General features: G+C 66.8%; 55 protein-coding genes and 3 tRNA genes (1 of these 58 only partly in view). 37 read left to right on the top strand and 21 right to left on the bottom strand.

Annotated features, from left to right (window positions below):
- Positions 1-953, bottom strand: partial view of a PucR family transcriptional regulator gene (locus AC5RWX_RS16745; protein WP_493939523.1) — the 5' portion only. Its footprint begins 481 nt before the window's first position; the window shows 953 of its 1,434 coding nt (coding positions 1-953); the start codon lies at positions 951-953; its stop codon lies beyond the left edge, outside the window.
- Positions 954-1,171: 218 nt separating this feature from the next.
- Between AC5RWX_RS16745 and AC5RWX_RS16740 the strand changes: the two genes are divergently transcribed.
- From AC5RWX_RS16740 to AC5RWX_RS16725, 4 genes are all read left to right on the top strand, one after another.
- On the top strand, positions 1,172-2,743 hold the full coding sequence (locus tag AC5RWX_RS16740; RefSeq protein WP_493939524.1) for a sodium-dependent transporter: 1,572 nt from the start codon (positions 1,172-1,174) through the stop codon (positions 2,741-2,743).
- Complete coding sequence (locus tag AC5RWX_RS16735; RefSeq protein WP_493939525.1) at positions 2,740-2,877, top strand: methionine/alanine import family NSS transporter small subunit; 138 nt, start codon at positions 2,740-2,742, stop codon at positions 2,875-2,877. Before AC5RWX_RS16740 ends, AC5RWX_RS16735 begins: the two co-directional genes overlap by 4 nt.
- 280 nt (positions 2,878-3,157) lie before the next feature.
- Positions 3,158-4,531: a 4-aminobutyrate--2-oxoglutarate transaminase gene (gene gabT / locus AC5RWX_RS16730; protein ID WP_493939526.1), complete on the top strand. Its 1,374-nt coding sequence runs from the start codon at positions 3,158-3,160 to the stop codon at positions 4,529-4,531.
- A 237-nt stretch (positions 4,532-4,768) separates the two neighbouring features.
- Positions 4,769-5,632: a universal stress protein gene (locus AC5RWX_RS16725; RefSeq protein ID WP_493939527.1), complete on the top strand. Its 864-nt coding sequence runs from the start codon at positions 4,769-4,771 to the stop codon at positions 5,630-5,632.
- A gap of 112 nt (positions 5,633-5,744) precedes the next feature.
- Here AC5RWX_RS16725 and AC5RWX_RS16720 read toward each other — a convergent pair whose 3' ends face one another.
- The 11 genes from AC5RWX_RS16720 to AC5RWX_RS16670 all read right to left on the bottom strand — a co-directional run bounded on the left by AC5RWX_RS16720 (position 5,745) and on the right by AC5RWX_RS16670 (position 17,285).
- On the bottom strand, positions 5,745-6,086 hold the full coding sequence (locus AC5RWX_RS16720) for a hypothetical protein (protein ID WP_493939528.1): 342 nt from the start codon (positions 6,084-6,086) through the stop codon (positions 5,745-5,747).
- Between the two features lie 129 nt (positions 6,087-6,215).
- Complete coding sequence (locus AC5RWX_RS16715; RefSeq protein ID WP_493939529.1) at positions 6,216-7,079, bottom strand: DUF817 domain-containing protein; 864 nt, start codon at positions 7,077-7,079, stop codon at positions 6,216-6,218.
- Positions 7,076-7,282, bottom strand: a complete 207-nt coding sequence (locus AC5RWX_RS16710) for a helix-turn-helix domain-containing protein (protein ID WP_493939530.1) — start codon at positions 7,280-7,282, stop codon at positions 7,076-7,078. Before AC5RWX_RS16710 ends, AC5RWX_RS16715 begins: the two co-directional genes overlap by 4 nt.
- A complete protein-coding gene (locus tag AC5RWX_RS16705) occupies positions 7,282-7,761 on the bottom strand; it encodes a DUF2975 domain-containing protein (RefSeq protein ID WP_493939531.1) in 480 nt (159 codons plus the stop codon). Before AC5RWX_RS16705 ends, AC5RWX_RS16710 begins: the two co-directional genes overlap by 1 nt.
- A 126-nt stretch (positions 7,762-7,887) precedes the next feature.
- Positions 7,888-8,916: an EamA family transporter RarD gene (rarD, locus tag AC5RWX_RS16700; RefSeq protein ID WP_493939581.1), complete on the bottom strand. Its 1,029-nt coding sequence runs from the start codon at positions 8,914-8,916 to the stop codon at positions 7,888-7,890.
- 83 nt (positions 8,917-8,999) lie between these two features.
- A complete protein-coding gene (locus AC5RWX_RS16695) occupies positions 9,000-9,998 on the bottom strand; it encodes a DUF6177 family protein (protein WP_493939532.1) in 999 nt (332 codons plus the stop codon).
- A complete protein-coding gene (locus tag AC5RWX_RS16690) occupies positions 9,995-10,432 on the bottom strand; it encodes a hypothetical protein (protein ID WP_493939533.1) in 438 nt (145 codons plus the stop codon). Before AC5RWX_RS16690 ends, AC5RWX_RS16695 begins: the two co-directional genes overlap by 4 nt.
- Entirely contained in the window at positions 10,425-14,519 is a 4,095-nt protein-coding gene (eccCa, locus tag AC5RWX_RS16685; RefSeq protein WP_493939534.1) for a type VII secretion protein EccCa, read from the bottom strand. The genes AC5RWX_RS16690 and eccCa overlap by 8 nt, the downstream gene beginning before the upstream one ends.
- Positions 14,516-15,616, bottom strand: a complete 1,101-nt coding sequence (locus AC5RWX_RS16680; RefSeq protein WP_494097618.1) for a nucleotide-binding protein — start codon at positions 15,614-15,616, stop codon at positions 14,516-14,518. The genes eccCa and AC5RWX_RS16680 overlap by 4 nt, the downstream gene beginning before the upstream one ends.
- Before the next feature lie 20 nt (positions 15,617-15,636).
- Positions 15,637-16,962: a type VII secretion integral membrane protein EccD gene (gene eccD / locus AC5RWX_RS16675; RefSeq protein ID WP_493939536.1), complete on the bottom strand. Its 1,326-nt coding sequence runs from the start codon at positions 16,960-16,962 to the stop codon at positions 15,637-15,639.
- Between the two features lie 2 nt (positions 16,963-16,964).
- Complete coding sequence (locus AC5RWX_RS16670; RefSeq protein ID WP_493939537.1) at positions 16,965-17,285, bottom strand: hypothetical protein; 321 nt, start codon at positions 17,283-17,285, stop codon at positions 16,965-16,967.
- A 261-nt stretch (positions 17,286-17,546) separates the two neighbouring features.
- On the opposite strand from AC5RWX_RS16670, the gene AC5RWX_RS16665 reads away from it, so the two are divergent.
- From AC5RWX_RS16665 to AC5RWX_RS16630, 8 genes are all read left to right on the top strand, one after another.
- Positions 17,547-17,894, top strand: a complete 348-nt coding sequence (locus AC5RWX_RS16665) for a hypothetical protein (RefSeq protein WP_493939538.1) — start codon at positions 17,547-17,549, stop codon at positions 17,892-17,894.
- Positions 17,895-17,990: 96 nt separating this feature from the next.
- Positions 17,991-18,296, top strand: coding sequence for a hypothetical protein (locus AC5RWX_RS16660; protein WP_493939539.1), 306 nt, complete (start codon positions 17,991-17,993; stop codon positions 18,294-18,296).
- A 63-nt stretch (positions 18,297-18,359) separates the two neighbouring features.
- The gene (locus tag AC5RWX_RS16655) at positions 18,360-18,737 is read left to right on the top strand and encodes a DUF6507 family protein (RefSeq protein ID WP_493939540.1); all 378 of its coding nucleotides are present in this window, start codon (positions 18,360-18,362) and stop codon (positions 18,735-18,737) included.
- A gap of 59 nt (positions 18,738-18,796) precedes the next feature.
- Positions 18,797-21,928 (top strand): glycohydrolase toxin TNT-related protein, encoded by a 3,132-nt coding sequence (locus AC5RWX_RS16650; RefSeq protein ID WP_494062569.1) that lies wholly within the window; start codon positions 18,797-18,799, stop codon positions 21,926-21,928.
- A 14-nt stretch (positions 21,929-21,942) separates the two neighbouring features.
- Positions 21,943-22,470, top strand: a complete 528-nt coding sequence (locus AC5RWX_RS16645) for a hypothetical protein (protein WP_493939542.1) — start codon at positions 21,943-21,945, stop codon at positions 22,468-22,470.
- A 36-nt stretch (positions 22,471-22,506) separates the two neighbouring features.
- On the top strand, positions 22,507-23,652 hold the full coding sequence (locus AC5RWX_RS16640) for an SseB family protein (RefSeq protein ID WP_493939543.1): 1,146 nt from the start codon (positions 22,507-22,509) through the stop codon (positions 23,650-23,652).
- A 1-nt stretch (position 23,653) separates the two neighbouring features.
- A complete protein-coding gene (locus tag AC5RWX_RS16635; RefSeq protein ID WP_494097617.1) occupies positions 23,654-24,727 on the top strand; it encodes a hypothetical protein in 1,074 nt (357 codons plus the stop codon).
- 180 nt (positions 24,728-24,907) lie between these two features.
- Positions 24,908-26,335: an FAD-dependent oxidoreductase gene (locus tag AC5RWX_RS16630; RefSeq protein WP_493939545.1), complete on the top strand. Its 1,428-nt coding sequence runs from the start codon at positions 24,908-24,910 to the stop codon at positions 26,333-26,335.
- Positions 26,336-26,395: 60 nt separating this feature from the next.
- On the opposite strand, the gene AC5RWX_RS16625 is transcribed toward AC5RWX_RS16630, so the two are convergent.
- On the bottom strand, positions 26,396-26,710 hold the full coding sequence (locus AC5RWX_RS16625) for a hypothetical protein (protein WP_494097616.1): 315 nt from the start codon (positions 26,708-26,710) through the stop codon (positions 26,396-26,398).
- Between the two features lie 198 nt (positions 26,711-26,908).
- Here AC5RWX_RS16625 and AC5RWX_RS16620 point away from each other — a divergent pair, with 198 nt between their 5' ends.
- Positions 26,909-27,511 carry a TetR/AcrR family transcriptional regulator gene (locus AC5RWX_RS16620; RefSeq protein ID WP_493939546.1) on the top strand — a complete coding sequence of 201 codons (603 nt, stop codon included), beginning with the start codon at positions 26,909-26,911 and terminating at the stop codon, positions 27,509-27,511.
- 90 nt (positions 27,512-27,601) lie between these two features.
- Positions 27,602-27,979: an ankyrin repeat domain-containing protein gene (locus AC5RWX_RS16615; RefSeq protein WP_493939582.1), complete on the top strand. Its 378-nt coding sequence runs from the start codon at positions 27,602-27,604 to the stop codon at positions 27,977-27,979.
- 83 nt (positions 27,980-28,062) lie between these two features.
- Here AC5RWX_RS16615 and AC5RWX_RS16610 read toward each other — a convergent pair whose 3' ends face one another.
- Positions 28,063-29,562 carry a catalase gene (locus AC5RWX_RS16610; RefSeq protein ID WP_493939547.1) on the bottom strand — a complete coding sequence of 500 codons (1,500 nt, stop codon included), beginning with the start codon at positions 29,560-29,562 and terminating at the stop codon, positions 28,063-28,065.
- On the bottom strand, positions 29,563-30,024 hold the full coding sequence (locus tag AC5RWX_RS16605) for a Fur family transcriptional regulator (protein WP_493939548.1): 462 nt from the start codon (positions 30,022-30,024) through the stop codon (positions 29,563-29,565). It abuts the gene before it with no gap.
- A gap of 196 nt (positions 30,025-30,220) precedes the next feature.
- On the opposite strand from AC5RWX_RS16605, the gene AC5RWX_RS16600 reads away from it, so the two are divergent.
- The 5 genes from AC5RWX_RS16600 (at position 30,221) to AC5RWX_RS16580 (ending at position 35,916) form a co-directional block, all read left to right on the top strand.
- Entirely contained in the window at positions 30,221-31,501 is a 1,281-nt protein-coding gene (locus AC5RWX_RS16600) for an MFS transporter (protein WP_493939549.1), read from the top strand.
- 133 nt (positions 31,502-31,634) lie between these two features.
- Positions 31,635-32,504, top strand: coding sequence for a zinc metalloprotease HtpX (htpX, locus tag AC5RWX_RS16595; RefSeq protein WP_493939550.1), 870 nt, complete (start codon positions 31,635-31,637; stop codon positions 32,502-32,504).
- 7 nt (positions 32,505-32,511) lie between these two features.
- Complete coding sequence (locus tag AC5RWX_RS16590; protein ID WP_493939551.1) at positions 32,512-33,198, top strand: histidine phosphatase family protein; 687 nt, start codon at positions 32,512-32,514, stop codon at positions 33,196-33,198.
- Positions 33,199-33,301: 103 nt separating this feature from the next.
- Positions 33,302-34,471 (top strand): NAD(P)/FAD-dependent oxidoreductase, encoded by a 1,170-nt coding sequence (locus AC5RWX_RS16585; RefSeq protein ID WP_493939552.1) that lies wholly within the window; start codon positions 33,302-33,304, stop codon positions 34,469-34,471.
- Positions 34,472-34,707: 236 nt separating this feature from the next.
- Entirely contained in the window at positions 34,708-35,916 is a 1,209-nt protein-coding gene (locus tag AC5RWX_RS16580) for a hypothetical protein (RefSeq protein WP_493956541.1), read from the top strand.
- Positions 35,917-36,144: 228 nt separating this feature from the next.
- On the opposite strand, the gene AC5RWX_RS16575 is transcribed toward AC5RWX_RS16580, so the two are convergent.
- Positions 36,145-36,636, bottom strand: a complete 492-nt coding sequence (locus tag AC5RWX_RS16575; RefSeq protein ID WP_136787638.1) for a YajQ family cyclic di-GMP-binding protein — start codon at positions 36,634-36,636, stop codon at positions 36,145-36,147.
- A gap of 174 nt (positions 36,637-36,810) precedes the next feature.
- Here AC5RWX_RS16575 and AC5RWX_RS16570 point away from each other — a divergent pair, with 174 nt between their 5' ends.
- The 3 genes from AC5RWX_RS16570 to AC5RWX_RS16560 all read left to right on the top strand — a co-directional run bounded on the left by AC5RWX_RS16570 (position 36,811) and on the right by AC5RWX_RS16560 (position 38,701).
- Complete coding sequence (locus tag AC5RWX_RS16570; RefSeq protein ID WP_493939554.1) at positions 36,811-37,275, top strand: hypothetical protein; 465 nt, start codon at positions 36,811-36,813, stop codon at positions 37,273-37,275.
- A gap of 95 nt (positions 37,276-37,370) precedes the next feature.
- A tRNA-Tyr gene (locus AC5RWX_RS16565) sits at positions 37,371-37,452 on the top strand.
- A 175-nt stretch (positions 37,453-37,627) separates the two neighbouring features.
- Positions 37,628-38,701: a lipid II:glycine glycyltransferase FemX gene (locus AC5RWX_RS16560; RefSeq protein ID WP_493939555.1), complete on the top strand. Its 1,074-nt coding sequence runs from the start codon at positions 37,628-37,630 to the stop codon at positions 38,699-38,701.
- A gap of 58 nt (positions 38,702-38,759) precedes the next feature.
- Here AC5RWX_RS16560 and AC5RWX_RS16555 read toward each other — a convergent pair whose 3' ends face one another.
- Positions 38,760-39,167: a hypothetical protein gene (locus AC5RWX_RS16555; protein ID WP_493939556.1), complete on the bottom strand. Its 408-nt coding sequence runs from the start codon at positions 39,165-39,167 to the stop codon at positions 38,760-38,762.
- A 205-nt stretch (positions 39,168-39,372) separates the two neighbouring features.
- Here AC5RWX_RS16555 and trxA point away from each other — a divergent pair, with 205 nt between their 5' ends.
- Positions 39,373-39,756 (top strand): thioredoxin, encoded by a 384-nt coding sequence (trxA, locus tag AC5RWX_RS16550; RefSeq protein ID WP_493939557.1) that lies wholly within the window; start codon positions 39,373-39,375, stop codon positions 39,754-39,756.
- 114 nt (positions 39,757-39,870) lie between these two features.
- Here the strand turns inward: trxA and AC5RWX_RS16545 are convergent, their stop codons facing one another.
- The gene (locus AC5RWX_RS16545) at positions 39,871-40,917 is read right to left on the bottom strand and encodes a DNA-3-methyladenine glycosylase family protein (protein ID WP_493939558.1); all 1,047 of its coding nucleotides are present in this window, start codon (positions 40,915-40,917) and stop codon (positions 39,871-39,873) included.
- A 142-nt stretch (positions 40,918-41,059) separates the two neighbouring features.
- Between AC5RWX_RS16545 and AC5RWX_RS16540 the strand changes: the two genes are divergently transcribed.
- The 7 genes from AC5RWX_RS16540 to AC5RWX_RS16510 all read left to right on the top strand — a co-directional run bounded on the left by AC5RWX_RS16540 (position 41,060) and on the right by AC5RWX_RS16510 (position 49,992).
- Positions 41,060-42,436 carry a cystathionine beta-synthase gene (locus AC5RWX_RS16540; protein WP_493939559.1) on the top strand — a complete coding sequence of 459 codons (1,377 nt, stop codon included), beginning with the start codon at positions 41,060-41,062 and terminating at the stop codon, positions 42,434-42,436.
- Between the two features lie 11 nt (positions 42,437-42,447).
- Positions 42,448-43,608: a cystathionine gamma-synthase gene (locus AC5RWX_RS16535; protein ID WP_493939560.1), complete on the top strand. Its 1,161-nt coding sequence runs from the start codon at positions 42,448-42,450 to the stop codon at positions 43,606-43,608.
- A 101-nt stretch (positions 43,609-43,709) separates the two neighbouring features.
- Positions 43,710-44,165, top strand: coding sequence for a VOC family protein (locus tag AC5RWX_RS16530; protein WP_493939561.1), 456 nt, complete (start codon positions 43,710-43,712; stop codon positions 44,163-44,165).
- 31 nt (positions 44,166-44,196) lie between these two features.
- Positions 44,197-44,862, top strand: coding sequence for an MOSC domain-containing protein (locus AC5RWX_RS16525; protein ID WP_493939562.1), 666 nt, complete (start codon positions 44,197-44,199; stop codon positions 44,860-44,862).
- Positions 44,863-45,078: 216 nt separating this feature from the next.
- Positions 45,079-47,103 (top strand): oxidoreductase, encoded by a 2,025-nt coding sequence (locus tag AC5RWX_RS16520; RefSeq protein ID WP_494097615.1) that lies wholly within the window; start codon positions 45,079-45,081, stop codon positions 47,101-47,103.
- A 16-nt stretch (positions 47,104-47,119) separates the two neighbouring features.
- Positions 47,120-47,668, top strand: coding sequence for a PadR family transcriptional regulator (locus tag AC5RWX_RS16515; RefSeq protein ID WP_493939564.1), 549 nt, complete (start codon positions 47,120-47,122; stop codon positions 47,666-47,668).
- A 365-nt stretch (positions 47,669-48,033) separates the two neighbouring features.
- On the top strand, positions 48,034-49,992 hold the full coding sequence (locus tag AC5RWX_RS16510; RefSeq protein ID WP_493939565.1) for a DEAD/DEAH box helicase: 1,959 nt from the start codon (positions 48,034-48,036) through the stop codon (positions 49,990-49,992).
- A gap of 81 nt (positions 49,993-50,073) precedes the next feature.
- On the opposite strand, the gene AC5RWX_RS16505 is transcribed toward AC5RWX_RS16510, so the two are convergent.
- Positions 50,074-50,862 (bottom strand): putative protein N(5)-glutamine methyltransferase, encoded by a 789-nt coding sequence (locus tag AC5RWX_RS16505; RefSeq protein ID WP_493939566.1) that lies wholly within the window; start codon positions 50,860-50,862, stop codon positions 50,074-50,076.
- A gap of 208 nt (positions 50,863-51,070) precedes the next feature.
- Here AC5RWX_RS16505 and AC5RWX_RS16500 point away from each other — a divergent pair.
- From AC5RWX_RS16500 to AC5RWX_RS16470, 7 genes are all read left to right on the top strand, one after another.
- A tRNA-Thr gene (locus AC5RWX_RS16500) sits at positions 51,071-51,142 on the top strand.
- A gap of 57 nt (positions 51,143-51,199) precedes the next feature.
- A tRNA-Met gene (locus tag AC5RWX_RS16495) sits at positions 51,200-51,273 on the top strand.
- 105 nt (positions 51,274-51,378) lie between these two features.
- Complete coding sequence (locus AC5RWX_RS16490; RefSeq protein WP_493939567.1) at positions 51,379-52,287, top strand: DUF2797 domain-containing protein; 909 nt, start codon at positions 51,379-51,381, stop codon at positions 52,285-52,287.
- A gap of 81 nt (positions 52,288-52,368) precedes the next feature.
- Positions 52,369-52,623 (top strand): hypothetical protein, encoded by a 255-nt coding sequence (locus tag AC5RWX_RS16485; RefSeq protein WP_493939568.1) that lies wholly within the window; start codon positions 52,369-52,371, stop codon positions 52,621-52,623.
- A 33-nt stretch (positions 52,624-52,656) separates the two neighbouring features.
- A complete protein-coding gene (locus AC5RWX_RS16480) occupies positions 52,657-53,118 on the top strand; it encodes an FAS1-like dehydratase domain-containing protein (protein ID WP_493939569.1) in 462 nt (153 codons plus the stop codon).
- Positions 53,115-53,543, top strand: coding sequence for a MaoC family dehydratase (locus AC5RWX_RS16475; RefSeq protein WP_493939570.1), 429 nt, complete (start codon positions 53,115-53,117; stop codon positions 53,541-53,543). Before AC5RWX_RS16480 ends, AC5RWX_RS16475 begins: the two co-directional genes overlap by 4 nt.
- Before the next feature lie 49 nt (positions 53,544-53,592).
- Entirely contained in the window at positions 53,593-54,672 is a 1,080-nt protein-coding gene (locus AC5RWX_RS16470) for a UDP-N-acetylmuramate dehydrogenase (protein ID WP_493939571.1), read from the top strand.
- Positions 54,673-54,804: 132 nt separating this feature from the next.
- Here AC5RWX_RS16470 and AC5RWX_RS16465 read toward each other — a convergent pair whose 3' ends face one another.
- Positions 54,805-55,125 (bottom strand): hypothetical protein, encoded by a 321-nt coding sequence (locus AC5RWX_RS16465; protein WP_493939572.1) that lies wholly within the window; start codon positions 55,123-55,125, stop codon positions 54,805-54,807.
- Between the two features lie 208 nt (positions 55,126-55,333).
- A partial coding sequence (locus AC5RWX_RS16460) for an HNH endonuclease signature motif containing protein (protein WP_494097614.1) occupies positions 55,334-56,280 on the bottom strand: 947 nt, incomplete at its 5' end.

Raw genomic sequence — 56,280 nt, 5'->3', positions numbered from 1 at the left:
TCACCCGATTCGGCGCCCTGCACCACGAGCACCAGCCGCTCGTCCACGAGACCGGTGACCACGCCATCGAATGCGGCGGGCAGCGGCAAGGTGGGCAGCGCGCGGCGCTGGGCTCCGGCCACCTGCACCATGACCACCACTTGGCGCCGTCCGGCGTCGATCCCCACGTTGCTCAGCCGCAGCGACGCGTCCCCGCCCTGCAGCACGCCGCCCACTACATCAAGCAGCACCTGGCCCACAGCGCGCCGGTCGGCCGCGCGGCGGTGAGCCTGGTTGCTCAGCTCCAGGCTGATCAGGCTTTGCGCGTAGTCCACTATGGCGTTGCGCTCGTAGGGCTCGGCCAGCGCCAGCGTGCAGCGGTCCTTCAGGCCGGTGGCGATCGGGAGCTCGTGCCAACCGGTGCGCCCGCTGCCGGTTCCGTACAGGCGGGTGCCGTACTGGGAAAGCACGACGTCGGTGCCCACCATCGCGGCGAGCTTACGCAACAGCGCGGGGAGGCCGCCACCGCCCAGCAGCGAGGCCGCCAGCGCCTGGTGGTCCTTGAGCAGGTGCTCCAGCCGGTTGTAATGGTCAGCGGATATCGCATCGGCCACCATCTTGCTGATGGCCACGAACGGTGTCTCGTAGGGCACTTCAAAGACCGGCAGTTCAAGTTCGTTGGCTGCCGCCAGCACGCCCTGCGGAACCTTCCGGTGGGTGAGCCCCAAGGCGAAGCCCATGCCGACCGCGCCAGCCTGGTGGACGCGCGCCACGAATTTGCGCTGCGCAGCCGCGGTCGTCTGCCGCAGGCCGGTGGTCAGCACCACCTCGCCTCCGCTCAGGAAGGGCAATGGATCCTCCAGCTCGGTGGAGGCCACCCAGGTGATGGGCGCGTCCGGGTCGCCCTGTGCGGTGCCCACTAGTTTCAGGTGCAGCGAAGGCGAGGCGAGAAGTTTGGCGAGAGTGACAGCCATGCTCCAACTATACGGGTCTCCGTTGTGCAGGTGCACTATGACAGCGAGGGGTATCCGACTGCTCGACCCGGGGGAGGGACCGTGCGCCGGGAGGAATCGTCCGTCTGCAGCCGCCGCGCCGGCGTTCGCGGTTTCCGCCGCTTGGACAGCGCCGTTAGGATTGTCCGCGGCGTAACTGCCGTCACAGCACTGGCATCCCTAACTTTGAGGTCCAATTTATGAGTACCCCTTCACCGCAGGCCGCGCCGGGCGTCAAGCCCAAGCGCGAGATGTGGTCCACCCGCAAGGTGTTCATCCTTGCGGCAATCGGCTCCGCCGTCGGCTTGGGCAACATCTGGCGCTTCCCGTATGTAGCCTACGAAAACGGCGGCGGCGCCTTCATCATTCCCTACCTGGTGGCATTGCTGACGGCCGGCATCCCGCTGCTTTTTCTCGACTACGCCGTGGGGCACCGCCACCGCGGTTCCGCCCCGCTGGCCTACCGCCGGCTGGCCCGCGGCGCCGAAGGACTGGGCTGGTGGCAGGTGGCCATCTGCTTTGTCATCTGCGTCTACTACGCGGTGATCATCGCCTGGGCCGCGATGTACATGATTTTTTCGGTCACCGAGGCGTGGGGTGATGACCCCGCGGGGTTCTTCATGGGCTCCTTCCTGCAGGTGAGTGAGGACGTGAACATCGGCTTCGATTTCGTGCCCATGGTCCTCATCCCGCTGATCATCGTCTGGGTGGTGACTTTGCTGGTGCTGGCCGCCGGCGTGCAGAAGGGAATCGGCCGGGCAAACATCATTTTCCTGCCGCTGCTGCTGATCATGTTCCTGCTCCTGGTGGTCCAGTCGCTGTTCCTGCCCGGTGCCGCTGATGGCCTGAATGCCCTGTTCACTCCGGACTGGGGCGCACTCACGAACACCACGGTCTGGGCTGCGGCCTACGGGCAGATCTTCTTCTCCTTGTCCGTGGCCTTCGGCATCATGGTTACCTATGCTTCCTACCTCAAGCACAAGACGGACCTGACCGGCTCCGGCTTCGTGGTGGGCTTCGCGAACTCCGGTTTCGAGATCCTGGCCGGCATTGGCGTTTTCGCCGCGGTGGGCTTCATGGCCTTCAGTGCCGGCGCAGAGGTCGGCGATGTTGCCGCCGGTGGCATCGGCTTGGCCTTTATCGCGTTCCCAACCATCATCTCCGAGGCGCCGCTGGGCGGACTGCTGGGAGTGCTTTTCTTTGGATCGCTGGTGTTCGCCGGTTTCACCTCGCTGATCAGCATCATTGAAGTCATCATCGCGGCGGTGCAGGACAAATTGGGCATGAGCCGGATCAAGACCACGTGGTGCGTGGGCATCCCGCTGGCGTTGATTTCCATCCTGCTGTTCCCGACCACCACCGGCCTGAACCTGCTGGATGTTACCGACGCGTTCGTCAACAACTTCGGCATCATGGCCTGTGCCTTGGTGACCGTGTTGCTAGTGACCTATGGATTCCGCAAGCTGCCGCTACTGGGCGGACACGTCAGCGAAGTTTCGTCCATCAAGCTGGGGCTGTGGTGGCGGATCATGGTCGGCATCGTCTCGCCGATTGTGCTGGGCTACATCCTGATCAGCGAAGTGATCAAGAGGATTCAGGAAGGCTACGGCGATCCGCCCATGCCCGACTGGTTTGTCAATGTCTTTGGCTGGGGGATGGCCGGCGCCCTGGTCGTCGTGGCCTTCCTGCTCTCGCTGATTCCCTGGGGCAGGAAGTCGGCAGCCAATGATCCGGACCTGGATTCCCCTGTCTTAGAGGAGGCACAACGATGAGCACTGCAGCGATCGTGATGTTGATCATCGCCATCCTTACCGTGTGGGGAGGGTTGGCGCTGGCTTTGGTCAACCTCAACCGCCACCCTGAGGACGATGGAGCCATGCCGGTGGAGCACGCACCGGAACTCTGAACCGGCTGCTGTCTCGCCAGTGGCGCCCTCCGGCCCCGTGACGGAGGGCGCCGCCGTCGGAAGCGTCTGGCCAATTGCACGGCGAAACGGCAAATCGGCTGTGCGGGGCGCCATAGGCAGCCCTCGGTCGGAAAACGTAATCTCGCTGTAGAGCACGGCTTCCCTCGGCACACGCTGTTCCACCGCTGAACGTCCTCCACTAGGGCGCACCGCGGCTGTAGCCAACGCGCGCGCCGGGCGTCCAGCTGCCGACGGCATCCCCCAACGTGAAAGGCACACCATGAGCACTCAGACGACCCAGTACCGGCTGGAACAGAAGCGCGACGTGTCCGCGGGTTTCCCCGGCCCCAAGTCCGCAGAACTGGCCGCCCGCCGCAACGCTGTGGTGGCCGGCGGCGTCGCCTCCAGCGTCCCGGTCTACGTGGCCGACGCAGACGGCGGCATCATCACTGATGTGGACGGCAACTCGTTCATCGACTTGGGGTCCGGCATTGCCGTCACCAGCGTCGGTGCCTCGGACCCCGCCGTCGTCGCCGCGGTGCAGGATCAGGTTGCCAAGTTCACCCACACCTGCTTCATGGTCAGCCCGTACGAGAGCTACATTGCGGTGGCCGAGAAGCTGGCCCAGCTGACCCCGGGCGACCACGAGAAGCGTTCCGTGCTGTTCAACTCCGGCGCCGAAGCCGTGGAGAACGCCGTGAAGGTGGCACGCATCGCCACAGGGCGCACCGCCGTCGTCGCTTTTGACCACGCCTACCACGGCCGCACCAACCTGACGATGGGGTTGACCGCGAAGGCCAACCCCTACAAGTCCAGCCCGGCCGGCAGCTTCGGACCGTTCGCCCCGGAGATCTACCGGGTGCCGATGAGCTACCCGTACCGAGAGGAAGCGGAGATCAAGGGCGAGGACGCCGCCCGCCGCGCGATCACCATGATCGAGAAGCAGGTTGGCGCCGAGAACGTGGCAGCCATCCTGATCGAGCCGATCCAGGGCGAGGGCGGCTTCATTGTCCCGGCCGAGGGCTTCTTGCCGGCGCTGGCGGAGTGGGCCAAGGAGAAGGGCGTGGTCTTCATCGCGGATGAAGTCCAGTCCGGATTCTGCCGCACCGGTTCCTGGTTCGCCTCGGAGCACGACGGCGTGGTGCCCGACATCATCACGATGGCCAAGGGCATTGCCGGCGGCATGCCGCTGTCCGCCATCACCGGCCGCGCAGAACTGATGGACGCGGTGCACCCGGGCGGACTGGGCGGCACCTACGGCGGCAACCCCGTGGCGTGTGCCGCCGCACTGGCTGCCATCGAGACGATGGAGGCCCAGGACCTGAGCGCCCGCGCCCGCCAGATCGAGGAGCAGGTCATGGGCCGGCTGCGGAAGCTGGCCGAGGAAGTCGACATCATCGGCGACCTGCGCGGCCGCGGCGCGATGCTGGCCATGGAGTTCGTCAAGCCGGGCACCGGCGCGACCACCAAGGAGCCGAACGCCGAGGCCACCAAGGAAATCGCGGCCGCCTGCCTGCAGGAAGGCGTCATCATCCTCACCTGCGGCACCTACGGCAACGTGGTGCGCCTGCTCCCGCCGCTGGTCATCGGCGACGACCTGCTGGCCGACGCCCTGGATGTGCTGGAAGCAGCCATCCGGAAGGTAGCCGCCTAACTCTTCGGCGCCTCCATACGGGGCGGCCTCCGGATCCCAACGTCCTGCGGGACGGGTGCCGGAAGCCGCCCCGTTGTCGTTCCACGCAGCTTCGGCCGTCCACCCGGGACGTCCTGATTGCAGCCTGTTCTCGCAGGCCCTCGCGGACTAGAGTCGGAAACACAGTCGCCTCATCGGGTGCGGATGCGCCGGCACGGTCGCATCCGCTGCTCCACGTTAACGGACAGGGGTAGTCGCGTGCGCTATGTAGTGGGATACCAGCCGGACGAACGGGGAGCCGACGCGGTGGCACTGGCCGTGGCCATCGCCCGGACCCAGGGCACGGGGCTGGACATCGTTTACGTGGTGGCGGAGAACGCTCCCTACGTGGTCTTGAATCCCGAAGGCAAGCGCGTCAGCGCCAGCGAGCAGGAGGTCGTCACCGCCCGCCGCGAGGCGTTGAAGTTGATTCCGTCCGACGTGAACGCCGAATTCAAGGTACGCGCGGCCGAATCCTTCGCAGAGGGCCTGATCGCGGCGGGGGAAGAAGCGGGTGCCCGGCTGATCGTGATCGGCGCCAGTAGCAGCAGTTTGTTCAAGCGCTTCACAGTGGGCAGCGTGGCAAATGCGCTTCTGCATGCCTCGCCGATTCCGGTGGCGCTCGCGCCCCGCGGCTACCAGCGGACGGAGCCGCTGACCCGATTGACTGCGTTCATCGGGGAGCGGCAGGGCGCCCAGGCGGCCCGGGACGTTGCCCTGAACGCTGCTTCCCGCCGCGGCCTGCAGTTGCGGTTGGTCTCCCTGGTATCGCTGGACACCCGCGAAGACTCCGACAGCGGAGAGGCCATTCACAATGCGCACCTGCATGCGAATTCGGTGCTCGCCCAAGCCGCCACTGAACTGCCGCCGGGCAAGGCGACCGTGACCGTGGCGCACGGCCGCAACATCGAAGAGGCCATCGACTCGCTGGATTGGGAAGACGGCGAGCTGGTGGTGGTCGGCTCCAGCCGGCTGGCACAGCACAACCGCCTGTTCCTCGGCGCCACCGCCCACAAGGTCTTGCGCTCACTGCCGGTACCCATGGTGGTGGTCCCGCGCGAAGTGGACGGGCTGCGGGAGTAGACAACCGGGTTTCCGGCGGGCTTCTCCCTGAAAGTTCTCAGTGGCGTGTCGGGAGTTGCAGCTGTTGGCTTTGTTGTCGCTGCCGCCGTTGCGGCCGGCGTCTAGCCCGGACTTAGTTGCCTCCGGGATGAGTGTTGCGGGTATCAGCCGCTTTGAGTGCTTCGAGGAATTCGCGCCGCTCGTCGTCGTCGATGACCAGCGCAATTTGTTTCTCTTGCGGCTGCGCGACATGCCGTGGTCCGCTGTAGGTGGTACCCAAGTAGAGATCGTTGAGCGTGCTTCCAGAATCCGCCATCGGACCGGTGACGCTATCCTTGCGTCCCAGGATCAACCGAAACACTACCGACAGGACAGCGAGAAGCATCAGGCCTTGGGTGCCATACCCCGCCCAGTCCGGGCGGCCGGCTAAGTGCAGGCCTGCGATGGCCACGACCATCCCGAAGAGTGCGACCATCGTGATTCCGTCGGTTCTACGCATTGCCCCCGTCCCGCGCCTGACGAATCGTACCTGTTTCGAACAGGCTACCTTTGAGGCAAGCCGATGGGGAGGAACCCAAGCTGCTGACTTATCGTCGGCGAGGACTCAGGACGGGCGCAGCTCACTTATGACAGTCGGCACTGCGCCGGCGTGGCCGTAGAATCGGCCCTCCTGAGCCTTTACGGCTGCCACCAAGACGAAGCTGAGGCTGACCAGCAGCGCCCACGAACCCCACTTGCCCACGTGCACCATCTGCCAGATTTGGGCCTGGTCCGGGTACTGCCAAGCGCCCAACAGAGTGGCGGCATTCTCGGCGACCCAGAGGAAGAAGCCGATGAGGACAAACGACAGGCTTAGCGGCATGGCATAGCTGCGGTCCTGCACGGTGAACGCGACCCGGCTGCGCCAGAGCACGACGACGAAGCCGGCAGCAACCACCCAGCGCAGGTCCGGCAGGTAGTGGTGGGTGTAGAAGTTTGCGTAGGCAGCGATGGCCAGCGCCGCGGCCGGGATCCACGGGAAGCTGTTGATCCGCAGGTCAAACCGCCGGAACGCTTGGCAAATGTAGGAACCCACGGCGGCATACATGAAGCCGGAGTACAGGGGCACTCCCGCTACCTTGGTCCAAGCCTCCTCCGGGTAGGACCATGAGCCCATCTGGACCTTAAATAGTTCAAGCGCCAACCCCACCAGGTGGAAACCGAAGATCACTGCCACCTCGCGGCCCGTTTCCAGCCGCAGCAGGTAGAACACCGTGGTGAGGGCCAGTCCGTAAACCAGCAAGGCATCGTACCGGGGGAGCGGCAAAGGCACGGCGGTGCTGGCCGCGAGGCCCACGAAAATCGTGGCGGCGAAAAGGCAGCACTGCACCTGAATCCGGGCGAACCGGAGCAGTTGGAGCACTGCCGACGCGAAGCGCCGGAACGCGGGAAGCAGCGGGGCAACGGCGGCCGTGCCGATGCCTGTCACTCCTCAATCCACTCAAGCAAATCGCCGGGCTGGCATTCCAGCACCCGGCACATCGCATCCAAGGTGCTGAAGCGTACGGCTTTGGCTCGGCCGTTCTTCAGCACTGCCACGTTGGCGGGCGTGAGACCGACCCGCTCGGCGAACTCCCCGACGCTCATTTTTCGTTTTGCCAGCTCGACGTCGATGCGCACCACGATCGGCATTAGATCACCGCATCCATGTCGGTCCGCAGGGTGATGGCCTGGTGGAGCACAGCGCGCAGGACCACCAACAGCAGCCCGAGCACCGCGCCGGCCACCACAAACAAGAACAGGAGCAGCGGCATGCCCGGGTCATCGGCATTGAAGCCGACGAACAGAAAGACGCCAAGCAGCAGTATCCAGGCGGCAACAACTGCCGACACAATGACGTCCAGCCAGGTCAGGGACGACTTGCTGAAAATCCGGTCGTGCTTGACCAGCGTGAGCAGTTTCCACGTGCTGACGATCACCGCCTGGACGCACAGCAGCTCGACGATCGAGAACACCGTCAGCGGCCACTGCAGGTAGGCCAGCTGCGGAGACTCCGCGGCCATATGGGCAAACTGGCCGGGCAGCGACATCACTTGGAACAAGAGGAGAAGAGCGAACGCCACCACCAGCAGGATCCTGAGGGCGGTAACCGCCAGATAAGTCTTTCGCATCCATCGAGTGTCGCTTCTTTCCTATCGAATATCAATCGATGGGGCACAAGCAAGGGTCCTCGCGCGCTGGACGCGGCAGACGGCACATTTGCGTGAGCGGGGTGGCAGTCGGCGCTGCGGCGTTTTCTAGCGCACAGGTGCGGCTGCGGGTTCGGCGCCGGATTTGGGTGCCCGCTTGAGCGCCACCACCATGTCCGCTGTCAGGATGGCCAGGGAGAGCCAGACCAGGCTGAAGCCGACCCAGCGTTCGAACGGCATGGGTTCGTGCAGGAAGACCAGCGCGGTAATGAACTGCAGGATGGGAGCCAGATACTGCAGCATGCCCACTGTACTCAGCGGCAGGCGCCTGGCGGCTGCGCCGAAGAACAGTAGCGGCAGGGCGGTGATCAGGCCGCTGCTGGCCATGAGCCAGAAGTGGCCCGTGCCTTCGGACACCAGGGTGGCTTGGCCGCCGGCGATGAGGAGCACCATGATCACCACGGAAACCGGTGCCAGCACGAGGGTTTCCACGCTGAGGCTGGTCACCGCATCGACCCGGCCGCCGACGTTCTTCTTGACCAGGCCGTAGAAGCCGAAGCTGAACGCCAGGATCAGTGCAATCCACGGCACGTTGCCGTACCCGAACGCCAGCACCAGCACCGCGGCGAACGCCACACCCATGGCCACCCACTGTAACGGCCGGAGCTTTTCCTTGAGCAGGATGACCCCCAGCAGCACCGAGACCAGCGGGTTGATGAAGTATCCCAGCGAGGCTTCGATGGCGTGGCCGTTGAGGACGGCGAAGGTGTAGGTGAACCAGTTGACGGCAATCAGGCCAGCGGCCAGCGACAAGGCGCCGAAGGTGCGCCGGTTGGTCAGGGCGACCCGGAAGGCGCGCCAGCCGCGCAGTGCCGTGATCAGCAGGAAGCAGAACAGCAGCGACCAGACAATCCGGTTGGCCACAATCTCCAACGGGCCGGCCGGTATCAGTGCGGTGAAGTACAGCGGGAGGATGCCCCAGAGCCCGTAGGCCGCGAGCCCATAGGCCATGCCGGCCCCGGTCTCGCTGGGACGGCCGCCTTGCTTGCGGAGCCGGCCGAGTCCGCGGCGGGCACCGGCCTCAGCAACCGCAGCAGCAGGGGCAGAAGGCTGGGAGGAGGCACCGCCGTCGTTCATTGACACGCTGGCACAACCTCCGGTCCGTTGGTTCTATTCCGCTGGGCTATAACGCCAACGGTATACCGGAGCCAGCGCCGCGGTCAGAACTTTCCGCCGGCCAGCTTGCCCACCAGCTCGGTGTACTCGTCCAGCGGGTGCTGGCGGCCGGCGGCGGGGTCGCGGTGGTAGGTGACGGCGAGCGACTGCAGCGGCGGGACGCCCACCAGCCGGGCGCGCTCGCCGGCCGCGGCCAGGGCCTGCTGCGCGCCGAACTGCTGCAGCGACTCCGGCCCGAAGAACGCGCAGGCCGGGACGCTGACTCCAGTGAAGCGGGCCGGGAAGGCGAGCTGGTCCAGCAGCATGGTGTGGCCAGCCAGCGCGGTGCGAGCGTGCGCCCGGTGCATGGCCGCGCCGAAGGAGGCCAGTTCGTCCACCGTGAGCGGATCCACCGATTCGCAGAACAGCTCCACGGATTCGTGCACGCCGGTGGAGGAGCGGGTCACCGTCAGCACGGCGATGGACGGCACACCGGTGCCGGGGCGGGGACGGCCGACCACGATGATGTTGCTGGTCATCGGCGCAGTGTCGTAGCAGTAGCGGGTCAGCTCCGCGGTCTCCCATGGTTCGCTGACCGGCTCGTGGATACCCCAGCCGGCCGGATCCGCCCCGGTGAGCTCGCGGAACAGCGCCGCGGTGAACTCGCCGATCCGGGTCGATTCGCTGGCCGGATGCAGGATCTCGCCGCGGGCCTGCACCACGCCGTCGGAGCCGGCCAGCGCCTGCAGATAGTCGGCGGCAAGTTGCTCCTCGGCGGCGAAGACGTCCCCGCTCCAGCGGTACTGCTGGCCGGTGAAGCCGTTGTAGAACGTCCCGTCCGCCGCACTGGCCATCCAGATGCAGCCCTCACGCTGCAGCAACTGGTACAGCGGCAGGGTCAGTTTGCTGGCGCTGGGCGTCATCACCACGAACTGGCGTTTCAATTCACGTGCCGCCACGTACGCGCGGGTGAGCGCGGGGGAGAGGAACACCAGCGGCTTGTCCTGGAAGACGACGGCGGTGCGTTCGGTGTAGAAATCGAAGGCCGAGGCGTGCATCATCATCCCTGTTCTCCGGATCCGGGCAGCTGGTGGCCCACGACGGCGCCGCGGCAGCGCACGGCGATGTTCTGCGCCAGCCGGTAGCCCAGCGATTCGCCGTCCGGGATGCCGTTGCGGATGCTGATCTCCTGCCACCACAGATCCTGGTGCTCCGGGTCGGCGAACGCCGGGTCGTCGGAGAAGATGTACGGGATCGGCGCACCTTCCACGGCGTTCACGCTGGCCCCGGCCAGCAGCCGGGAGACTTCGCCGGGCACCCGGATCAGGCGGGGCAGTTCGACGGCGAACATGGTGGTGCCGCCGCCGTCCTCGACTTCCAGCAGGGCGCCGTTGGCAGCCTGCCGGATGTATTCCTGCGGCACCACGGCCAGCAATGAGACCATGACCACGTCCTGGTTTGGCTCGTCGAGCGCGACGACGGTGACGGTGTTAGACATCGGCAGTTGCCTCCATCGGGGTCCACAGGGTCTGCACGGTCTGCACCGGGCCGCCGGAGCGGACCAGCAGGCCGCGACCAGCCGGCAGCCGGCGGGCGCGCACGTTGTTCAGCAGCCCGCCTTCGGAGCGGTCGCCGGAAAGGATCAGGCCGGTGCTGCCCGAATCGCGCAGCGCGGCGAAGAACTGCTCGTACATCCCGCGGCCGGCACCGCGCACCCGGCGGGTGAGGATCACGTTCAGCTGCAGCTCCGGGCCCATCGGCAGGTACTCGATCAGCGACCGCAGCGGCCCGGCGCCGCCGGCGGTGAGGATGTCGTAGTCGTCGGCCAGCAGCACGATCCGCGGGATGCTGTCCGGCTCGCCGATGCTGTCCTGCATCGCGTCGCCGCCGGCGGTCCGCTTGGACAGCTCGGAGGCGATGGCGTTGGCCAGCGGTTCGGCCTGGGCGGCGCTGGGGGCGTAGCCGCCCAGATAGGCATCGGGCACCACATCGGCCAGCGCGCGCCGCGGATCGAAGACCGCGAAGACCAAGTCCCGGGACGGATACTGGGACACCAGCGAGGAGACCAGCGAGCGGACCAGATTGGTCTTGCCGGACTGCTCGTTGCCCATCACGATCAGGTGGTGTTCGCCGCGGACCAGATCCAGCATCTCCGGGCCCAGATCGGTCTCGCGCAGGCCCAGCGGCAACAGGCCAGGCAGCGGCGGGACCTCGATCTCGGCGGCTTCGACCAGTTGCGGCAGGATGCGCACCTGCATGGCGCGGGCGTCGGTGGAGGCGGCGACGGCGGCCACCATGTCCCGGGTGCCCTGGGTGGCCGTGTCGGCGTCGGCCACGCCGTCGATGCGCGGCAGTGCAAAGTGTCCGAACAGCTTGGCGTCGGTCAGCGCCCGGCCGGGGCGGTCCGCGGGCATGGTCTCGGCGAGTTTGCGGCCGTAAGAGGAGTCCGCCGGGTCTGCCAGCCGCAGTTCGATCTTGGTGCCGAAGAACGACTGCTGGGCCAGCCGGATTTCGTTCTGCCGGTTGGCGGTGGTGACCACATGGATGCCGTAGCCGCCGCCGCGGGCGATCAAGGCGTGCACGGCCGGTTCGATGTCCTCGAACTCATCGGTGAGCAGCCCGTAGCCGTCCAGCACCAGCACAATGTCGGCGCTGGGCAGCTCCGGAATCCTGCCCTGGGCGCAGAGTTTGCGCAGCGTGGCCAGCGAGTCCACCTGGTGCTTCTCGAAGACGTTCTCACGCACGGTCAGCATGGCGAGGAGTTCTTCCACCGTGCGGCGGACCACTTCGCGGTTGGTGCGCACCGCCACACCGCCCACGTGCGGCAGGCCCTCCAGCGGAACCAGCGAGTTCCCCAGCAGGTCCACACAGTAGATGCCCACTTCCTGCGGGCTGTGGGTCATGGCCAGCGAGGCCGCGATGGTGCGCAGCGCGGTGCTCTTGCCCGACTGCGGGCCGCCGATGATGGCCACGTTGCCGCCGGCGGACTTGAGGTCCAGCTCCCAGACGCCCTGCCACTGCTTGGCCGGGTCATCCAGCAGGCCGATGGGAACCTTCAGCGACCCGCCGCTGGTCAGCCGGATGCCCTGGCTGGTGCTGGTCACCGACCCGGCGGCGGTGTCCAGCGCCACGGCGGCGGGCAGCGGCGGCAGCCAGATCGGGTCCACCGCGCGCGGGAACCGGGCCAGCGTGTCCATCAGCGTGGACAGCACGGTGGGGCCGGTGGTCCGCTTCGAAGCGCCGGTGCGGACCGGTTTGCCGGCTGCAGTGCCGTCGTCGTTCGCCTTCGCCAGGCTGGCCGCGTAGGTGGGCATCGGCAGCACCAGGGGGCCATCGCCGTCGGTGGTTTCCTGTACTTCCTGGACCTGGACGTCTTCCAATGGGCCGGATACGTAGCCGGCCTTGAACCGGGTGTAGACCGTGGTGTCCACCTTCAGGTAGCCGTAGCCGGGAACCGGCGGCAGATGGAAGGCGTCCGGAGTGTCCAGCACGGTGCGTGACTCGGACTCCGAGAGCGTGCGCAGGCCGATCCGGTAGGACAGGTAGGTTTCCAGCCCGCGCAGCTTGCCGGATTCGATCCGCTGGCTGCTCAGCAGCAGGTGCACGCCGATGGACCGGCCGATCCGGCCGATGGACAGGAACAGGTCGATGAAATCCGGCCGGGCGGTGAGCAGTTCACCGAACTCGTCGATGATCACCACCAGATGCGGCAGCGGCTCCATCACCTCGCCGCGGGCCAGCCGTTCCTGCCGGTGCAGCTGGTAATCGGTGATGTTGGCAATGTTGCCGGCGGCCTTGAGCACTTCCTGCCGGCGGACCACCTCGCCGTTGAGGCTGGAGTAGATGCGTTCGATCAGGCTGGCGTCGTCGGCCAGGTTGGTGATCACGCCGGAGACCTGCGGCGCGGCGGCAAACGGCGCGAAGGTGGCGCCGCCCTTGAAGTCCACCAGCACCATGGACAGCAGTTCCGGCGGATGCGTGGCCAGCAGCCCCAGCACCAGGGACCGCAGCATTTCCGACTTGCCGGAACCGGTGGCGCCGACGCAGAGCCCGTGCGGGCCCATGCCGAACTGGGCCGACTCCTTTAAATCCAGCAGGGCCGGCCGGCCTCGGTCGTCCGGGCCCAGCGGGATGCGCAGGAAATCCACCTCGCTGCGCGGTTTCCAGAGCCGCCTGATGTCCGCTTCGTCGAGCGCCGGGCTGAGGCCGAGCATTTCCAGGAAACTGTCCGAACCGGCGGCGGTGTTGTGTTCCAGCGAGTCCGCCGAGAGCCGCATCGGGGCCAGTTCGCGGGCCAATGCCTCGGCGGTGGCCACGGCCAGGCTGTCCAGGGTGCCGCGTTCTTCGACCGGCTCCACCGGGTCCTCGCGGTAGTTCTGTATCAGGAATGCCGCGTCCGACGGCGGGGCGCCGGCTTCGGCGGCAGCGGCACCTGCCGGGCGGTCCGTCCCGGTGCGGTCCGCCCGGGCACCGGCACCATCTTGGCTGACGCGCACGCTGACTTCGCCGGGTTCCTGGCGGCGGTCGGCCACCAGATACACCACGGTGATGCCTAGCTGGGCGAGTCCGGCGTGCCGGTCCGGCAGCACCAGATCTTCCGGCAGGGCGCCGTAACAGTCGGCCAGCACCAGCAGCCGGGGGAGGTGCTGGCTGGCGCCCTTGAGGTTCTTGGACGACTCGGCCGCCACCACCGCCCGGCGGTTCAGTTCGTCGGCCAGCACCGCACCGAGTTCGTCCACGGAACGGGCCATCCGGCGCACCGGACCGGTGGCATGGGCCTGCTTCTGGTCGGCCAGGTGCGGCAGCCACAGCGTCCAGTCCCAGTCGCCCAGCCGGTCTTCCCCGGCCGCGATGCCCACCTGCAGGTCTTCCGGGGAGTGGAAGGCGCAGGCCTCGATGAGCAGGTTCCTGGCCGCATTAAGCACGAACTCGCGCTTGCCAATGATGCTTACGTTGCCGGCCGAGTCCAGCGGCAGGGTCAGCGGCAGGTCCGGGGACCTCTCGTACCGCTGCTGCAGGATCCGGACTTCGTTGTCCATGAACGTATCGCGCTGGGCGGTGGCGGGGCCCTGCTCATTGATGGTGATCTGCCGGCTGATCCGTTCGCCGGAGCCGATCCGGACCTGCAGGAAGTCTTCGTTGCCCCGACGCCGTTCCCACAGCCGCCTGGTATTGCGGACGATGTCGAAAAGGGCAGTGGGCTCCGGATTGCTGGTGCGGGCCGTGGTGATGGTTCGCTGCTCGTCGGCGCGCAGCGTGGCCCGGGATTCCTCCAAATACTCCAGATAGCGGTCGCGTTCCTCGGCCCGGGTACGGGTCGCCCTGCCGCGCTGGCCCAGCATCATGATGATGGAGGCCACCACCGTCACGATCATCGCGATGGCGCCGACGGCGGCCAGGCTGTTGCCGCGGAAGAGCATCATCACGGTCATGGACAGGCCGGCGCCCAGCAGCGGGATCAGCGCCATGGCGTTCATCCGGCCGGACTTCTCGGCCATCGGCGGCGGTGCTTCCAGGCTGAACGGCGCAGCCTCGCGGGCCGGGGCGGTGGTGCGGGCCGGCCGGTGGATGATCTTCACGCTCATCGGCCGGTGTGCTCCATTGCCAGGGCCAAGGCGGTGGAGGCCAGCTCCGCCGCCTGTAGCCGGACGGCGCGGGACATCAGTCCGGGGTCGAACTCCACGCCGCTGGCCAGATGCCGGTCGTAGCCCAGCGGCAGCACGACGAGTCCGTCCCGGGCCAGCGCCTTGGCTTCCGACATCGGGTCCAGCGGGGCGTCGGCGTCGGTTTGGGTCAGCACGGCCAACAGCCCGGTGCCGGCCAGCTCAGGAGTGGCCGCCCACGCCGCGGCCGTTCGGCGGACGTCTTGGATTCCGGCCACCGAGGCGGGGGCAACCAGCACGGCCAAGTGGGCCGCGCCGATGGCCCAGTTGGTGTCCGAATTCTCGCCCGGGCCGGTGGCGCAGTCGTAGACCGCCACCGGGCAGTACCGGGAAATGCTCTGGCCGGCCGCCGAGAGCGCGGCATTGCCGGCATGCCCGCCGAGCGCACGTTCCCCGGCCACCCAGAGGTTGGGCCCGGTGGCGGCCAGCTGCCGGCGCAGGTCGTCGGCGCTCCCGGCGGGGGAGTAGTGCAGGACGGCGGCGGCGTCGTCGATGGCCGGTGCGTCCGGCACCCCTAGCCGCAGCGCCAGGGTCCCGCCGGCGGGCGCCAGGTCGACGGCCGCGATGGTGTCCTGCCGGGCCGCCGCGTACAGCGATGCGAGCAGCGCCGCCGTCGTGGTCTTCCCGGCCCCGCCCCGGCTGCCGATCACCGCGATCCGGCGCCCCGTGCTGACCGCGGCCTGCGCGCCGGCCGTGGCGGCGACCAGCCGCCGCGGGTAGTCGTCGGAGGAGAGCAGGCCCCTCGCCGCCAGGATGGTGCGGACCAGCCAGGGCTCGCCGCGCCGGCCGCGCAGGCGCCGCCGCCGCTGTTCGGCATCGGATTCGAACGGGCCGGGCCCGGCGGGTCCGGCGGCCGGAGCCGGCGTGCTCCACGGGTCGGCCACCTGTGTCCTGCCGGGCAAGCCCGCACCGGACGGGGCGGCCGGGGGCGCGGAAGCTTGTGGGTGCGGGCCTGCAGGGACGTGCCCGGTGGCGGTATTCTCCCGGGCGATCAGGTCCCTGCGCGACATCGGTTCCATGGAATCGGTTCCAACCTGTCTCAGTCGAAGGTGGTCAGCAGCGAGGCGAAGACGCCGAACAAGCCGATGACCAGCGGGACGGCGGCCAGGATGGCCAGCGTCTCCAACCGGTTGGCCAGCAGGCGCAGTTTCGCGGCGGAATGGTCGGCCAGCGTGACGGTCAGCGAGATCACCACGGCGATGGCCAGCACCAGCAGGCCGGCCGCCACGAACCAGCCGTGCCCCGGAGAGAAGGCCAGCACCGAGCGCGCCAGGGCCAGCGTGCCGACGGCGGCCGCCAGGTAGAGCGCGATCCGGTCGGTGGCCAGCGGAAAGGCGCGCGCCCGCAGCCCGGTGGCCAGGGCCAGGCAACCGATCAGCGGCATCGTCCAGGCCTGCCGCTCGGTGTCCGTTCCCAGGATCCACAGTCCGGCGGCCACGGAGAGCGCCGACAGCGCGGTGCCGAAGCTGAGGCCGCGGTGCGCCGAGCCGATGGCCACATGGACGTCGGTGCGGCCGATGCGGCCGCCCTTGGCCCGCCGGTCGTCCAGCGTGGCCAGTCCGGACGTGGAGAGGGCGATCTGCGGCAGCAGGCCGAGGGTCGCGCAGCTGAGCAGCGCGGCCACGCCGGCGGCCAGCACCGGGGCGCCGAAGAGAGCCAGCGAGGCAGCCCAGAAAACGGTGAGGAGGGCGAGCAGGCCCGCGGCAGACATCAGCGCCCGCGGACGCTGCGAGATCAGGCCGGCACCGACCAGTGCTACGGCGCTCGCCGCGGCGGCCAGCAGCACGTGCGTCCCGGGATCGGCAGGCAGGTGCAGCACGCCGCCCACGGCCAGCAGCCAGCCGGTGCCCACCAGCAGCGGGCCCAGCACCGTGGCGGTCGCCCGGCCCAGGTAGATGCCGGCGCCCAGCAGCACCGCGGCCAGCGCGAAGAAGACGGCCGCGGCCATGGCGTTGGCGGCGCCGTCGAGCAGCAGGTGCACGCCCAGGTACAGTCCGACGGCGGCGAAGACGGCGCCCGTCCCGCGGCGGACCCGCTCGGTCCAGCGGCCGCCGATGTCCTCGGTCTGTTCCACCACGGCGTCGGTGATGTCGTACACCACCGCTGCCGGCGGGGCCTCGGAGACATTCACCAGCCGGAGCATGGCGCCGTCGGCAATGCCCGCGTCCGTCAGCGACGCGTCCTCGCGGACCGGATCGCCGGCGGGGGTGATCAGCGTTTTCACGGCGACGGCGGCGGCCGGCTGGTCGTCGAGCAGGTCCAGGACCTGCGGCAGCAGCAAGCCGACGGGGGTTTGCGACGGGAGCAGGACGTCCACATGGCGCTGCGGCCCGGCCACGGTCACGCGGGTAAAGGTTTCGGCCATGCTCAAGCGGCTCCTCGGTGGGGGACGGGCGGCAGGCGGACGCCGTCGTCGTCCGCCGGATGGCCACCGAGGTGGAGGACGACGGCGGACTGCGTCCGCTGCTGCCGTTCCTGCCGCAGGTCTTCCAGCAGGTTGGTCACGAACGAATAGCCCACGCAGACGGCGGCGATCACCGCCGCCATGGCGATGCTGAAGAAGAAGGTGCGGACGCTGGACTTCCAGCGCCGCTGGAGCGGGTTCGCGCCGTACAGCAGCGCCGTGGTCAGCCGGGCACGCCGGACAGCCACAGACTCAATGAGCTGATTGTCGTAATCGTGGGCCACGTCTCTCCTCCCAAGCGGTGCATCGCCTACCGAGCTTATCGCTCCAAACGATGGATAAATTCTCGCGTGTCCCGCTCAGGATGGGGAGATGTACCCATTAACGTCGATTGACGCGGTGCAAGCCAGCGCGTTCTATGGTAAAGGCGGGGAACCGCTCGAAGACAACCGGCCGGGCGGCAACCCGGCGCACCGCGGACGCAGCAGGCGTCCGCCGGCGGAAGCGGCAGCTACAGCCCCGTGACGGGGCACGAAGGTGGAGCAATGAGCGGCAACCAGTTCATCAAGATGGAAAAGAGCGCGTTTGTCGACGCCGGGAAGGCCAGCGCGGCGGCCGATACCGAACTCCAGGCGCTGATGAAGGAGCTTGAGGCAGTTCCCGAGCCCATGCGCGGCAACACCGCCGGTGACTTCTGGGAGAAGTTCAAGGGCATCATGGGCCGGGCCAACATGGTGGCGTCCGGGCTGCAGAAATCGCTGGTTTCCATTCAGCAGGGCCAGTCCGAGGTCAACACCACCATGCAGCTGGGCGAGCAGCAGCAGGCCGACGACGCAGATGCCACCGAGGGCAAGGCGGCCTGGGACGACGCCGTCTTCCGCAACCGCGGCTAGCCTGCACAGGAAGCAGGTAGGCTCCCGCCCCTCAAACGGCAATGACCCACAGACGATCTTTTTCCGGCCGAGGCCGGGCATGAGGAAGGAAACATCATGGCAGACCAGAATTCATTCGCCTTCTCCGATGGCGGAGCATCGCAGGCCCAGGACAACCTGGACCGGGTGAAGAAGAAGCTCAACGCGCTGGTGGAAACGCGCAAGAAAGACGCCGCGGACCTGCAGGCCAAGTTCCAGGCCACCGATATTGCAGAGCAGTACGACCGGGTGGAGCAGGCCTGGGCAGACGCCGGGTTCGCGTTCGCGGGCATCATGGCGGACGTGCACAAGCTGCTGGAGGACGCCAAGAGCACCGCCGGCAACACCATCAAGACGGCCGGCGCGAAGATCGCCAACATCTAGACCGGCAACATCCAGACCAGCAACATCCAGTCCGCCAACGTCCGGCACGAAAGGCAATCAGCAGTGGCACTCGACGGCTGGGACATCGAACCCACCAAAGTCCAAACAATCGTCACCACCGCCAGCGGGCGGGCCGACAGCTTTGAGAAGGATTTCCCGGCCTTGGGTACCGCGGTCAGCGACATCATCGCTGCCGCCAAGTCCGGCCCGGTGATGGACGCACTCAACGGCTGGGCGGAGAAGACCGTCCAACCGGGCCTGAACAGTGTCGCCGGACGGCTGCAGACCACCTTCCAAAGCACCATGGACGCGGTGAATTCCTACGTCATGGGGGACGCGCAGATGGCGTCGGATGCCCAAAACCTGATCGGGACCCTGCCCGAGGAGGCAGACTCCTCGCGTCCGCACCGGCCGCACGGACCCACTCCGCTGGCGCTCTGATCGACCGGTCGCGCCACTTTCACGAACATCAAGTCTCACGCACCGAATAAGGGGAAGCAATGACGGCCTGGGATCCCTATGCCGAGGAATACCCGCAGCGGCCCGACGCGGAACTGCTGCGCACGCACGCCAAGGCGCTGGACGACAAGGCCGAAGACATTGACGACGCCGTCGAACTGATCGAGAGCGACTGGAGCGGACTGGAAGCGGTCTATAAGTCACCGGAAGCCCCGCAGGTCTACGTCGCGGTCAAGCCGATCAGGACTACCACCGAGGACATCAAGTCCGACACCGCAGCCATCAAGTCGGCCATCGAGGCGTTCGCCGACTGGGCGGACACCTTCACAGCGCGCTACGACGCGCTGGTGGCCCGCTGGCACGGCGTGCGGGCGCGGATCGCCGACGAAGGCAGCGACTGGCGCAAGGACGAGGACCTGGTCAACGACGACAACCGGATACTCAGGGACGCCAACGCGCTGGCGGCCGAGCACATGGCGGCCGAGCGAACCTGCGCCAACGCGATTGCCGCGCTCTACGGCGGCATCACCCTGGTCGAAACCACGCAGGACGGCCCTGGCACCGGCCAGCAGGCCTACGGCTACTCGGCAGAACAGCTTGATTCGGCGACCGGCGAGGGCCACATTCCCTGGGGCAAGCCGACGGAGTGGGACAAGCCGTGGTACGCGGACGCCTGGGACGGCATGGTGTCCTTCGGCAAGGGCGTCTGGAGCGGGGTCACCGGCACGGTGACCGGCCTGTGGAACATGGTCAACTTCACCGACGGCGAGACCTTCGCGGCCACCTGGAAGGGCATCGGCCAGATCGCACTGAACGTGGCCATCGTCTCCAGCCCGATCTCCGCGCTCGTGGCCGAGAAGATCGGCGGCCCGGGCACGGTCAAAAAGGCAGGCGAGGAATTGCTGGCCGTCGGCAAGGCGGCCATCCACTGGGACGACTGGCAGCGCGATCCGGCCTACGCCGCCGGCGCGACGGCGTTCGATCTCTCCGCCATCCTCCTGACCGCCGGCGGCGGCGCCGTGGCCAAGGCCGGCAGCGTAGCCAACAAGGTCACCGCGGTCAGCCGGGCCGGCGGGGCGGCGGCCAAGGTGCTGGACTTCTCCGGCCTGTCCAAGACCGCGGGCCTGACCACCCGCGCCATCGACTTCTCCACCAACTTCAAGTTCACCGCCATCGATGTCACGACCAGCGGCTTCAAGACGGTCACCGGCACGGTCCGCCCCTACGTCAGCACCGCCGGCCACGCTTTCACCGACGGGCTGCGCAACGCCGCCTCGGGCCTGCGCGCCGGCGCGGACAACTTCACGACGTCGCTGCGCACCGGCACGGACAACCTGGCGAACGCGCTGGGCGGCCCGCGCCTGGCCACCGCGGGCGGCGGTTACACCACCGGGCACCGGTTCGATGTGGAGGCGCCGTCCGGCCGCAACGGCAACAGCATCATGAACTTTGACGCGGACGGACCCAAACCGTCGTCGCGCACCGGCGGCTACACCGTGCCGGAACGTTCCGGCCCTCCGCAGTACGGCCAGCGGATTGAGACGCCGGAGGCCAAGGATGCGCCGGCGCGCACTTCCGACGCTGAGGCGCCCGCGCGCACTTCCGACGCCAGAGCCGGTGCTTCAGGCTCACGAGCCCCGGAACTCGATCCCGCCACACCCAAGGCGACCGCTGCGGGGTCCGGCGACGGCATCAACGCCTATGACGTGAACGGACAGCGAGTCAGCGACAGCTTCCGCCATCCGCAGGAACCGCAGTACGGCACCGCTGTGCCCGACGCGATCCAGAACCCGGAGGCACACGCCAGATATGGCCAGCACCGGGCCGATGACCTCTACCAGGACGTCGAGATGCCGGACTGGGCGGACCTGCCCAAGGACGAGCACGGCCGCGTGGACATCAACAGCGACCTCGACGCCATGGTGGACCGTTCCCAGCCCGCCTATGGGACCGATGAGCTCGGGAACCCTTTGGATAGAGCCGAATACGCGAACCGGTACAGCGAGTTGGACGAGTTCCGGCCGGACGAGTACCGGGCGGCCTATCCGGACAACGCCGGGGCGGTCGAAGGAACCATCCGGACGTACTCGTCATACGACGAGCTGCAGTCCGACTTTGGGAAGGTCCAGCTGGACCGGATCGGCCCCAACGGCGGAGCCTACCTGGCCATCGAGGGAACCCCGTGGCACATGCGCGGCCTGCCGGTCGATACCCTCGGCAAGGAGCTGCACCACTTCGAGCTCGGCCGCCTGCCCGCGGGCGTCGAGGTCGAGGTCTCCGAAATCGCCCCGGCTTTCGGGCGCCCGGGCGGCGGAACCCAGCTGCGGTTCCTCGACACCACCCAGGGCCCCGATCCCAAAGCCATCGGCGTCGACGAACTGATCCGAAGGGAAGGCCTCCACGAGACCGGGCCGCGCCAGTTCGACCCGCCGTGGGCGCGCAACGCCGGCGACCCGGTGGACCTGCTGGCCAAGCACGACCTCGACTTGTCCGCACGGAAATCAGTCATTGACGCGGTCGAAGAGCAGGGCATCACGCTAAAACCCACGACCGTCTACGAGGTGGATGGCCGCGGCAAGTTTTACACGAACTCCGCCGGCCACATCCAGCAGATCGAGGCTCCCAGCGGATCCAAGGGCAACTGGAATCCCGAACTGAACAACCCGCGGCCCAACGTCCGGTACCACATCGACGGCAACATCGTGGTCCACACCGACGGGTTCGGGCGCCCCACGGCACTGCACGCCCACGACCTCGAGTACTTTCCCAAGGAGCAGGCCGACACCTGGCGGCATCCCGGCAACCAGACCAACGTGGGCGGTCACGGCGGCGGCGACTACGACGGCGGCCACCTCCTCGCGGCCATGTTCGGCGGACCGGGGGAGAAGATCAACCTGATTCCCCAGCTGAACATCCAAAACCGGAACCTCGGCCTGGGCGCCCTGACGCCCATCGAGCGGTTGCGGCTGACGGGGGCCGCCGACACCTGGTATGACACCGAGCTTTGGATCCGCGACCGGCTCCGCGACGTGCCTCCCGGGGGCAGCAAGCCCTCGGTCACGTGGGACGTCCGCCCGATCTACGATGCTGGTGGGGGAAACCGTGTTCCACATATGGTGGAACTCAAGGTAACGGTTAACGGCCAAACCCGGCGCTTCGACTTCGAAAACTAAGGAATGTACTCCCCGTGACATCACAGCTGCTCTCCGAAGAGTTTTTGTCGGCCATGGCAACCGCGGCCTCTTCGCGGTTCCGGACCTATCAGGAGATCCGGCTGGAGTTCGAGATCTACGGTGCAACCGTCTCCTGGACGGAGATGGCACTAACGGCTGAAGGCGAATGGGTCAGCATTGACTTCTCCGACGCCGCGCCGCTGGACCGCAGGGCGTTGAAGTCGGACAAAGCCGCCAGCTACACCAAAGGCAAGGGCACGTGGTTCGCCGCCCGGCTGACCCTGGTCCCTGACGAAGAGCCGCGGTTCGAACGGTTCGACACGGAGCCGTTGGAACCTGCCCCGGGCGCCCTCCAGATGCCGGTACCTCCCGCTGCGGTCCAGGCCGAGCTGGCCCTGTTTCCGCGCGAACAGGAACGGGTTCCCGGCTGGATGCGCGACATCCTTGAAAGCAACGGTTTGGACGTGCCGTATCTGGACCCGGCAACCGAAGAGCTGGTGCTTGGCAGTGAACGGGCTCCCTTCCAGGACCCCGCCCAGTAGCTCCCCCGCACCCTCCCGGAAGAAGGAACCCATCCCATGTCCGAACAGACGCCTGTGCTGCTCCGCCAACAGCAGTTGGCCGAGATACTCGCCGGCTGGATGCTGCAGGCCGTCAATTCCGAGCCCGGCTGGGACCGGATGGTGCTGGAGCTGAAACCATCCGCCGACGCTATGCTCATGCGCATCACTCAAGACCGCGGCGGCATGGCAGCGGCCAATGCCGGCGCCCTGCAGCCCGGCACCGCGCCCTTCGACGCCGCCGTCGAACTGCGCAGCCTCAGCGCGGGGGAGAACGGAGTATCCTGGCGCTCGGCAGCCGTGAACCTCTCCGCACGGGACTGGCCGGAGCCGAAATACTCCCTGGACACCTACTTCAATTTCGACCAGCCCGCGCCCGATTTCGGTCTGGGAGAACCGGCCGACCAGGGGCCCGCATCAGCAGCCGGACAGGAACAGGCCGGCCGGCGCGGGCTGGACAACCGCTTGGTCGCCGACGCCGTGGCGAGATTCAGCGAGAATCCGGGGAAGGCGGCGGCCGTCAATGTGTTGCGCCACCTGATCGGCAGCGAAGTGTTGCTCGATGCCACAGATAATCCCGGGCGCCCGGGCATCAGCGTCGTCGAAGTCCACGGTTCGCCGTCCGTGCTCGCCTTCACCTCGCAGGAGAAGCTGGCCGAATTCCGGGCCTCCACGGGCCGGCCGGGAGCGCCGGTGTCCTGGGTCCAGCCCGGCGAGGAACTGTTGAAGTTCGTCGACGGCCACCGGGACATTGCCTACCTCTACATCAATCCCGCCGGCCCCGCCTGCGCCCTCGGTCGTCCGGAAATCAGCTTCGCGGCCGGGAGCCTGGCCAATGTCGCCCTTAAGCGGGCCGTGGCAAGCCAAGGCGGCACCGACGCCGTCGCCGAACAGCTTAAGCGGCCCGGCGCCGTCGTTCTGGCGGTTGACCGTCCGGACGAGGGTGGCTCCGACGGAGGCCCGATCCTGCTCAAGGGCCAGGACGGCGGGCCGATTCTTCCCGTATTCTCCTCCGGGCCGGAAGTTGCCGCTTTCCGGCCGGCGGCGCGGTTCAGGGAAGTGCCGGCAACCTGGGCCATCGACATGCTGCGCCAGAGGCCCGAACTGTCGATGGTGGTGGACCCCGCCGGCCCGGAAGCGCTGCTCCGCGCCTCGGACTTCTGACATGGCCGCCCACCTGGGGCAGCTGGACGAAGCCCTGCTGACGACAGCTGCAGAGTGGTTCGGGGGCCGCAGTTCCCTGGAGGACGGCGCCTGGACCGTCCGGAACAACTACGGCGTCCGGATGTCCATCGCTGCCGAGGCCGACGGCTTCGTCTTTCGGGACATCATCGCGCCTTACTGGCCCGGGAAGCCGGAATACGTCCGCACCACGGACCCGGAGGCCCTGCTGCGCTGCCTGTTGTTCCGGGCCGCGTTCTGGCAGCGCAAACGCGGCGGCCTGCGCTTTCTGGCTCCCTCCGACCAGGGGATGGATGACGCCGGCGGCTGGACGCTTCGCACCAAGCCGCACAAGTCGCCCGCCGTGCTCGAACGTACGGGACCCGGCGGCACCGTCACCGCCGGCTTTCCGGTGGCACGCGACGCGCGGATCTTCACCCGGTATGCTGCGCTTCCGCTGGAGTCCCTCGTGGCGTCACTCGTCGCGGCGGACGGTGCCCCGCTGTTCGGGCCGGGCAGGCCGGGCCACGTTCTCCAAGGGCTGCCGGGCCGGCTGGCGGAACTGCCGCCCGAACGGATGGATAAGGCCGCACAGTACGCCGCCATAGCCGAACCGCTGATCCGTGACGATCAGTGGGCGATCATGAACGCGGCCGGAGAGCGCACGACCGTCAGCGCGACCGCCGACGGGTACATCCTGGACTTTGAAATGCCGCACGACAACGCGGACCGGAAAAGGTCCTACGTGCGCACCGAGGACCCGGACATACTTACGCGGTCCCTCTTGTTCCTAAGCGGCCGGGCCAACCGGTTCCTGGAGGCAGCTGACGCCGGGGACGGTTTCCTGCCCTACACCGACCGATACGGTTGCCGGGTCGAGGACCCCGACCAGGCCTACCCGGTTACCCTCACCGGCACCAGCGAGCGAGGGGAGTTCCGGGCCTTCTTCCCGACCGGCACCGGGGCGCGCCACCTGACCTATTACTCCGGGGCGCCCATCGAGGAGCTGCTGGCGTCGATCGAGTCGGACGACGGCTCGCCGCTGTTCGGCCCGGACCGGCTGGGAGCCGCCGGCTGAGGGCCGGATGATGCGGCAAGCCTGAGGAGCCGCACCGGTCCCTGGCCCGGCGACGCACCGCCGGCGCCCGGGCGCCAGTGAGATACGCGGCACACTGTTAGGAGGGTAACCGGCGGGCATTTAGAATAGGAAACTGTGCGCTTATTGCGCAGGAGGATTCCATACGAAGAAGGACTGCCCGTGTCTAACTCTGCCGAGGCCATCACCCAGCGTCCCCTCAGGGTGGCTATCATCGGCGCCGGACCAGCCGGCGTCTACGCCGCTGACATCCTCACCAAGGCTGAGCGGGACTTCGAGGTCAGCATCGACCTCTTCGACCGCTACCCAGCACCCTACGGCCTGATCCGCTACGGCGTGGCGCCTGACCACCCGCGGATCAAGGGCATCGTCAACGCGCTGCACAAGGTGCTGGACCGCGGCGACATCCGTTTCCTAGGCAACGTCGACTACGGCCAGGACCTGACCCTGAGCGACTTCCGGCACTTCTACGACGCCGTCATCTTTGCCACCGGGGCCATCAAGGACGCGGCCTTGGACATCCCGGGGGTTGAGCTTGAAGGCTCCTACGGCGCTGCGGACTTCGTCTCCTGGTACGACGGCCACCCGGATGTGCCGCGGGAGTGGCCGCTGGAGGCCAAGGAGATCGCGGTCATCGGCAACGGCAACGTTGCGCTGGATGTGGCCCGCATTCTCTCCAAGCACGCCGACGATCTGCTCAGCACCGAGATCCCGGACAACGTCTACCGCGGCCTGAAAGGCTCGCCGGTCACCGACGTGCACATCTTCGGCAGGCGCGGCCCGGCGCAGGTCAAATTCACCCCGCTGGAACTGCGCGAACTCTCGCATTCCCGCGACGTGGACATTGTGCTCTACCCGGAGGACTTCGACTTCGACGAGGGCTCCGACGAGGCCATCCGCACCAACAACCAGACCAAGACCATGGTCAACACGCTCACCAACTGGCTGGTGGAGGAACAGGACACCGGTGCCTCGCGCCGGCTGCACCTGCACTTCCTGCACACCCCGCTGGAGATCGTGGAGGGCACCGGGGACGGCGCCGGCCACGTTGCCGCGATCAAGTTCGAGCGCAACGAACTGGACGGCACCGGCAATGTCCGCGGCACCGGCGAAATTGTCGAATACCCGGTCCAAGCGGTCTACCGGGCCATCGGTTACTTCGGCTCTGAGCTGCCCGAGGTCGGCTACGATGCCCGCCGCGGCGTGATCCCCAACGAAGGCGGGCGGGTGATCGACGAGGGCGGAAACCCAGTCCCCGGCATCTACGCCACCGGCTGGATCAAGCGCGGCCCCGTCGGCCTGATCGGCCACACCAAGGGCGACGCGCTGGAGACCATCGGGTTCCTGCTGGAGGACCGGCTGGACCTGCCGGCTGCCGACGAGCCGGACGAGGACGCCATCATCAAGCTGCTCGAAGAGCGCGGCGTCGCCTACACCACCTGGGAAGGCTGGCTGAAGCTGGACGCCCACGAGCGGGAGCTCGGCGCCTCCTTCGTCGCGGAAAGCAACGACGACGGCGCTCCCGCCGTCGAGCGCGAGCGGGTCAAGGTGGTTCCGCGCGAAGACATGATCAGGATTTCGCAGCACTGACGCGAAAGGCGAGGGCCGTCGGGAAACCGGCGGCCCTTTCCGCGCCCGTGGCGGATTTCCCTAGCGTTTGACGTAGAAGCGCAGCACATCGCCGCCGGGTAGTTCCACCAGTACCTTGTCGTGGCAAGGCGTGCTGAGGTTCGCTCCGGGGTAGGTGGAACGCAAGTTGTTGAGCAGTGTTTGATTCGGATCCGGGGGCAATATATCCAGCCCGCGTTGTTTGGGTGCCGGGCGGTGGAGCAAGGCCCGGAAGCGCCCTCTGCACCGCTGCAGCAGGGTTTGTACTGGAGCCACCATCGCTTTGTTGCCCGCTTCCTTGCTCGCTTCACTGCCGGCGGCCGGCCGGTCCGATTCCCCCGAGGTCGGCCCTTCCACCCAGTATGGGAGCCGCTGGCCATTAAAGCGTGAGGCGTTCCGGCAAGTCGCAGAAGAGACTGTCATCCGCCCGGACCAGAGCCTGAGGGCCCCAGCAGCTAAGCTGAAACCCGGCCGGATAGCCGACCGCTCCCGGGGAGCGCAACAGGCCGGCGTCGTACCGGCAATGGTTCCGAGCAGCAGGAGGAAGCGCACCGCATGGCCAGGCCGCAGAATCCGCAGCGCAAGCCGCAGCTGCTCGAAGACATCCTGGTCTACCTGCAGGACAAGAACCTGGCCGACCTGTCCTTCCGCCCGCTGGCCGAGGCCCTGGGCATCAGCAGCTACATGCTGGTCTACCACTTCGGACACCGCGAACAGCTGCTCAAGGAGATTGTCCACCGCGTGGAGGTCCAGCTGGCGCCGCCGTCGCCGGAGCAGCTGGCCGGCTTGGACGCCCTGGAGGTGCGAGCGCTGCTGCTGCAGATCTGGGAACGTTCGCAGGAGGCGCAATACCGCGTGCTTCAGCGGTTGGGGTTTGAGGCGGCCATCCAGCAAGCCGCTACTCATCAGAGCGCGCCGCCGGGAACGGCGGTCCGGTTGCCGGGGCATGCCCGCTGGCGTGACGCCGCTGCCGGTTGGCTCAGCGCCCGCGGGGCCTCAGCGGAAGAAGCGGCAGCTGAAGGAGCACTCTTCGCCGCCGGACTGTGCGGCTTGTGGTTCGGGCAGGTGGTCGTCGCTGAGCAGGCTGATCAAGCCGACGTGTCGACCACGGCCTTCCACCTGTTGCTGGGGCGTTTCCTGGAGGCGGCTCCCCGATAATTTTCCTAGTCGGGCTCCGGCGTCGTCATTCGGCATTGGCTCGCACCGTCTGGGGGAGGGAGCAACTACTCTGGGGGAGTGACCAACGAAATGCCGCTCAGTGAAGAACAGACCCAACGGATTGTCGGCATCGCCATGGATTTGGCCCGTGAGGGCAAAACCAGCGAGCTGGCTGAGTTCCTCGACCACGGATTGCCCGTGGATGCGCTGGATCCGGACCGCAACACGCTGCTGATGCTGGCTGCCTACCACGGGCAGGAAGAGACTGTGGGCATGCTGCTGGGCCGGGGCGCCAATCCGGACATCCGCAACGTCCGCGACCAGTCCCCGATAGCCGGCGCCCTTTTCAAGGGCGAGGACGCGGTGGTGGCCCAGTTGCTGGCGGCCGGCGCGGACGTGGACGCCGGGACGCCGTCCGCGCGCGATGCAGCCAGAATGTTCGGCCGCGAGCACCTGCTGGACAACTAGCCCACCCACGAGAACGAAAAAACTGCCCGGGACCGGCCGCAAGGGCTGGTCCCGGGCAGTTTCATGCCGTCAGGCGGGGGCAATTACGCCGAGTCGGTGTTCACATCGACCGGGGAGATCTTGCCGGCCTGCAGGGCCTCGATGGCCTTGCGCACGCCTTCGCCGTAGGCCGGGTCGGCCTTGGTGCAGTTGGCGATGTGGCGTTCGATGGTCGCCTGGGAAGCGCCGTCGATCGCGCGGGCGGTGTTCTCGAACAGCACCTGCCGCTGCTCGGCGGTCATCTTCTCGCGGAAGAGGATGCCGGGCTGCTCGTAGTAGTTGTCGTCGTCCTCGCGGAAGTTGAACCGGTCGGCGACTGCGCCAATGGCCTGGGCCGGGTCACGGTAGGCCGGCTGTTCCTGCCAGCGGCCGTAGCCGTTCGGCTCGATGCCCGGGGTGGCACCCTGGTTGCCGTCAACGCGCATGGCACCGTCACGGTGGAAGGAGTTGACCAGACCGGCACCACGCGGGTAGTTCACCGGGATCTGGTGGTGGTTGACACCCAGACGGTAACGCTGTGCGTCGCCGTAGGAGAACAGGCGGCCCTGCAGCATGCGGTCGGGGGAGAAGCTGATGCCCGGAACCACGTTGGCCGGGGTGAAGGCAGCCTGCTCAACGTCGGCGAAGTAGTTCTCCGGGTTGCGGTTCAGCTCCCACTCGCCAACCTCGATCAGCGGGTAGTCCTTCTTGGACCAGACCTTGGTCAGGTCGAACGGGTGGTACTTGTAGGTCTCCGCGTCTGCCTCAGGCATGATCTGGACCATCAGCTTCCACTTCGGGAAATCACCCTTGTCGATGGACTCGAGCAGGTCGCGCTGGTGCGACTCGCGGTCCTCGCCGACCAGGGCGGCGGCCTCGGCATCGGTGAGGTTCTTGATGCCCTGCTGGGTGCGGTGGTGGAACTTCACCCAGTAACGCTCGCCGGCGTCGTTGATGAAGCTGTAGGTGTGCGAGCCGAAGCCGTGCATGTGGCGGTAGGACGCCGGGATGCCGCGGTCGGACATGACGATGGTGACCTGGTGCAGGGCCTCCGGCAGGTTGGTCCAGAAGTCCCAGTTGTTCTCGGCGCTGCGCAGGTTGGTGCGCGGGTCACGCTTCACGGCGTGGTTGAGGTCCGGGAACTTCAGCGGGTCGCGGAAGAAGAAGACCGGGGTGTTGTTGCCCACCAGGTCCCAGTTGCCCTCTTCGGTGTAGAACTTCACCGAGAAGCCGCGGATGTCGCGCTCGGCGTCGGCTGCGCCGCGCTCGCCGGCAACGGTTGAGAAGCGGGCGAACAGTTCGGTCTTCTTGCCGACCTCGGAGAAGATCTTCGCCTTGGTGTACTTGGTGATGTCGTTGGTCACCGTGAAGGTACCGAACGCACCGGAGCCCTTGGCATGCATGCGGCGCTCGGGGATGACCTCGCGGTCGAAGTGCGCCATCTTTTCCAGGAACCAGACGTCCTGCAGCAGCATCGGGCCGCGCGGACCAGCGGTCAGGCTGTCCTGGTTGTCCACTACGGGCGCGCCCGCAACGGTTGTCAACGGCTTGGTGTTATCAGCCATTTAGTTATCGCTCCTTGTCGGATCTTCCAATTGAAGGTCTTTCGTGGCCGTGCAGGCGGGACAGACGCCCCAGAACGTGACCTCGGCTTCATCAATCGCGAAACCGTGGTCATCGCCCACCGCTAGGCACGGCGCCTCGCCCACAGTGCAGTCGATGTCGGCAATATCGCCGCACCGCCGGCACACCACGTGGTGGTGGTTGTCGCCAACCCTGGCCTCGTACCGCGCCGGGGAGCCTGACGGCTCGATCCGGCGCAGCAGTCGGGCGTCGGTCAACGCGGCAAGCACGTCGTACACGGCCTGTTTCGAAACCCCGCCCAGCTCGTCCCGCACCATGCCGGTGATGGAATCGGCGTCGGCATGCGGGTGCGCGCGGACTGCTTCCAGCACCGCGGTCCGCGGACGGGTGACGCGCAGCGAAGCCTCGCGCAACATGTCCTCGGGTTCCCTCATATCGACCATGCAGCCATTCTGTCAGCTTTTCTGGACTCAGTCCAGAAAATGTTTGGAACGAGTCCAGAATAGTCGGTGAACGGCTGCTGTCATCAACCACGACGGCGGTGCTTGGCTTTGCCACCGACCGCGTCCGGGGCGCCACGTTTCACCGTTTCGCCGTATCAGTCCGAGAAAGGTGCTGCGGGCAACTAGAATCGCCGCCATGCCCAAATTGTTGGCCGATACGGCGCCGCTGAAGGAGAGCCTGGATTTCCGCAGGTTGTGGGTCGGCACGTCGCTCTCTGCCATCGGTGCGCAGTTGACGGCTGTGGCAGTGAGCCTGGAGGTCTATCAGCTCACCGGCTCGACCTGGGCAGTGGGCGCGGTCGGCGTCGTCGGATTGATTCCGCTGGTGCTCGCCGGGCTCTACGGCGGCTCAGTGGTGGACGCCCACGACCGCCGAAAAGTAGCACTCTATTCTGGTCTGGTGCTGTGGGGCTGCACCGCGGTGTTTGCCCTGCAGGCATGGTTCCAGCTGGAACAGGTGTGGTTGCTCTATCTGGTGATCGCGGTGCACTCGGCCGCCGCCGGGATCAACCAACCGGCGCGCAACGCGATTGTGCCGCGGCTGGTGCGGCGCGAGATGCTGCCGGCGGCTAATGCCCTGACCATGATGACGTTCGGGCTGGGCATGACCATCGGGCCGCTGGCTGCGGGTCTGCTGGTGGCCAACGTGGGCTTCGGCTGGACCTACACCTTGGACGTCCTGACGTTCACGGCGGCCATCTGGGCGGTGGTCAAGCTGCCGCCGATCCCACCCGAGGGTGAGGTGCGCAAGGCCGGCCTGCAATCGGTGGTGGAGGGCCTGCAGTTCCTGCGCACCCGTCCGAACATCAGGATGACGTTTCTGGTGGACATGGCCGCGATGGTCCTGGCCCAGCCGCGTGCGCTGATGCCGGCCATCGGAGCGGTGATCATCGGCGGCGGCGAGGCCACGGCAGGCATCCTGCTGGCTGCGGTGGCAGCCGGTTCCTTTGTGGCGGCGGTGTTCTCCGGCCCGCTGGGAGGCGTCCGGCGGCAGGGGCTGGCGGTGCTGTGGTGCGTGGTGGTCTGGGGGATTTCCGTCGCCGGGTTCGGCGCCGTCGTCGTGATGGCAGGCCGTTCCGACGCCGCGGCCGCCGGCGACGTGAGTGAGTGGCTGTTGCCGGCGGCCCTTTGCCTTGCCGTAGCCGGTGGCGCGGACACGGTCAGTGGCGTCTTCCGGAACACCATCCTGCAATCGGCGACGCCCGATGCCATGCGCGGGCGGCTGCAGGGCATCTTCATTGTGGTGGTGGCCGGCGGCCCGAGGCTGGGCGATGCCGTCGCCGGCGGAGGCGGCCAATGGCTGGGCGAGGGGTTCGCCGCCCTCGCCGGCGGCATCGCCTGCGTATGCATGGTCGGGCTGCTGCACCGGTTGCAGCCCAGGTTCGCCCGCTATGACGATAGGCACCCAGAGCCGTAGCTGGTGCCGGTCCGCTGCGGAACTTGGCCCCGGATTCCGGCGTTGAAATAAGTGTCCGGTAGATACACTGAAACCGGACATGCTGCGCCGGCAGCGGCAGAGGGCCGCATCGGCGCGAGAGGACTTACACGCTGTGCACAACCACTTCAACGGACTGAAAACGGCAGGATTGCTGGGCGGGCTCTTCGCCCTGCTGCTGGCAATTGGCGCGCTGTTGGCCAGCGGGACCGGCAGTGCCAACTGGATCTGGATCATGGCCCTGATCGGTGTGGGCACCACCGCCTATAGCTACTGGAACAGCGACAAGCTGGCCATCCGCAGCATGCAGGCCTATCCGGTCACCGAAGCCGACCAGCCCGGAATGTACCGAATCGTCCGCGAACTATCCACGCGGGCCAACCAGCCGATGCCTCGGCTGTATGTTTCCCCGACCATGGCGCCGAACGCCTTCGCCACCGGGCGCAACCCGAAGAACTCGGCGGTCTGCTGCACCGAGGGCATCCTGCGCCTGCTGGATGAGCGCGAACTGCGCGGAGTGCTGGGCCATGAACTGATGCATGTCTACAACCGGGACATCCTGACGTCCTCCGTTGCCGCCGCCGTGGCCGGTGTCATCACCTCGGTCGCCCAGTTCCTGCTGTTCTTCGGCGGCCGCGACCGCAATGCCAACCCGCTGGCGCTGATCGCCATGTCCCTGCTGGCGCCGATCGCGGCCATGCTGATCCAAATGGCTGTCAGCCGCACCCGCGAGTACGACGCGGACGAAGACGGGGCCACGCTGACCGACGATCCGCTGGCGCTGGCCTCGGCGCTGCGCAAGCTGCAGTACGGCACGCAGCAGGCGCCGCTGCCGCAGGACCAGAAGCTGGTCAACACCAGCCACCTGATGATTGCCAACCCGTTCAAGGGCGGCGGCGTCAAGAAGATGTTCAGCACCCACCCGCCGATGGACGACCGCGTGGCGCGGCTGGAACGGATGGCCGGACGGCCGCTGGGCTACTGAGGCCGGCATGCGACTGCTGCTGATCCGGCACGGCCAAACTCCCTCCAATGTCCGCGGGCTGTTGGATACCGGGGCACCGGGGGCGGAGCTGACGGAGCTGGGCGAGGAGCAGGCCCGTGCGCTACCGACAGCGCTCGACGGCGAGCCGATCGACGCGCTTTTGGTCTCCACTTTGGTGCGCACACAGCTGACGGCGTCTCCGCTGGCCGCCGCCCGGAAGCTTGAGACCGACGTTCACGACGGGCTGCGCGAAATCTCCGCGGGCGAGCTGGAAATGCGCGGCGACCGCGATGCCGTGATTGCGTACATGACCACCGTCTTTGCGTGGGCATCGGGAGACCTGGACCGGCGGATGCCCGGCGGCCCGGACGGACACGAATCGTTCGGCCGCTTCGACGCGGTCATCGACGAAGCCCGGGCCTCCGGCGTCGGCACCCTGGCCGTGGTCAGCCACGGCGCCATGATCCGCAGCTGGGCCGGCGCGCGGGCGTCAAACTTGACGGTCCCGTTCGTCGCCCAGAACCAGTTGAGCAACACCGGAGTGGTGGTCCTCGACGAGGGACCGGGCGGCTGGGAGGCGCTGACCTGGATGGGCCAGGCCGTGGGCGGACCCGCACTGGCCGCCCCGCTCGCCGACGGTCCCACCGCCGATGCGGTCAACCCGGACCGCATTCCCACCGATTCGCAGGACTGATAGCAGCCTCGCCAACGCCTGCCGCCTGTTCCTCTCACGTGTCACAATCAAGCCCTGCGCGGTGTCCTATGTTTGGTAACCACAAAACTTGAGGGAGCTCGCGGTGACTACACATCAACGGATCGTCGTAATTGGAGCAGGCTACGCCGGAGTCATGGCCGCGAACCGGCTGGCCGGCAGCAAGGAACTTACAGGCAAGTTCGGCGTGACCGTCATCAACCCCTTCACGGACTTCGTCGAACGGATCCGGCTGCACCAGGTGGCGGCTGGCAGCCGGGAGTCGGCCTCGGTTCCGATCGAAACGGTGCTGCACCCGCTGGCCACGCTGGTGGTCGGCCAGGCCGCACGGATCGATCCGCACGCACACCACATCCACTTCGACGACGGCCGCGCCCCACTGGAATATGACTTCTTGGTCTATGCCCCCGGCAGCGCCAGCCAGTCCGCTCCTGCGGGGTCCGGGGGCTACGCGCTGCACGATGCCCAGTCAGCCAGCCGCCTGCGGCAGGCCTTGGAGCAGTTGGCGCCAGGCGCCGTCGTCAGCGTGATTGGCGGCGGCCTGACCGGCATCGAGGCGGCTGCCGAAATTGCCGAGGCGCATCCGCGGTTGACGGTGCGACTGGTCTCGCGCGGGCAGGTTGGGGCGGACCTGTCCGACGGCGGCCGCCGCGCCTTGCTCGCCCAACTCCGGGGCCTTGGGGTTCAGGTCAGGGAAGGGCACCGGGTGGACCGGTCGGACGGGCAGCAGATCACACTCTCGGACGGCACGTGCTTGGACTCCGACTGCACCATCTGGGCTGCCGGTTTCACCGCTCCAGGTCTCGCCCGAGCGAGTGGGCTGGCCACGGATGCCGACGGCCGGCTGCTTGTTGACTCAACCCTGGCCTGCCCCGACTTCCCGGAGATTTTCGGCGCCGGCGACGCTGTCCACGCGCCGGACACGGTTGCTTCGCACCTGCGGATGAGCTGTGCGATGGCCATGCCGATGGGTGCTCACGCCGCCGACAACGTTATTGCCCGGATCCGACAGCAGCGCCCCCAGGAGTTGTCCGCCGGCTTCCTGCTGCGCTGCATCAGTCTGGGCCGGAAGTCCGGGCTGGTCCAACCCGTGCGGGCGGACGACACCCCGCGCCGTCTTGCCCTGAGCAAACGGACCGGCGCCGTGGTCAAGGAACAGGTGTGCCGCATGACGCTGTCGTGGATCAGGGGAGAACGGCGGCGCAGCGGATCGTACAGCTGGCCCCGAGGCCCGCGCACGGCCGCGGCACAGTAAAACGCAGCATCGTCCGAACGGAATTCCGAGGAAGGACCCAGTACTCGGTTTTGCAGCCTCGATTACCTGTGTCTGTGGGGTAATACTCGCCTTTCGGCGGGCACATACCTAGATACATCCGGCCCACTACTCGAACCCTTCGGATCTGCCGCGATTTCGTTGCCCGCCGTTTAGTCCGCCTGTTAGTGTCACCGGATCCGCGCCACGCGGGGTTCATTTGGGGGAAAGAGTTCATCATGCGTTTTTCGTCATTGGCGGCCGCGACGACGTTGGGGCTCGTCGTCGCATTGGCATCAGCCGGTCCGGCACTAGCTGGTCCCGCCGAACGGCAGGCCGCCTGTACAGCGCTGGGCGGAACGCTCAGCGGCAACGGCAATAATCAAACTTGCACCGTCGTCACCGTCGTCGTAGGTCCGGATGTTCCGTCAGGCACTCCGACAACCACGTTCAGCCCGGACCGGCCCGTGGGCGATCCTGTCACGGTAGACACGTCGCTTCCATCCCGGCAGCCGGATCCCACGGTGACAACCGAGGAGCGCAATGCCGGCGACGCGACCGTCGTGAGGACCGAGCGAGCCGGCACCCCGGTCGTGACCGAGGAAGAGCGCGATGCCGGCGAGGCCGTCAGCGAGGACGTCGTTGTTCCGGGCACGCCGACGTCGACAACCCGGACGGAGCGGGGCACGCCGACGAGCACCGAGACGCCCGCGACCACCAACTGCCGCAGGGTGAACAACGAGCGGGCGGCGAAGCCCGTGGAGAGATGCGAAAGGGCCGTCCTGACCACCACGACGACGCCCACAACGATCGTCACCACGACGACCACCCCGCAGGAACGGGTCACCACGACGACCCAGCCGCGGGAGACGCTGATTACCACGACGACGCCGTTCACCGAGGTCTTCACCAGCACCCAGCAGCGTGAAATGTGCACCACCACGACCTACCAGACGGTGATCGCCACCGCGACGACGCAGCAGACGGAGCGCACGGCGACGACGACACAGCCGACAACGCGGACGACCACGAAGACGACCACCATTTTCAACTTCCCGCGTGGCACCGACGTCCCCACCCCCACCGGCACGCCTGACGTAAAGCAGTCAACGGAACCAGGGACTCCGGTGGTGACGGAAGCGGTGATTCCCGGCACGCCGATCGTGACCACCGGAACCCGGCCGGGCGACGAGGAATCGGAGCCCGAGTGCGCGCCGATCGCCCCCGTGGTGACGGTCACCGAAGGGGAAACGAGGCAGGAGGTTACGACGGCGACCGTGCCCGCAGAGCCGGTTGTCACCGTGACCCGTGAGGACATCGAACCGCTTGTCGTCGAGACCGCGGCCCCGGGGGCGCCGATCGTGACGACCGATGTCCGCAGCACCGGCAAAACCTGCTACAACAACCCTTCCAACGCAGAGCAGCGGGACAACCGCTGCGCAGCGTAGCTTCGGACCGGTTTCGCCGACCGCTGCCGCCTTCCGTTCAGGAGGGCGGCAGCGGTCATGCTATAGGCGCAGCCGTCCCTCACCTGCTCCAAGACGGCATGGCCGACTGCTGGAGAGAAACGAGGACCGCAGCCTGGTTTTGCGGCTGCGGTCCTTCCTGCTTCCGCGGACCCCTGTGGGGGACTCCCGCCTCAAACGACGCTTTGACTGACCGAGCGATGTCCTGCGCTACCGGTAGTTAATGAACTGCAAATCGACGTCCAGGTCAGAACCCTTGAGCAGGGAAATGACTTCCTGCAGATCGTCGCGGGACTTGGAGGTGACGCGCAGTTCGTCGCCCTGGATCTGGGCCTTCACGGCCTTGGGGCCCTCGTCGCGGATGATCTTCGAGATCTTCTTGGCCTGGTCCTGGGCAATGCCCTCCTTGATGCCGGCTTCAATCCGGTATTCCTTGCCCGAGGCGAACGGCTCGCCGGCATCCAGCGACTTCAAAGAGATACCGCGCTTGACCAGCTTGGACTGCAGCACGTCCAGAACGGCCTTTACACGCTCCTCGGAGTTTGCCTTCATCAGGATTTTCTCGCCGCTGAAGTCAACTTCGGCACCGACTCCCTTGAAGTCATAGCGCTGCGCAATTTCCTTCTGCGCCTGGTTCAAAGCGTTGGCAACTTCCTGCTTGTCCACCTTGCTGACGATGTCGAACGAAGAATCGCTGGCCATGGTTCCTCCTGGGTCGGGGCGTTTGTGCTTGGCACCAGCCTACTGAATCGCGAAGCGGCGGCGCAGGTTTCGCAGATTTCCCAGCTTTCACGCAGCTTTCGTCCATCGTTCGTTCATCCGGGTCGGCCAGAATCACTGTGCTGTATCAATCACCGATCTCCAGGAGAAGCACGCATGGGAGCCCGCCCGCGGTACATCGTCACATCGATAAGAGTTGCCGCGGGTTCCTTCCTGACGGCCACCGCCGTCGCCACGGTGGTTGTGATGGGTTCCGCGCCGGCCTCGGCCGCCACTGCCTCCCCGTCATCGGTGCAGACTCCTCCCAGGGCCGTCGGCGCTGTTCCCTTGCTTCCGCGGGAATTGAATGAGCTCGAGCGGCAACCAGGGCAGGGACTTACAGACTCCGCAGCCGGCGACACCCACGGCCCGGACGGCGACCGTATCAGCCCGGACGGCGACCGTTTCAGCGGCGCCGGTGCGTCCGCTGAAGCTGCAACACTCCCCGGAGCTGACTCGGTGTCGCGCTTGGATGGCATCTGTCGGGAGATGGACCAGGCGGTGCAGATGCATTTGGTCACTCGGGACCAAGCCGACCGCTTTGTGAGCCAGATGCACGAGCGGATTCTCCGGGGTTTATAGCTGCGAAGAACCCCGATTCGATTCTTGGGCCGATCTTTGTGTAAAGTTGTCTTGCTTCCTCACGGGGAAGCGGTCTTCTGATGAAGAAGGCGTTCGGCAGATTACCCGAGCGGCCAAAGGGGGCTGACTGTAAATCAGCTGGCATTGCCTACGGGGGTTCGAATCCCTCATCTGCCACCGAACGGGAAACCCCGTCTGACCAAGTGACTTATTGGTTGGACGGGGTTTTTCCGTACATGCCGGTTTCACCGGGCGCCGCTGGTTCACCGCGACGGCGGGCCGGGACCGGTGTCGATAGACTTGACCGCGGATGTGACCGGCGGCGTCTGGCCGCCAATGACGAGGAGTTCTCTTGCGACAATTCACCGCCCGTTTCGCGACGCCGGAGGAAATCGAGGCATGGGACAGCCATGTCACGGCGAACCCCAATGGCGGCAACATGCTGCAGGCCAAGGCCTACGCCGCGGTAAAAGCGGAGCACGGGTGGAAGCCGCTGTACCTCGCGTATGAAACCGACGGCTACACCAGCTACAACCTGGTGCTGGAAAAGCAGGTTCCGCTGCTGGGCAAGTACTGGTACATGATCAAGGGCCCGGATGTCGCGTCCCCCGACGACCTGCCCGGCATTTTCGAAGCGAACCGCCGCTTCTGCCGTGAGCAGGCGCGCGGTGTCTTCGCGATCCGGATCGAGCCGGACGTTGAGGCCACCGATGAAACGCGGGCTCTGCTGACACGCGAAGGGCTGGTCAAGATGCCAGACCTGCAGCCGAACGATCACACCGCGATCGTGGATATAGCGCCGGAGCCGGAAGTAATCCTCAAAAGCTTCTCGTCCCGCGGCCGCAACGCCGTGCGCCGGGCGATCCGCGAAGGTGCCGAAGTGGTCACGGCCGAGCCGACGGAGGAGAACTTCCGGGCCATGTTCAACCTGATGGGGCAGGTGCAGCAGGGCCAGAAAAACGTGCAGGTCCGTTCCTTCGAATACTTCAAGGCTTTCTGGGGCAACTTCATTGCCGCCGGACAAGGCAGGCTGCTGTTCACCTACGAAGACGGCAAGCCGTCCGTGGGAGCATTTGTGGTCAATTACGGACGCAAGGGCACCTACAAGGACGGCGGATCGCTGCCGCGGCGCAAGCAGTACGGCGATTCACATCTCATCCAGTGGACGGCGATGAACCAGCTCAAGGAACTGGGCATCACCAGCTACGACTTGTGCGGAACTCCGCCGGCGTCCGAGCTCAAGAACCCCGAGCATGAGTACTACGGGCTGGGCTTGTTCAAAACCAGCTTCACCAAGACCATCACCGATTTCGTTGGCTGCTATGACCAAGTGGTCTCCCCGCTCAGGTACAAGCTGTGGTCGGCTGCCGGGGAGAAGATCGCCCGCGGACTCTACGTGCGCCGGCGCCACCAGCCGTTCTACTGAGCAGCTCCCGCGCCACATCAATTCGGTGCGCCTCCAAGGCGGCCGCCTCAGCCAGGCCTCACGCCGCCTCGCTCAGCGGCAGTGGATGGATGTCCCAGAGGAAGCAGTACGTGGTTGACCCGGAATTGTGCATGACGTTGTAGTACAGCCATTGCCACGCAGATGCGTCGTTATGGTCGGCCGGAGCAGGCGGACAGTCGGCCGGCGTGTACCACCGTCCATCGCTCCAGATGTAGTGCAGGTCGCCCACGTAGGTGGCTGCCGGCCCGGCGCCGGGTTTGCCGTGCGGCAGCCCGATTCTGTCCTTCAGCGAGGCGCCGTCGCCCACGGCGTACAGTTCGGTCTTCGACGGATCATGGGCGAACGGGAGCTTCTCGCTCAGCTGGTCTATCAAGCCGATGCTCTTCGAGATGGCGGCGTCCAGCTCCAAGCCATCTGTGACAATCAGGACGGTGTAGCGGTTCATGTCGTTCCCCTCCGAATGACGGCGTCCGGTGGAACCGACCTTAAGGAGCCCAGCACCCCCGCCGGTAGGGGTCCACAGCAGGCTGTGGATAACGACCCAACCGCCACGGATAGGCTGCACGGCAGGGTGTGGATATACCCTCAAAAGCTCATGCGCTGAGCGAACACGGGGAGACAGTCTGCAGCCCGGCGCGTAGCGTAGACCTATGGCAACCATCGATATCACCGAGGCCCAGTTCCCGCAGACCATCGAAGAGAACGACATCGTGTTCGTTGACTTCTGGGCCGACTGGTGCGGCCCCTGCAAGCAGTTTGCCCCCGTCTACGACGCGGCGTCCGAGCAACACGACGACATCGTCTTCGCCAAGGTGGACACCGAGGCGGAGCAGAATCTTGCCGCGGCCGCCGGAATCACCTCGATCCCCACCCTGATGGCCTTCCGTGAAAAAGTGCTGGTCTTCTCCCAGCCCGGCGCGCTGAACTCCACCCAGTTCACCCAGTTGGTGGACGCGGTCAAGGGTTTGGACATGAAGGAAGTCCACGCCCAGGTTGCAGCCCAGCAGCAGGCGGGGCAGGACGGCCAGGCGTAGCCTCCCCCCGATCAAGAACCTCCCGAGGGAGCAGGGCGATTGCCCTGCTCCCTCGGTGCGTTAAGTCGGTGGGTTAACTTGGTGCCTCGACGCTTGCTCCCGCGCTGCCTGCGTTCAGTGCCGGCGGTGGTCCTGCGGCGCCAACCGCGGGCCGAAGGCCGGCTTGCGGAAACCGCTGAGCACCAGCATCCGCACCACCCGTTGCCGATGTCCCCGCCACGGTTCGAGGAGCTCAAGCATTCCGGCGTCGTCCGTCTTGCGCCCGGTGAGGGCGTAGCCGACAAACGCCGCCAGATGGAAGTCGCCCACTGACACCGAGTCAGGGTCCCCGTGCGTGCGCTGCGCTGTCTCGGCCGCGGTCCACGGTCCGATCCCGGGTATGGTGCACAGCTTGCTGGCCAGTTCCGCTCCTGCCGGCAGCGACGCCAGCCGCTCCAGCGCATCGGCGGAGGAACAGGCACGGATGATCGTGGCCGAGCGCTTCGAGTCCACCCCGGCGCGGTGCCAGTCCCACGACGGAATGCGCCGCCACCCCTGAGCGGTCGGCGGGACCATGAGCCCGACCGGAGCAGGCCCCGGCGCGGGGGTCCCATGCCGCCGGACCAGGTATTTGTAGGAGTAACGCGCCTCGATCGTGGTGATCTTCTGCTCCAAAATCACCGGCACCAGTTCGTCAATCATCCGCCCGCTGGCCGGCAGGCGCAGCCCCGGATGCCGCCGCCGCGGCACGCTCACCAGCCGCGGCAGGCCCGCGTGGAACTCCGGTGCGTCGAACCCCGACCAGTCATCGTTGACCCCCAGCAGGGCCGGCAGCCCGGCCAGTGCTTCTTCCGCGCCCGGCCCCCACGCCTGTCCCATAACGACGGCGGTGCCCCGGCTGCCTGCCGCGCCGTGGGGGTCGTCTTCGTGTGGTGAGTCTTCGTGTGGTGTGTCTTCCCAACGGCCTTCGTGGTCCCGGCGCGGCCCCTGGGTGATGCGCAGGGTGGCCGCACCGGAGGAGGTGTTCAGCGTTAGCCAGGCACCGGCGTCGTCAATCCGGGCGGTGGGATCCTGCTTGCCCCGGGACAGGATGGACAACGTCCCGGGCAGGTCGTAAGGCTCCGGGAACTCGACCGCCTTGGTGAGTCCGGTGGTCCCGGACGCAGAGGCAGTGGAAAGCATGGATTAATCGTCGCACGCGGGGCAGACAGTTGCGGCCCGGCCGACGGCCCAGCCGCCACTCCGGGCGCACCGGCGGTGCCGGCGTGAACCCGTCTTACGCTGGATGTGCCCCTGTTATGGGCTGGCAGGTAGATTTGGGCCCATGAAATATGCCAATTCTGTTCTGGACCTGATCGGCAACACACCGTTGGTCAAGCTGAACAAAGTGACCGAAGGTATTGCTGCCACCGTCCTGGCGAAGGTGGAGTATTTCAACCCGGGCGGATCGATCAAGGACCGCATTGCGGTGAAGATGATCGAGGAAGCCGAGAAGGACGGGCGGTTGAAGCCCGGCGGCACAGTGATCGAACCCACCAGCGGCAACACCGGTGTGGGGCTGGCGCTGGTGGCGCAGCAGAAGGGCTATAAGTCCATCTTCGTGACCCCGGACAAGGTGGGCCTGGAAAAGCGCGACGTACTCAAGGCCTACGGCGCCGACGTGGTGGTCACGCCCACGTCTGTGGCTCCGGACAGCCCGGAATCCTACTACGGGGTCTCTGACCGGCTGGTGACAGAGGTGGACGGCGGCTACAAGCCGGACCAGTTCAACAACCCGGCAGCTCCGGCGAGCCACTATGAGACAACCGGCCCGGAGATCTGGCGCGATACGGACGGCCAGGTCACCCACGTGGTGATAGGCGCCGGCACCGGCGGAACGATCACGGGAACCGGCCGCTACCTGAAGGAAATTTCCGCCGATCGCCCCGCCGGCCCGGTGAAGATCATCGGTGCCGACCCGGAGGGCTCGGTTTACTCCGGCGGCACCGGACGGCCGTACTTCGTCGAGGGCGTGGGCGAGGACATGTGGCCGGACAACTACGACAAGTCCGTGCCGGACGAGGTCCTGGCCGTTAATGACGCGGAAGCGTTCGCGATGACCCGCCGGCTGGCGCAGGAAGAGGGACTGCTGGTGGGCGGCTCCTCTGGCATGGCCGTGGTGGCAGCGCTGAAGGTGGCCAAGGACCTGGGCCCGGACGACATTGTGGTGGTGATCCTGCCGGACTCCGGCCGCGGCTACCTGGGCAAGATCTTCAACGACGAATGGATGAAGTCCTATGGCTTCATCGCCGGCGGAGAAGAGGCCTCCGTAGGCGAGATTCTGCAGCGTAAGAGCGGCCGGCTGCCGGATCTGGTGCACACCCACCCCTACGAAACCGTGCGCGACGTCATCGAAATTATGAACGAATACGGTGTCTCCGTGCTGCCGGTCCTGTCGCAGGAACCCCCGGTGGTCATGGGCGAGGTGGTCGGAGCCGTGAACGAACGGGAGCTGACTGCCAAGCTGTTCAAGAACGAAGCGAAGCTGACCGACAAGGTCGGCGACCATATGGGAGCAGGGATGCCGCTGGTCGGATCACTGGAGCCGGTGTCCGCCGCGCGCGAAAAGCTGCAGTCGGCCGACAGTGTGCTGGTCACGCTGGCCGGGGCACCGGTGGGCGTGCTGACCCGGCACGACCTGCTGACCTACCTCACGAGCTGAAGGAGAGAAGAATGAGTGCAGAGAACAACCAGGGCTTCAACACCCGGGCCGTGCACGCCGGCCAGGTGCCGGACGAAGCCACCGGCGCGGTGGTGCCGGCGATCTACCAGTCTTCGACCTTCGCCCAAGACGGCATCGGCGGACTGCGCAACGGCTATGAATACGGCCGCGGCACCAACCCCACCCGCGACTCGCTGCAGGTGCAGTTGGCGGCGGTGGAGGGCGGCAAGCACGCGTTCTCCTTCGCTTCCGGCCTGGCCGCCGAAGACGCGCTGATCCGCGCCCTGCTCGCCCCGGGCGACCACATTGTGCTGGGCAACGATGCCTACGGCGGAACCTACCGCCTGATCAACCGGGTGCTGGGCGCCTGGGGCATCGGCCACACCGTGGTGGACATGTCCGACACGTCGGCGGTAGCCGCAGCGGTTAACGAGCACAAGGCCCGGTTCCTCTGGGTGGAGACGCCGTCCAACCCGATGATGAAGGTCACCGACATCGCAGCGCTGGCCGAACTGGCCCACGACGCCGGTGCGCTGCTGGTGGTGGACAACACCTTCGCCTCGCCGTACTTGCAGAATCCGCTGGCCTTCGGCGCCGACGTCGTGGTGCACTCGACCACCAAGTACATCGGTGGACACTCGGACGTGATCGGCGGTGCCGTGGTGCTCAACGACGACGAGCTCGCCGAGAAGGTTGGCTTCGTCCAGTTCGCCGTGGGCGCCGTGTCTGCCCCGCTGGACGCCTTCCTGACCACCCGCGGCCTGAAGACCCTGGGCGTGCGGATGGACCGGCACTCTGCCAATGCGCAGGCCGTGGCCGAATGGCTGCAGGGCCGGTCCGAAGTCGAGGCCGTTTTCTACCCGGGCCTGCCCGACCACCCCGACCACGAGCTGGCCAAGAAGCAGATGCGCGGCTTCGGCGGCATGGTCTCGGTCTCCTTCACCGGTGGCGAGGCGGCGGCACGCAAGGTCGCCGAGTCCACCACGGTGTTCACGCTGGCCGAATCACTGGGCGGCATCGAGTCGCTGGTCAACTACCCGTCGGAGATGACCCATGCCTCGGTGAAGGGCACCGAACTGGCTGTGCCGGAGAACCTGATCCGGTTGTCCGTGGGCATCGAGGACATCGAGGACCTCATTGCCGACCTGGAACAGGCTTTCGCCCAGCTCTAGCCACAGCTAACTTCACCAGGTCAGCAGCGCAGAGGCCTACGGTACCCGGGGACGCCGTAGGCCTCTGGCGTGTCTGGGGCGCGGAAGGGAATACTGTGCCCATGGATCCGAACAAGCAGTACCCACCGGCCAGCGTTGTCCCCGGTCTGCAGTCGCGGAAAGCGGCGGAACTGATCGAATTTCTCACCGGCACCGTTGGGTTCATCGAACACGCCCGGTTCGAAGAGCACGGTGTAGTGCTCCACGCCGAGCTGCTGTGGCCGGAAGGCGGCATGGTAATGGTCTCCAGCCATGCAGAAGGCACACTCTGGGCCCGCGAGCCGGGTTCGGCCCAGCTGAACGTGTACACCCATGATCCGGATGACCTCTATGCCCGGTTGAAGGCAGCCGATGTCTCCATCATCCGCGACCTGCAGGACACCGACTATGGGGACCGCGGCTTCGGCATCAACGATCCGGACGGGAACCTCTGGGCGTTCGGCAAATACCGCGGGCAGCCACTGCCCAGCGCGGGCGGGTCCGAGGACCAGGACGTCAGCTACGAAGGCCACGCCTAGCCAGGCGCCCGGCAAACAATACGATGGCACCATGACCTCCGGATTTCTGCTGGCCCTCTGCCGGATCCACGCGCTCAAACCCGATGCCAGCAAGGTGGGAATCACCGGCATCGACAAGCGCCCGGTCGACGGCAGGATCCCCCTCCACACCCTGGGGTTGTGCGCTGATGTGCAGGCGGACCGCAAGAACCACGGCGGTGAGTTCAAGGCCCTCTACGCCTATGCCCAGGAAGACGCCGAGAGGTGGTCGGAAGAGCTCGGGCGTGACATCCCGCCGGGTTTGTTCGGCGAGAACCTACGGACCACCGGCGTGCAGGTCAGCGGGGCGTTGGTGGGGGAGCGGTGGCAGGTGGGTCCGGAGGTCGTCGTCGAAGTAACCATGCCGCGGATCCCGTGCGCCACCTTTGCCCGGCACATGGATGAGCCCCGGTGGGTCAAGCGCTTCCTGCAGCAAGGTCTGCCCGGCGCCTACCTCAAGGTCATCACTGCCGGCTCCCTTGCCGCCGGCGACAGGATCGACGTCGTCTTCCGGCCGGGCCACGGTGTCAGCGTGGCGGAGTCATCGCTGGGGCTCACCCCGGAGCAGGCACAGGCCCTCCTGGCAGCGGAAGCCAGCGGCGAAATTGCGCTGCACGGCAACGTCGGCAAGGCAGTCCGCAGGGCCTTGGGCCGGGGCCGCGTGCACGCGGCTACATAGCTGCCATTCGCGGTCCACGCGGGTCCACCGGGTCTCCACGCGCTCGCTGGCGCTCGCTTGGTCGACCACCGGGTCTCCACGCGCTCGCTGGCGCTCGCTTGGTCGACCACCGGGTCTCCAGGCGCGCTCGCTTGGTCGACGACCGGGTCCACATGGTTGTCCCCTAGACCAACCGGCCGTAGTCTTTATGCAACTTGTTGTGCAAAGGAGTGCAGAGTGGCCGTGGCGTACCCGAACCTGTTTGAACCGTTGGACCTCGGCTTTGCCGTCCTGCCCAACCGGGTGCTGATGGGGTCCATGCACGTAGGGCTCGAGGAACTGCCCGGCGGGTTCGAGCGGATGGCCGCCTTTTATGCCGAGCGCGCCCGCGGCGGCGTCGGACTGATCGTCACCGGCGGCATCGCCCCCAATGCCGATGGCCGGTTGCAGCCCGGCGGAGCGATGATGACGAGGGCGGAGGAGGCCGCCCGCCACCGCGTCATCACCGATGCGGTCCATGCCGAGGGCGGGCGTATCGCGCTGCAGCTGTTGCATGCGGGCCGCTACGCCGCGCACCCGGAGCCGGTGGCGCCCAGCCCTCTGCAGGCTCCCATCAGCCCGTTCCGTCCCCGCGAACTGAGCGAAGCGGACATTGAGCAGACCATCGAGGACTTCACCGCCGCTGCGGCGCTGGCCCGCGAGGCAGGGTACGACGGCGTGGAGATCATGGGCTCCGAGGGCTACCTGATCAACGAGTTCATTGTGGCCCGGACCAACCAGCGCACCGACGGCTGGGGCGGCAGCTACGCGAACCGGATCCGCTTCCCGTTGGAAATCGTCCGCCGCACCCGCCAGCGCGTGGGGGAGGACTTCATCATCATCTACCGGTTGTCCATGCTGGACCTGGTGGAAGGCGGCTCCAGCTTCGAGGAAGTGGCCGAACTGGCCCGCGGCGTCGAAACGGCCGGGGCCACCATCATCAATACCGGCATCGGCTGGCACGAATCCCGGGTGCCGACGATCGCCACCTCGGTGCCCCGGGCGGGCTTCGCCTGGGTCACCCGCAGGCTGATGGGCGCCGTCGGAATTCCCCTGGTGGCAACCAACAGGATCAACAACCCGGACACCGCCGAACAACTCCTGGCCGACGGATGCGCGGACATGGTCTCCATGGCGCGGCCGTTGCTGGCCGATCCAGCGTTTGTGCTGAAGGCCTCGCGCGGCCGGGCGGACGAAATCAATACCTGCATCGCCTGCAACCAGGCCTGCCTGGACCACACCTTCGCCGGCAAGATCACCTCCTGCCTGGTTAATCCGCGCGCCTGCCACGAAACCGAACTGGTGATAGCGTCGGCGGCTGAGCCGAAGTCGCTGGCCGTTGTCGGCGCCGGACCAGCCGGCCTGGCCTGCGCCGTCACTGCCGCCTCGCGCGGCCACCGGGTCACGCTGTTTGAAGCCGCGGAGGAGATTGGCGGCCAGTTCAACCTGGCCAAGCAGATCCCCGGCAAGGAGGAGTTCCACGAGACCATCCGCTACTTCGCCCGCCAACTGGAGCTGCTCGGCGTCGACGTGCGGCTCAAGACCCATGCGACGGCAGCTGAGCTGGCCGAGGGCGGATTCGACGAGATCGTGTTGGCCACCGGCGTGGTGCCTCGCGTACCGGATCTGGACGGCGTGGACCACCCGAGCGTAGTCGGCTACGTGGACGTGCTGCGCGACCACCGGGAACTCGGTGACACGGTGGCAGTGCTGGGCGCCGGCGGCATCGGATTCGACGTCAGCGAGTACATCACCCAGGCCGGCCCCAGTGCCGCCTTGGACCCGGAGCGGTTCCGCGAGCACTGGGGGATCGACGACGACCCGGCCGTCCGCGGCGGCGTCGCCGAACCGCGTCCCGGCCGGTCGGCCCGGACTGTCATCCTGCTGCAGCGCAAGGACGCCAAGATCGGCGCCGGACTGGGCAAAACCACCGGATGGATCCACCGCGCGGAGTTGAAGAGCCGCGGCGTGCAGATGATCCCCGCCGCCACCTACCGCAAAATCGACGACGACGGACTGCACCTGACCGTCGACGGCACCGACTCGGTACTCGCCGTCGACAACGTGGTGCTCTGCACCGGGCAGGAACCGCAGCGGGAGCTGCTGGAAGCGCTGGAAAGCTTGGGCCTGCCGGTCCATCTGGTGGGCGGCGCTGACGTCGCCGCCGAACTCGACGCCAAACGCGCCATCAACCAAGCAACCCGGCTCGCCGCGGCGCTGTAGCGGAAGGTACCCGACCATGTCCCTGCCGCACGCCATCCTTACCGCGCTGCTGGAAAAACCCGGATCCGGGGCAGAACTGGCCCGCCGGTTCGACAAGTCCTTCGGCTTCTTCTGGCCGGCCACGCACCAACAGATTTACCGTGAATTGGCCAAGCTGGAACTGAACGGCCTGGTCCGGTCCACCGGCCGCGACTCCAGCCGCGGCCGCGCGAAGGACTACACGGTGCTCGCCGCCGGCCGGGAAGAACTGAGCCGCTGGACGCGGGAACAGCAGGAGCCTCGGCCCGTGCGTGAGGAATTGATGATCCGGCTGCGCGCCTCCTCGGTGTTGGGCGACGTCCCCATCACCGCCGAACTCGAGCGGCATCTCGACCTGCACCGCAGCCAGCTGGCAACCTACCTCCAGCTGGACGAACGGGGGACGTGGAACGACGCCAACCGGCTGCAGCGTGCCGTGCTGCAGGCCGGCATCATGTTTGAGCAGACGTGGATCGAATGGGCCGAACAAACGCTGGCGCTGCAGCCCGGAGCGGTGGCTGATCGCGCAACCAGCGCCCCGAGGTGACCTGCTGTGCCGAACGTCACCGGCCGTCGTCGTACCTTCCCGAAGAAATAAGCCGCTGGCATGCCGTACACTGGATGCATCCCCCACTGTCGGTATTCCCTTAGTTCTGCGCGATAATGCCACTCACGGTCTTGTCGAAGCGTCTGATTGGTGTGTGGGTCCGCCTCTAAACGGCGGGCAGTTTCATGTTTGGGAGCGCCGGCTAAAGAAAACGCCGCTAGGTTTCCCCGCAGAGTGCGGGCAGCCAGCGAAGCGGCGGAAAGCCCTGCCACGGGATTGCAATAGCGCCGGGCTTTGAGTCAGAGGACTGCGGACATTCATGTGCCGCGGCCACCGGTCCCCAGCTGAATACGAGGAACTGCCCCGTGTCCGAAAACACTGTTAATACCCTGCCCGAAAACACCGACGCCGCTCCGGCCGTCGAAGAAGAGAACACCGTACTTTTCACCGACTTCGGCCTCGACGGCCGCGTCCTAGCCGCTTTGAAGGACGTCGGCTACGAAAAGCCCTCGCCGATCCAGGCCGCCACCATCCCCGTGCTGCTCGAGGGCCGGGACGTCGTGGGCCTGGCCCAGACCGGCACCGGCAAGACCGCAGCCTTCGCCGTTCCGGCGCTGTCCCGGATGGCCGAGCTGCCGCCGACCAAGAACACCCAGATCCTGGTGCTGGCACCCACCCGTGAACTGGCCCTGCAGGTGGCGGAGGCGTTCTCCTCCTACGCCGCGCACATGGACGATTTCACCGTGCTGCCGGTCTACGGCGGCTCCGCCTACGGCCCGCAGCTGGCCGGCCTGCGCCGCGGCGCACAGGTTGTTGTCGGCACCCCCGGCCGCGTGATCGACCACATCGAAAAGGGTTCGCTGGACCTGTCCGAACTCCAGTACATGGTGCTGGACGAGGCCGATGAAATGCTGCGCATGGGCTTCGCCGAAGAGGTGGACCAGATCCTCTCGAAGACGCCGGAAGACAAGCAGGTGGCCCTGTTCTCGGCGACCATGCCGACCGCCATCCGCCGGATCGCCAAGAAGTACCTGAAGGACCCGGCCGAAATCACGGTCAAGGCCAAGACCACCACCGGCACCAACACCCGTCAGCGCTACCTGCAGGTCATGGGCCCGCACAAGCTGGACGCCATGACCCGGATCCTGGAAGCCGAAGATTTCGACGGCGTGATTGCCTTCGTGCGCACCAAGATGGCAACCGAGGACCTGGCCGACAAGCTGAAGGCCCGCGGCTACCGCGCCGCCGCCATCAACGGCGACATCCCGCAGCAGCAGCGTGAGCGCACCGTCGAGGCGCTGCGCGACGGCAAGATCGACATCCTGGTGGCCACCGACGTTGCCGCCCGTGGTCTGGACGTCGAGCGCATCACCCTGGTGGTCAACTACGACATCCCGCACGACACCGAGTCCTACGTGCACCGCATCGGCCGCACCGGCCGTGCCGGCCGTTCGGGCGATGCCATCCTGTTCATGACGCCGCGCGAGAAGTACCTGCTGCGCGCCATTGAGAAAGCCACCCGCCAGCCGGTCGAGCAGATGAACCTGCCCTCTGCCGAGACCATCAACAACCTCCGGATGAGCAAGTTCGCGGAGAAGATCACCGAGACCTTGGCTTCCGAAGATGTTTCGGTGTTCCGCGACCTGATCGCGAACTACGAGACCGAGCACGACGTTCCGGCAGCGGAAATCGCCGCTGCCCTGGCGGTCATGGCGCAGGGCGGACGCCCGCTGCTGGTCCAGGACCTGCCGGAAGCACCGAAGGGCCAGCGCGAGCGCGCCGGCGGCGGACGCGACGGCATGAACTCCCGCGGCCCGTCCCGCACGCTGACCGAGGGCAACGCCACCTACCGGATCGCCGTCGGACGCCGCAACCGCGTGATGCCCGGCTCCATCGTCGGCGCCATCGCCAACGAGGGCGGCCTGTCCGCCGCGCAGATCGGCGGCATCGACATCCGCTCGGACCACTCGCTGGTTGAACTGCCCGCGGATCTGAGCAAGGACCAGCTCCGCGCGCTGTCGAAGACCCGCATCGGCGGCGAGCTGATTCACCTCGAGCTCGATGCCGGCCGCAAGCCGCGCCGGGACCGCGACGACGTCGGCGGCGGCCACCGCGGTGGGTTCCGCAGCGACCGGGGAGACCGGCCGTTCACCAAGAAGTTCGACAACGACCGCCCCTACAAGAAGAAGTTTGACGGGGATCGTCCGTACAAGAAGAACGACGGCGAGCGCAGCTTCAGCGGCGACCGCGCCGATCGTGGCTTCGGCGGCGACCGCGACCGCAGCTTCGGCGGTCCGCGCAAGCCCCGCCACACCCGCGGCTAATCACCGCCGGATCCGCTAGCAACCCCTCCGGGGCATCTGTCATGGACAGGTGCCCCGGAGGCGTTTAACAGCCCTGCGGCGTCAGCGATTCTTGGTGCCGGAGACCACCGCGGACCTATGCTCGGCGGAATGAGAGACTTCTGCTTCAAGCCCACAGCTCGCAAAGACGGCAGAAGCCGCCTCTGCCTGGCGCTCGCTCGTTTCCACCAGAACAGTTCCGCCCGGTGCCAACCACTCGGGTGCGCCCGCCGCAACGCGGCGCATGACCGCCAAACCGTCAGCACCGCCGTCGAGCGCCCACGCCGCTTCATGCAGACGGGCCTCGGCCGGCAGCAGGGGGATCTGTTTGCTGGGCACATACGGCACGTTGGCGGCCAGGACGTCAACGCGGCCCCGCAGCCTCACCGGCAATGCACTGAAAAGGTCGCCCTGGTGAACCTGCCCGGCCGGCAGGTTTTTACCCGCACAGGCAACCGCCGCCGGGTCGACATCAGCGGCGTGCAGCTCGGTGGGTGCCAGCTGCACTCGCAGCGCCGCCGCCACCGCCCCGGAGCCGCAGCACAGATCGATGACGACTTCGGTGGTCGCCGGGGCCAGGGCAACCGCCCGCTGGACCAGGAACTCCGTCCTCCGGCGAGGCACAAAGACTCCGGGGGCCACGGCAATACGGAACCCGCAGAACTCAGCCCAACCGAGGACCTGCTCCAGCGGCATGCCGGCAGCCCGCTGTTCCACTCTGGCAGCGAGTACTCCCGCTGGGCCGCCTTCAGCCAGCAGCAGGTCCGCCTCTTCCTCAGCAAATACGCACCCTGCCTGACGCAGCCGGGAAACAATTTTATCCCGGGGCGCGGATGACTGGGGCACCTGCATGAGTTCCTTTCGAACGGTGCCCCCAGACTACCTACCAGTGGCCGTTCCGCGCCGCGCTCCGTGTGATCTCCACTGCACTTTAGAGGGGGGATCCGCGCATCCGAAGGTTCGATTCCGTGGCCATTCGACGCCTGCAGTGTGGCATTGACCACGGACGCTCGATTCGATTTCATCCCGGGGCAAATTGCTGGTAATGTATTTCTCCGTTGCCCCCCTAGCTCAGTGGTAGAGCGCGTTCTTGGTAAGAACGAGGTCACCGGATCGATTCCGGTGGGGGGCTCTGAATGGCAAAGCCCGCGTCTGTGTCGCGAGACGCAGCGCGGGCGTTCCCATTCGTGGCGGTGTAGCTCAGCTGGTTAGAGCGCACGACTCATAATCGTGAGGTCCCCGGATCGAGTCCGGGCACCGCTACAGATCCTTGAAGGGTCCGATCGGAACTACGGTTCCGGACGGGCCCTTCAGCTTTATTTCGGGGGCCTGCCGGTCGGCGCAGCTGCCTTGACTAGAGTGGACGCCATGCCCGCCCTCTATCTTGCCCACGGCATCGTCTGGACCCCGGCGGGGCCTCAGCTGCGCCTGGCCTCCCCGGATGGCGCGCCGGAGGACGTGCCGGTCCGAGCCGGGACCCGGTTGGGCTTCCGTGTGCTGAATCCCCAAGTGTTCTGCCTGGGCAGCCACCGCGTGTATTCCGCGGAGAAGCGGACCCATGTTCCGTGCCGTTTGCAGGCGACGGCGGAGCGCGGCTACCAATGTGCGAACTGCTTCCTCAATGACGACTTGCGCTTCCTGCATGACAGCCATCGCAGCGGCCGGGCGCCTGAGGGACTGTTGCTGTACCTCGCGCAGCCACACTGGCTCTACGTGGCGACCTTCGCCAACGGTGCCAGCAAGGTTGGAACGGCAGCCAACGTCCGAAAGTCATTGCGGCTGGCCGAGCAAGGCGCCGTGGTCGCCCGTTACGTTGCCAAGACGCGTGACGGGCGGGTGGTCCGGGTGCTGGAGGACATGGTTTCGGGAGCTACCCAGCTGACTCAGGCTGTGCGCAGCGCTGCCAAGTATGCCGGGCTCCTGACCCCGCTGCCTGCGGATGACTTGGAGCGCATCAACGCCAGCCACGCTGCTACTGTCCGCAACTTGCTGCCTGCCGCTCAACTGGAGGGTTTCGACGTCGTCGACGAACAGTGGCAGCTGCCGGAACTTGCGGCGCCGGTGTTGGTTGACGGCATCAAAAGGAGCTACCCGAGCAGCTTTGATTCTGGAGACCACGGGCTCACTATGCGGGGCATGCTCGGCAGCGTCGCGGCGGTGCAGCTGACGGAGGGCGGACCGCGCTTCTTGGTGGACCTCGGACGACTGAAGGGCCGCCGGATCGCGCTGGGGGACTTCGTCTCGGAGCTGCCGGCCATGCAGGAACAGCTGTTCTAGCAAATGATCACGACCGCGGCCGAAGCACAGCACATTGCCGCGCGGTTCGGCTGGTAGCGGTGCGGCCGGTAATCTTGGAGTATGAATCCTTGGGACCTCGGCTCGCCGCTGTATCGCAAGCTGGTGGTCTCTGCCATGGGACTGATCGGCGTCGGGATCCTGCTGTCCGTCATAGGCGCCTCGGCCAGCATCCAATGGCTGATCTGGGCCGCAATTGCGGTCATTGCCACCGGACTGCTGACCCATCTGGCAGGGCTACTGGTGCGATTCCGCGACGCCCGGGCGCGCCAAGCGGCCGCGAATCCACGCAGCACGCCGCCGGCCAAGCGACGTTAGTCCATTTCCGCTCACTCCACCTGAAGGAGATCCATGTCCGAGCAAGCAGGGGTCAACCCCGACCTCGCTGGCCGCGTGTATCCGGCCGGACCTGCCTATACCGTTGGGCGCGAGAAAATCAGGGAGTTCGCCTCGGCGGTGAAAGCCACGCACCCCGCGCACTTCGACGTTGAAGCCGCCCGCGCACTCGGCTACGCCGACGTGGTGGCACCGCCCACCTTCGCCATCATCGTGGCCCAACGCGCAGATGCCCAGCTGATCGAGGATCCAGACGCCGGCATCGATTTTTCCCGCGTCGTCCACGCCGACCAGCGGTTTGTGCACCACCGGCCCATCGTTGCCGGCGACGAACTCGTCGCTGAGCTGCACGTGGACCAAGTCCGTGCCATGGGCGGCGGAGCCATGATCACCACGCGCGCCGAGATCAGCACCGTGGCCGGCGAAAAAACGGCCACCACCACGTCGTCGATCCTGGTGAGAGGGGAAGGCCAGTGAGCGTCGAACTGAACGAACTGACCGTTGGACAGGACATCGGCTCACGAGCCATTGAGGTCTCCCGCGCCGACTTGGTCAGGTACGCCGGAGCCTCGGGTGACTTCAACCCGATCCACTGGAACGGACGCTTCGCCGAGCAGGTGGGACTCCCCGGAGTCATCGCACATGGCATGTTCACGATGGGCGCCGCCGTACAGCTGGTGACGGACTGGATCGGCAACCCAGCCGCCGTCATCGATTACCAGACGCGGTTCACCAAGCCAGTCCTCGTGGAGGATGTCGACGGCCCCGGCGCGAGCATCGAAGTCAGCGGTGCCATCGGCGCCATCGATGAAGACAACGGGACGGCCCGAATCGACCTGACGGTGACCGCTGCGGGTGTGAAGGTGCTGGTCAAGGCCCAGGCGGTCGTCAAGGTTTGGTGAATCACGCTGTGAACCTCGCAGTGCGACCGGCAGTGGAGAGGCTGGCGCCGTGACGGGAACGATTCTTGCGCCGCTGACAACGGCCGGCGTGGGCGGCGCGGCCCGGCGTTATGTTGAGGCTGGATCCGAGTCCGCGATTATCGATGCTGTCAGGGCTGCAGACGGTTCCGGCGACGACCTGCTGATCGTCGGCGGCGGGTCCAACCTCGTGATTTGCGACGACGGCTACCCCGGTACCGTCGTCCGCGTCGCCAGCACCGGCTACACCGTCGATGAACAAAACGGCGCCGTGGCCCTCACAGTTCAAGCAGGCCAGCCTTGGGACGACCTCGTCGCTTTGACCGTCGACAACGGCTGGTCCGGGTTGGAAGCTCTCTCCGGTATCCCCGGGCTCACTGGTGCCACACCTGTGCAGAACGTCGGCGCGTACGGGTCCGACGTCTCGCAGACCATCGCTCGGGTCCGGACCTGGGACCGGAACACTGGCTCGATTCGGGAATTCGAGAACAGCGACCTCGAGTTTGGTTATCGGGATTCGGTCCTGAAGCGGAGCACCGTCAACGGTTCGCCGCGCTTCGTGGTATTGGCAGTAGAGTTTCAGCTAACCGCTGGGCGGCAGAGCCTTCCGATCCGTTACGCCGAGTTGGCGCGCGTGCTCGACGTCAAGGTCGGGGGAACGGCCAAGGCCTCAGACGTTCGGCGTGAAGTGCTCCGGCTCCGAGCGTCCAAGGGCATGGTGCACGACCCCGCGGACAGAGATACGTACAGCACCGGATCCTTCTTCACCAATCCCATCGTTGATGCCGCAACCGCAGAATGGCTTCCCGCGAACGCACCGCGCTGGCCGGCCGGTGACAAGATCAAGCTGAGTGCTGCCTGGCTCATCGACCACGCCGGCTTCGCCAAAGGCTTCGGTCTCGAGGGCACAGCAAACGGCGATCTCAAGGGGCTCGAACTAGCCGGTGGCCGCGCCTCGCTGTCGACCAAGCACACACTGGCCATCACCAACCGTGGAGAAGCCAGCGCAGAAGACATGCTGGCGATCGCCCGCGCGGTACGGGATGGAGTTGAACGGACCTTTGGGATTCGGCTTCAGCCCGAGCCCCTTTTGATCGGTTGCAGCCTCTAAACGTCGACCAGGTTGCCGCCTCTGTATCGTCGACCGGCGGCCGCCTATGAGCGGCGGAAAATGCGGTAGCAGGGGAGGGGACGCCCTGCCTCCGGCGGGTGCGGCAAATTCTGCCTCAAGCGCAGCTAGTGCCTAGGGGAGGTCTTCGCGCGTGATCAGGGCATCGGCCGGCTGGAGCGGAGCTTCCGGTGCCTTGCGGACGGCTAGTTCCTCATGCCTGACCAGGAACCGTACGATGCTGGGCCGCAGTTCACGGAGATTGACCATACCGCTGCTGCATAACCAGGAGACCAAGCGGTAGCTGTGATTCACCTGGACCAGCCGGTCAGTACCATGGTCGAACAGCCACTCCGTCGACAAGAAATCGTGCATCGGCGGCAGCAGAAAATCTGCGGGCAGGAGCCTCGCGAACGCGTCCTGCGGCTCGAAGCACCGTTCAACCTGCAGTATCAACCACCACTCCTCGGATAGGTAGGCCGGGCCGCAGGTGTCTAGGCACCTTCGAAGATGCGACTCGAGTCTGAGGGACCGATCTTCCCGGATCGGACGGGATTGACGCTGCTGTGCGAAGAAAACGCGGAGCACATCGTCGACGGTCGGCTTCGGCTGGTTGTTCCTGCTCACTGTCGGTCCCTTTCCTGCCTGAATTCGGATCCGTCTCTTAGAAAGGCGGAGTGGTCTCGTCGTCTGGTGGTGCATCCTGTCCCTCTACGGCTGGAGGCTCGGCCCTAGCTGGAGGCTCAGCGTCGTCTTTCGGTGTGGGGTAGGTGAGGGCCCAGCCTTCGTCGGGGGTGGTGGTGTGGGTGTGTCCGGAGCGGGTGGTAAAGTGCAGGGTGCCGTCGGGGTCTTGGGTGAGGGTGCCGCCGCCGTGGTGTTTGGTTTTGTGGCCGGGTTTGCAGCGGGCGTTGAGGTTTTCGGGGACTGTTTTGCCGTCGTCTTCCCAGGCGATGGTGTGGTCGATCTCGCATTGGTCGGCGGGGACGGTGCAGCCGAAGTCTCGGCAGTGCCGGTCGCGGAGCCGGACGAGGCGTTTGAGCCAGTCGGGCGGGGTGCGCAGGTCTTTGGCCGCGGCGATGGCGTGGCCGTAGTCGTCGGTGAGCACGAGGAGCCATGATTTGGCCAGCGCGGTGAGGTTGCGGGTCATCTCCGGCGGGATGGGTCCGTAGCCGGTGAGTTCGCCGGGGTCTTCGGCCAGCCGGAGCAGGGTGGGCAGCGGGGCGGTGACGGCGACGGAGGCGGTTGTGTTCGCGCCGCCGCAGGTGCAGGGGCCCTGGGCGGGTGATCCGGACGCTGCCGGGCCGGTTGCGGTGTCCGCGGCGGCCGTCTCCTTGGCGGCGGTTTCGCTTTTCGCCGTGGCCCCGGCTTCCGGTGTTGTCGCAGCGGCAGTGCCGCTGCCGGCGGCGGTGGTGGCGGCGGGTTGGTAGGCGTGGTCGGGGTAGCGCAGGAGCATGTCGGTGAAGACGTCGGCGCGGAGCTGGCCGAGGGTGCGGGTCTCCTCGGCGGTTTGCAGCTTCCTGGCGTGGGCCTGCATCAGGTTGTAGGCCAGCAGGGCTTTGTCCGCGGAGGTGCGGATGTAGAGTTCGGCCATGCCGTCCTCCTGCGGCAGGT

Source organism: Arthrobacter sp. SPT-J7, from assembly GCF_059089965.1.
This window is presented reverse-complemented; position numbering and strand designations above follow the sequence as displayed.

Bases quoted from the DNA above. Each gene is read 5' to 3' on its own strand.
- AC5RWX_RS16740 (WP_493939524.1), top strand. From the start codon at position 1,172: ATGAGTACCCCTTCACCGCAGGCCGCGCCGGGCGTCAAGCCCAAGCGC.
- AC5RWX_RS16735 (WP_493939525.1), top strand. From the start codon at position 2,740: ATGAGCACTGCAGCGATCGTGATGTTGATCATCGCCATCCTTACCGTG.
- gabT (WP_493939526.1), top strand. From the start codon at position 3,158: ATGAGCACTCAGACGACCCAGTACCGGCTGGAACAGAAGCGCGACGTG.
- AC5RWX_RS16720 (WP_493939528.1), bottom strand. From the start codon at position 6,086: ATGGTCGCACTCTTCGGGATGGTCGTGGCCATCGCAGGCCTGCACTTA.
- AC5RWX_RS16710 (WP_493939530.1), bottom strand. From the start codon at position 7,282: ATGCCGATCGTGGTGCGCATCGACGTCGAGCTGGCAAAACGAAAAATG.
- AC5RWX_RS16705 (WP_493939531.1), bottom strand. From the start codon at position 7,761: ATGCGAAAGACTTATCTGGCGGTTACCGCCCTCAGGATCCTGCTGGTG.
- rarD (WP_493939581.1), bottom strand. From the start codon at position 8,916: ATGAACGACGGCGGTGCCTCCTCCCAGCCTTCTGCCCCTGCTGCTGCG.
- AC5RWX_RS16695 (WP_493939532.1), bottom strand. From the start codon at position 9,998: ATGATGATGCACGCCTCGGCCTTCGATTTCTACACCGAACGCACCGCC.
- AC5RWX_RS16690 (WP_493939533.1), bottom strand. From the start codon at position 10,432: ATGTCTAACACCGTCACCGTCGTCGCGCTCGACGAGCCAAACCAGGAC.
- eccCa (WP_493939534.1), bottom strand. From the start codon at position 14,519: ATGAGCGTGAAGATCATCCACCGGCCGGCCCGCACCACCGCCCCGGCC.
- AC5RWX_RS16680 (WP_494097618.1), bottom strand. From the start codon at position 15,616: ATGGAACCGATGTCGCGCAGGGACCTGATCGCCCGGGAGAATACCGCC.
- eccD (WP_493939536.1), bottom strand. From the start codon at position 16,962: ATGGCCGAAACCTTTACCCGCGTGACCGTGGCCGGGCCGCAGCGCCAT.
- AC5RWX_RS16665 (WP_493939538.1), top strand. From the start codon at position 17,547: ATGAGCGGCAACCAGTTCATCAAGATGGAAAAGAGCGCGTTTGTCGAC.
- AC5RWX_RS16660 (WP_493939539.1), top strand. From the start codon at position 17,991: ATGGCAGACCAGAATTCATTCGCCTTCTCCGATGGCGGAGCATCGCAG.
- AC5RWX_RS16650 (WP_494062569.1), top strand. From the start codon at position 18,797: ATGACGGCCTGGGATCCCTATGCCGAGGAATACCCGCAGCGGCCCGAC.
- AC5RWX_RS16640 (WP_493939543.1), top strand. From the start codon at position 22,507: ATGTCCGAACAGACGCCTGTGCTGCTCCGCCAACAGCAGTTGGCCGAG.
- AC5RWX_RS16635 (WP_494097617.1), top strand. From the start codon at position 23,654: ATGGCCGCCCACCTGGGGCAGCTGGACGAAGCCCTGCTGACGACAGCT.
- AC5RWX_RS16620 (WP_493939546.1), top strand. From the start codon at position 26,909: ATGGCCAGGCCGCAGAATCCGCAGCGCAAGCCGCAGCTGCTCGAAGAC.
- AC5RWX_RS16615 (WP_493939582.1), top strand. From the start codon at position 27,602: ATGCCGCTCAGTGAAGAACAGACCCAACGGATTGTCGGCATCGCCATG.
- AC5RWX_RS16610 (WP_493939547.1), bottom strand. From the start codon at position 29,562: ATGGCTGATAACACCAAGCCGTTGACAACCGTTGCGGGCGCGCCCGTA.
- AC5RWX_RS16605 (WP_493939548.1), bottom strand. From the start codon at position 30,024: ATGGTCGATATGAGGGAACCCGAGGACATGTTGCGCGAGGCTTCGCTG.
- AC5RWX_RS16600 (WP_493939549.1), top strand. From the start codon at position 30,221: ATGCCCAAATTGTTGGCCGATACGGCGCCGCTGAAGGAGAGCCTGGAT.
- AC5RWX_RS16590 (WP_493939551.1), top strand. From the start codon at position 32,512: ATGCGACTGCTGCTGATCCGGCACGGCCAAACTCCCTCCAATGTCCGC.
- AC5RWX_RS16580 (WP_493956541.1), top strand. From the start codon at position 34,708: ATGCGTTTTTCGTCATTGGCGGCCGCGACGACGTTGGGGCTCGTCGTC.
- AC5RWX_RS16575 (WP_136787638.1), bottom strand. From the start codon at position 36,636: ATGGCCAGCGATTCTTCGTTCGACATCGTCAGCAAGGTGGACAAGCAG.
- AC5RWX_RS16570 (WP_493939554.1), top strand. From the start codon at position 36,811: ATGGGAGCCCGCCCGCGGTACATCGTCACATCGATAAGAGTTGCCGCG.
- AC5RWX_RS16555 (WP_493939556.1), bottom strand. From the start codon at position 39,167: ATGAACCGCTACACCGTCCTGATTGTCACAGATGGCTTGGAGCTGGAC.
- trxA (WP_493939557.1), top strand. From the start codon at position 39,373: ATGGCAACCATCGATATCACCGAGGCCCAGTTCCCGCAGACCATCGAA.
- AC5RWX_RS16545 (WP_493939558.1), bottom strand. From the start codon at position 40,917: ATGCTTTCCACTGCCTCTGCGTCCGGGACCACCGGACTCACCAAGGCG.
- AC5RWX_RS16540 (WP_493939559.1), top strand. From the start codon at position 41,060: ATGAAATATGCCAATTCTGTTCTGGACCTGATCGGCAACACACCGTTG.
- AC5RWX_RS16535 (WP_493939560.1), top strand. From the start codon at position 42,448: ATGAGTGCAGAGAACAACCAGGGCTTCAACACCCGGGCCGTGCACGCC.
- AC5RWX_RS16530 (WP_493939561.1), top strand. From the start codon at position 43,710: ATGGATCCGAACAAGCAGTACCCACCGGCCAGCGTTGTCCCCGGTCTG.
- AC5RWX_RS16525 (WP_493939562.1), top strand. From the start codon at position 44,197: ATGACCTCCGGATTTCTGCTGGCCCTCTGCCGGATCCACGCGCTCAAA.
- AC5RWX_RS16515 (WP_493939564.1), top strand. From the start codon at position 47,120: ATGTCCCTGCCGCACGCCATCCTTACCGCGCTGCTGGAAAAACCCGGA.
- AC5RWX_RS16505 (WP_493939566.1), bottom strand. From the start codon at position 50,862: ATGCAGGTGCCCCAGTCATCCGCGCCCCGGGATAAAATTGTTTCCCGG.
- AC5RWX_RS16490 (WP_493939567.1), top strand. From the start codon at position 51,379: ATGCCCGCCCTCTATCTTGCCCACGGCATCGTCTGGACCCCGGCGGGG.
- AC5RWX_RS16485 (WP_493939568.1), top strand. From the start codon at position 52,369: ATGAATCCTTGGGACCTCGGCTCGCCGCTGTATCGCAAGCTGGTGGTC.
- AC5RWX_RS16480 (WP_493939569.1), top strand. From the start codon at position 52,657: ATGTCCGAGCAAGCAGGGGTCAACCCCGACCTCGCTGGCCGCGTGTAT.